We start from the raw sequence: 55,465 nt of genomic DNA on the forward strand, positions 1-55,465 counted from the left end.
TGCCTTCGGCCAGCGCCATGGGCGGCTTGATGGTGGCATGAAAGGCGTAGCGATTGGCTGACTGCGTCAGGTTGAGCAGGCGATTGCGCTCCACGCCAGCGACGGGACCGTCAAATGTCTCGTTGGTGAGGGGATCGCGGCCGAGCCAGGCGGCGGCGCGGTCCCAGAGCGGGCTATTGGCGGAGGGCGCGTAATAGATGGCGAATCGTTCGGTCATGAAAACTCCAGAAGCGTGCCGCTAGCGCCTCTATGTGTCTGCCTTTTGACATGACGGCAAGGCTGGACAAGGCAAGCGCACCTCTCCACAAAGGCGGCGAGGAAAATCAGGGTTTTGAGGATGACCATGGATCGCGCGCTGCTGCAAACCCTGTTCGAGCTTGCCGTGGAGCGCGCCCAGCCAGCGCTGGCCGTTTCGCGGCATTTGCCGCAAAAACCCAAGGGCCGGACAATTGTCATCGGGGCGGGCAAGGCTTCGGCGCAGATGGCGCGAGCCTTTGAAAAAGCCTGGGACGGAGAAATTTCCGGACTCGTGGTCACCCGCTATGGCTATGCGGAAAAATGCGAGCGGATCGAGATCGTGGAAGCCGCGCATCCGGTGCCGGACGGGGCGGGTTTTGAGGCGGCGAAGCGGCTCAAGGAGATTGTCAGCGGATTGAGCGCGGATGATCTCGTGGTGGCGCTGATTTCGGGGGGCGGCTCGGCGCTGCTGCCGGCGCCGGCCGAGGGGCTGGCGCTGGAGGATGAGCAGGCGATCAATCGGGCACTGCTTGCCTCGGGGGCGCCGATCGGGGTGATGAACCTCATCCGCAATCAGTTTTCGACCATCAAGGGTGGGCGATTGGCGGCGCTGGCGGCGCCGGCGCGGGTGGCGACGCTGGTGGTTTCGGATGTGCCGGGGGATGATCCGGCGCTGGTGGCTTCCGGGCCGACGATTTCGCTCTCTGGGACGCGGGCCGATGCCAGGAAATTTGCCGAGCTCTATCGGCTGGACTTGCCGGAGGCGGCGAAGACGCTGCTGGCGAGTGATGAAAATCCGGCGCCGCGGGCGGACGATGCGCGCTTTGTCGGCAATAGCGTCGTCACCATCGCCTCGGCGGCACTGTCGCTGACGGCGGCAGCGGAAGAGGCGCGCAAGCGGGGAATTGCGGCGGCGGTTCTCTCCGACTCCATCGAGGGTGAAGCGCGGGATGTGGCGCTGGTGCATGCGGCCATTGCCAAGGAGATTTCGCAGCGCAACCAGCCGTTCGAGAAACCGGTGGTTTTGCTCTCCGGGGGTGAAACCACGGTGACGCTACGCGGAAAAGGGCGCGGCGGGCGGAATGGGGAATTTTTGCTGGCGCTGGCCATCGCGCTCGATGGCGTCGAAGGGGTGACGGCGCTGGCGGGGGATACGGATGGGATCGATGGGTCCGAGGACAATGCCGGGGCGTTTGTGGACGGCACTTCGGCGCGGCGGATGCGTGAGGCGGGGGTGGACCCGCTGGCAGCCTTGGCGAACAATGATGCCTATGGGGCGTTCGAGGCGATCGGGGATTTGTTTGTGACGGGGCCGACCGGGACGAATGTGAATGATTTCCGGGCCATTTTGATCCGGTAGAGTGTGCGCAGTGTTGGCTGCGACCTCAGTGTCATCTCCGCGAAAGCGGGGACCTCCGTCTAAACAGGGTTCCCGCTTTCGCGGGAATGACGCTGTGGGTGGGATGGGCGCCCGATATATACCGGAAGAGGGGCGAAGTGATCACGGGAGGACCACATGGCGAAGGCACTTGGCGTTGGCGGGTTTTTCTTTCGGGCGCGGGACAAGGACCGGCTTGCGGCCTGGTATGAATTGCATCTTGGGGTGACGGGGCTCTGGAACCAGGAGGCAGGGCTGACGGTGTTTGCGCCGTTCAAGGAGAGCACCGACTATTTTCCGGCCGACAAGCAATGGATGATCAATTTTCGGGTGGATGATCTCAACGGGATGATGGCGCAGTTGCGCGCCGCCGATATTGCCGTCGAGACGCGACCGGATGAATGGGATACGCCGGAGACCGGTCGCTTTGCTAGAATTCATGATCCGGAAGGCAACCAGATCGAGCTTTGGGAGCCTCCGGCGCCACAGTCGGAATAAAAATCATACTTTTCTGAGGTGAGGCCTTGGCGGCCTTGCCGCTCTCTGCTCTAACGTGCCGCAAAACCGGCTCGGGAGACTGTTTATGGCCAAGCGCAAAATCGCGGTTATCGGTGTGGGCAAGATTGCTGTGGACCAGCACCTGCCGGTGATCGATGCCTCGGACGACTTCGAGCTGGCGGCGACGGTTTCGACGCGCGGCGTGGGCCATGGCTCGGTGCCGGTGTTCAAGACGCCGGGAGAGCTTTATGCGGCCATGCCCGAAGTTGGCTTGGTTTCCATCTGCACGCCGCCGGGCATTCGCCACACCTACGTTCGCGAGGCGCTCGACGCCGGCAAGGACGTGATGATGGAAAAGCCGCCGACCACGACCATTTCCGAACTCGACGATCTCATTGCCCATGGGAAGCGCCTTGATCGCGTGCTGTATCAGACCTGGCACAGCCAGTTTAACGCCGCCGTCGACCGGGCGAAGACGATCCTCGCCGATGAGGGCGTGGTTTCGGCACGCATCGACTGGCGCGAAAGCGTGCGCAAGTGGCATCCGGGGCAGGATTGGGTCTGGGAGCCCGGTGGTTTTGGTGTCTGCGATCCCGGCATCAATGCCTTTTCGATTTTCACGAAAGTCATGCCCTTCCCGGTTTTCGTGGAAAGCTCAAAACTGACTTTTCCGGCCAATCGGCAGACGCCGGTCGATGCCGATATCGTCTTCAAATCGAGCCAGGCGCATCAGCCAAAGCTCTCCTGCGGGTTCAATTGGCTGGAAGAATCAGGGGAAATCTGGACCATCCGGTTCGAGACCGGGCGAGGCAACGAGATCAAGCTTGAGAATGGCGGGCGGAAGCTCGTGGTCAATAGCCAGACCGTACTGGAGCATGGCGATCTCGAATATTCGGCCATGTATGACCGCTTTGCCGACCTGCTCGATCGGCACGAAAGCGATGTCGATGCGGCGCCGCTGCGCCTGATGTCGGACGTGTTTTTGCTCGGTGCCCGGGTGAATGGGCCGGAGTTTGAGTGGTAGTAGATTTGAGCGTTATGGCTCTCACGCCCCACCCTTGAGGGTAAGCGATCGGAACGAAAAACGGCGGCCCAAGGGCCGCCGTTTCAGTAAGAACTTTCCGGCATGGGACGGAAAACTCTTGGATTTTTTGAGGCTTACCAGCCGAACTGCTTGGCAACCGAGATCTTGAAGGTACGGCCGGTGGAACGGTCGGCCGAGAGATTCTGGCGGTAGTCGGCGTTGAAGAGGTTGTCGACACCCACCTGGAATTGAGTGCCAGCCAGCGGCCCCGTATCCGGTTTCCAATTGGCGAATAGATCAACCGTTGCATAGGCTTCAGCAGTGCCGTCGCCCACATTCTGACCCTGCACGACCTGCAGAACATAGCGCCCCTTATCGGCGAACGTAAGGCGAGCCCCTACGTCGAAATCGTACTCGACGTTGCGGATACCAACGGTCAAGGCCGCCTTGCTCTGTGGCACAGTGGTCAGCGGCGTATTTGCGACGAGATCATCGCCAATGGTCAGACCATAAGCAAGGCTAGCATAGAGCAGTTCGCTATCGTAGGAGGCTTCGACTTCGACGCCATAGATGCGGGCCTTGCCGACATTGCGATAGTACGGAACGTTATTTCCGGTAGCCGAGGTAATGAGGTTCGTCAGGTCGCTATAGTAGGCAGTGGTCTTGAGCGCCGCGCTGTCACCCGATTGAAGCAGATCGTTGCCGGAAAGAGCGAAACCGGCTTCGTAGGTCTCGGCGCTTTCCTTTTGCAGGTTAAGGCTGGCGGTCTTGGTGGCACTGATGGAATAGAGTTCGTCGATGGTCGGTAGGCGCTCAGTGTGGGCGTAGGACGCAAAGACGCCAATATTGTCGGTGACCTCGTAGTGAGCCGACAACTTGGGCGAGAATGCACTGCCCTCAATGTTGCGGGCCCCAGTGGTCGAGTTGACCCAATGGAAGTCCCCACGCGCGCCGGCAGTCAGGGTCAGCTTTTCGGCCCAGATGAATTCGTTCTGGGCAAAGATGCCGATCTTGTTTTCCGTGCCCTGTGGGTGGGCTGGAAGCGGAGCAGCATTTCCCGGACGAGTTGCCGTGCGCTCCTGGGTAGAGGCGGAGAAGCCAGCGGTCAGGTAGTTCTCAAAGCCATCGCCGATCCACTCGATGGTGTTGTCGGCCTTAAGCTGCCAAGTCTTGTAGCCATAGCGGGTGTCGAGATAGATGCTCTCGGTGCCCACGGGGGCGAATACACCGCCCGGTCCCGGTGCCAGGGTCGCCGGCGTCGTGATCGGCCCGTTGGCGACCTGACGGTGATTGGTCTGGTTGTTTGTGGTGTCCGAATAGGTCAGATTGACCTTGAGATCGACCCACGGATTATCGGTCGCCGGATTCTCCCAAACCAGAACCGCCGTCTGGTCGATCACTTCACGGTCGATGACACCAAACTGGGTGGATGTGCCGGTCTGCGCGTAAGGCTGCTGCTTCGCATCGCTATACCAGCGCTGGTAGGACAGGCTCAGTTCCTGCTCGTCGTTGTCGCCGAAATGGGCCGTTCCTTTGATCAGGCCCGAAAGCGTATTGAACGCCGAACCGTTGAGCACTGTACCCTTGGCAAGTTCAATATCGTTGCGACGGCGCCAATTGCCGGCCGCGAGGATTTCGAAGGTTTCGTTGACCTGTTGAGCCAAAACGGCCGAGGTCAGTGTGCCAGCGCCGTTGCTGTCATACGAGGTCTTCACACGCAGGGCACCGGTATCGCCGTCCTGAATGAAATCCGACGCGTCCTTTGTGGTGAAGTTGACCACGCCACCCAGCGCGCCGGCACCATACAGTGTCGAGGACGCAGGCCCACGAAGCACTTCAACCTGCTTGTAGAGTTCGGGATCGGAGAAGAACGAGCCCATGCGGTACTGTTCGTTGAACTTTGGCGCGCCATCGACATTGATGACGACGCGCGAGCCGTCCGACGAGTTTTCGGTCGTGCCGATGCCGCGGATATTGAAGGCTTCACCGAACTGGCGCTGGCTGCCGACAACGGTCACGCCCGGCACGGTGGCGAAAAGCTCACCGGTGGTCGCGGCCTGTTCCTTGTCGAGGTCGGCCTGATTGAGCACCGTCACGGCCTGCGGCGTGTTGATCGCCACCTTGGGCGCGCCGGCGCCGATGACGAGGCGTTCGAGCAGAGTAATATTCGTTGCGTTGACATTTTGCGCTTGAGCACCCTGCTGCGCAACAATTGCCAGCGCGACGCCGCCCAAAAGCGCGGCCGCGCGTGACCTGACCAGCCCCATGTCTGTCTCCAGTTTCTTATAAGTCTTTTTGTGAACGGCTGGCTGGCAGAAGGCTGGCGGACCGGCTGGAAGAATGCTGACTCTTCCAATCACCTATTGCGCTGATTATTTATTCTGTCTAAAGAAGTCAAGTTTAATTCTCCTGCCGCGACGTTGGTTGATGACGTCGTAACAGATTGACTTCACTGGATAAATTATGCCTGCGAATGACCTTCCACCGCCAACAAACCAGACGAAAATCGTCACCAGTGACGAGATTCTGGGTGGTGGAAACGAGATTCAGATCGAGCACAAGGGCATGATTTATCGGTTGCGGGTCACGCGGCAGGACAAGTTGATCCTCACAAAATAGGCCCCTTCCCGTGACCGAGACCGTTGCCAAAACCGCCGAAGACATCCGCAACCTTCGCGCGCTGCACCCGCAAATGCGCGAGCGCGATTTTGCCCGTATTCACGGCATTACCGAAGGCCAGCTCGTGGCCGCCGAAGTCGGCCGCACTGCCACCCGCATCCGCGCCGATGTCGAGGCGGTGCTGAAGGGCCTGCCGGGCGTCGGCGAAGTCATGGCGCTGACGCGCAATGAAAGCGCCGTGCATGAAAAGATCGGGCCCTATGAAAAGGCCTCGTTCAATCCGCATGCATCCATCGTCTTGGGCGACCAGATTGACCTGCGCATTTTCCCCAGCCGCTGGGTGCATGGCTTTGCCATCGAAAAGACGGCGGAAGACGGTTCCACCAAGCGCTCGCTGCAGTTTTTCGATCGCGCCGGCAATGCCGTGCACAAGGTGCATGGGCGCCCGGCGACCGATGTCGCGGCATGGAATGCGCTGGTCGAGACATTGCGCCATGACGAGCAGGCCGATGTCATCGAAGTGACGCCCTACCCGCCCGCAAAAATCGAAGGCGAGGCTGCCAGCGTCGACGCGCTGCGCGAAGCCTGGTCGGCCATGACCGATACGCATCAGTTCTTCGGGCTGTTGAAAAAACTCAATTTCCCGCGTCTCGATGCCGTGGAAACGGTGGGCGAGGATTTTGCCTGGCAGCTCGACCACACGGCTGTCGACGCCATGTTCCGCAAGGTGGCGGGCACCGATCTGCCGATCATGGTTTTTGTCGGCAATGACGGCTGCATCCAGATTCATTCGGACCCGATCACCAATGTCAGCGCCATGGGCCCCTGGCTCAACGTGCTCGACGAGACCTTCCACCTGCATCTGCGCCTCGACCACGTCGTGGCGGCCTGGGCCGTGCGCAAGCCGACCAAGGATGGGCATGTCACCTCGGTGGAGCTCTATGACGAGAACCGCGAATTGATCATCCAGTTCTTCGGCCAGCGCCATGAAGGCGTGGACGAGCGCCCGGAATGGCGCGCCGTGGTCGAGCAACTGCCGCTTTTCTCCACTTCCAACGCCGCTTGAGATCTTTTGAAAATGCGTATTCGCACCCTGACCTCTATCGCTGCCGCCCTGATGGCCGCCACTTTTGCGGTTGCCCCGGCTTCGGCCGAAGACCTGCACAAGTTCGCCGATACCACCCGCCTCGTTTCCATCGGCGGCTCGCTGACCGAGATCTTTTATGAGCTCGGCGCCGAGGGCACGCTGGTCGCCCGCGACCAGACCGCGCTCTATCCCGAAGCCGCGCTGAGCCTGCCCGATGTGGGCTATATGCGTGCGCTGGCGCCGGAAGGCGTGCTCTCGGTCAATCCGAGTGGGCTCCTCGTCATCGAGGGCAGCGGCCCCCCGGAAGCACTGGAAGTGCTTTCGCATGCCGGCGTCGAATACCAGACCGTGCCGGAAGGCTATTCGGCTGAGGGTGTCGTAACCAAGGTGCGTGCCGTGGGCCAGGCCCTGGGTCTTGAAGACAAGGCCGAGGAGCTTGCCACCAAGCTCGAGGCGGAATTCGCGGCGCTCAAGACGCGCACCGATGCCATCACCGCGCCCAAGAAGGTGCTGTTCATCCTTTCCAACCAAGGTGGCCAGATCCAGGCTTCGGGCACCGGCACGGCGGCCAATGGCATTATTGCGCTGGCCGGCGCGACGAATGCCATTACTGAATATGAGGGCTATCGCCCACTGTCCGAGGAAGCCATTACTGCTGCGGCGCCTGATGCCATCCTGCTGATGGATCGTGGCGGCGACCATGGCGCCAATGAAGCCGAACTGCTGGCGAACCAGGCCATTGCCCTGACCCCGGCGGGCCAGAACAAGGCCATCTATCGCATGGATGGGGCCTATCTCCTCGGCTTTGGTCCGCGCACGGCCGCTGCTGCGACTGAACTTGCCGACCTCCTCGAAGGCAAGGCGCACTAACAAATATGGCCAGCACCATGTCTCTGCCCGCCAGCAACACACTGGCTCGGCCCGCCGGCGATCGCAGCCATATCGGACGCATCACCGTCATCGGCCTGGTCTTTGCGCTGCTGGCAGCCATGGTGCTGTCCATGACTACTGGCGCCTCGGGTGCCTCGGCGATCAACCTCGTCGGGCACTGGCTGGGCTTTGGCGGCGATGACGCTGCGGTGTTGAAAGACTATGCCGTCATCGTCAATATCCGCATGCCGCGCATGATCCTTGGCGTTCTTATCGGCGCGGGGCTGGCGGTTTCGGGGCTGCTCATGCAGGGACTGTTCCGTAATCCGCTGGCCGATCCGGGTCTCGTCGGCGTGTCGAGCGGCGCGGCGCTGGGTGCGGTCATTATCATCGTGCTTGGGGGCACGGCGCTGGCGCCCTTTACCACCGCGCTCGGCATCTGGTCCCTGCCCGCGGCGGCCTTTGGCGGGGGACTGCTTACCACCTTTGTGCTCTATCGCGTGGCGACGCGCGGCGGGCAGACGGCGATTGCCACCATGCTGCTTGCCGGTATCGCTATCGGCGCGCTGGCCGGGGCGTTCAGCGGCGTGCTCACCTATATCGCCAGCGAAAACCAGCTCCGCGACCTCACATTCTGGGGCATGGGGTCGCTGGCGGGGGCGACCTGGATCAAGGTTGCTGCGGCCGGGCCGATCATTTTCGTGGCGCTGGCTGCGGCGGGCTTTTTGGCCAAGGGGCTCAATGCCATGACGCTGGGCGAAGCGACCGCCTCGCATCTCGGCGTGCCGGTGCAGCGGTTCAAGCGCATCACCATCGTTGCCGTGGCGGCGGCGACCGGCGCTTCGGTGGCGGTCAGTGGCGGTATCGGCTTTGTCGGCATTGTCGTGCCGCACCTGTTGCGGCTCGTCATCGGGCCGGACCACCGCTATCTGCTGCCGGCGAGTGCGCTGCTGGGCGCGACCTTTTTACTGTTCTGTGATGCGCTGAGCCGCACCATTGTGGCGCCGGCCGAGCTGCCGATCGGCATCGTCACGGCGGCCTTCGGCGGGCCGTTCTTCCTCTGGATCCTGCTGCATCGCCGCAGCGCCTTTGCCTGGTGAGCGCAATGATTGCCATCGACAGCATCGACGTTTCAGTAGGCGGCCGCAGAATCCTGCATGGCGTTTTCATGGAAGCGCCGGCGGGAAAACTGACGGCGATCATCGGGCCCAATGGCTCGGGCAAGTCGACGCTGCTCAAGGCGCTGTGCCGGGACTATGCCTATTCGGGCACGATCTTCCTCGATGGCCGCGACATCGCCAGCATGAGCCCGGTGGAGATTGCCGGGCTTCGCGCCGTGCTGCCGCAATCGAGCAACCTGCCTTTTCCTTTCACGGTACGCGAAGTCGTTGCCATGGGGCTGACGGCGGGACGGCCGGGCGTGCATCCGCGCGCCTTGCAGCATCTGCCGGAAGAAGCCTTGGCGCGGGTCGATCTCGCCGGTTTTGGCGCGCGCTTTTACGGCGAGCTTTCGGGCGGCGAGCAGCAGCGCGTGCAATTGGCGCGCGTGCTGTGCCAGGTCTGGGAGCCGGTCATCGATGGCGTACCGCGCTATCTCTTCCTCGATGAGCCGGTTTCGAGCCTCGACATAAAACACCAGTTGATGATCATGGACGTGGCAAAGGGCTTTGCGCGGAGCGGCGGCGGGGTGATCGCCGTGCTGCATGATCTCAATCTGACGGCGCTCTATGCCGATGCGATCACGGCCCTGCGCGAGGGCAAGGTGGTGGCGAGCGGGCGGCCGGAAACGGTTCTTACGGACGCTGTTCTGGAAGCGGTGTTTGACGTGCCGCTGAAGGTCGGCGCGGCGCCGAAGCCGGGCACGCCATTCGTGCTGCCGCAATCGGTGCAGCTCACGAAATCCATGCAGGTTGCTTGACCGCCCCTATTGCAGGGGCGGCTTGCTCAGGAAATCGTTGCGGTCGGCGGTTTTGACGCGCAGCCAGGACTCGCGGCCGGAGCGCACGATGCGCATGGAAAATTCGGAACCGGCCGGGGATTTGGCCCAGAGTTTTCGGTAGAAGTCGCCGAGGCCTTCCACTTCTTCGCCATCGAGTTCGGAAATGACGTCGCCGCTCTTGAGGCCGGCCTCGGCGGCCGGGCCGCCATCGGAGACGTTCATGACCACGACGCCATTGCTGCGCTCTGCCGAGAAGACGCCGAGCCAGGGACGCGCCTCGCGGCGGGCCTGACCGCGGGTGACGAGATCGTCGAGAATGGGTTTCAGGAGATCGATCGGGACGACCATGTTGATGTCGGTGGTGTCGCCGGCTTGCAGCATTTGCAGGCGCAGCGAGCCGATGCCGATGAGATTGTCGTTTTCGTCGAGGAGAGCCGCGCCGCCCCAGGAGGGATGATAGGGCGCGGTGAACAGCGCCTCTTCGAGCATATATTCCCAATAGCCGGCGAATTCCTGCTTGGCGACGATCTCGTTGATGACCTCGTCGCCTTCTCCATCGATGATACGGCCGGTGGCGCGCACTTTTGCCGCCGTGGAACTGCCGAGGCGGAGCGCGGGCAGATCTAGATCGCCCATGGCCTGGACGAGGCCAAAGCCGGTTTCCTGATCATAGGCGACGACATGGGCCGGCAGGACGCGCTCATCGTGCGTCGTCAGCCAGACTTCCTCGGCCTCGGTGATGAGATAGCCGATGGTGACGATCAGGCCTTCGTCGTTGATCACCGCGCCGCTGCCTTCGCGCAGCGTGCCGAGTGTATTGGCGGTGAAGGCGGTTTCCGGAACGTGGGCCCTGAGGGCAACGATGGAATGGCGCGCATTGGTGGACATGGTGCATCCCCTGTTTGGCTTTTCCATTAGATATGGCGCATCAAGGCAGAAGCAAGATGACGTCGTGCAGCCATTCAATAATGAATGATGATCGCCGGATTTTGGCGAATTCTATTCGCCGGTGATGAGGCCTATCTTCCTGCCGACACGGAAAGGAATTTTGCCATGACCACCGACTCTTCGACCAAGGATCGCCCCTCTGTTCTCGATGCCATCGTGCTGCAGCGGCTGGAAGGGCTGGCGGCGCTGGGATTTGGCGTTTTCGCCTATGCTGGGCTCGGGCAATCTTGGCTGGTGTTTGCCGTGCTGTTTCTGGCGCCTGATCTTTTCATGCTCGGCTATCTGCGCTCGGCGCGGGTCGGGGCCACGACCTATAATCTCGCGCATACCTATGTGGCCCCGGCGCTGTTGGCGCTGCTCGGGTTTCTTGTCGGGCCGGTGGCGTTTGGGCTGGCGGCGATCTGGGTGGCCCATATCGGGCTCGACCGGATGCTGGGCTATGGGCTGAAGCTCAATGGTGGGTTTGAGCAGACCCATCTTGGGCCGATCGGGAAGGCGCGGCGGAAGTAGGGCGCTACCCTACTTCACCACGCGATAATCCATATGCGTCACGTAGCGGGTGGCGCGGGCGCCGATGGGTTCGAGATTGGCGGCCATGCCATCCCAGAGGCGTTCGCCCTGGCCGGCGAGCAGGGGTACGATTTTTAGGTGCAAGGTGTCGACGACACCGGCATTGAGATAGTGGCGGAGGGTGCTGACGCCGCCGGCAATGGAGACGTTGCGGTCGCCAGCGACTTCCCGGGCTCGGCTCAGGGCGGCGTCATAGCCTTCGGTGATGAAGTGAAAAACCGTGCCGCCTTCCATTTGCAGGGGTTCGCGGGGGTAGTGGGTGAGGACGAAGACGGGGGCGTGATAGGGCGGGTTATCGCCCCACCAGCCGCGCCACTCCGCTTCCCACGGGCCATCGCCCGGCGCGGCATACATGTGCCGGCCCATGATATAGGCGCCGTAATCGGTGATGGCTGCCACTTCGGCCGCGTTGTTCTCGCGGTCCTGAAACATCCAGCGGGCGAGCTGGTTCGGATCGATGGTGCCGAAAGGGTTTTCGCGGGTCTGGTTGAGGCCGCTGCCGAAACCATCCAGGGTCAGCATCATATGGGCGGATACGGTCTGGGGCATTTTTGGGGGTCTTGGAATTGTTAAGTTGTGACTTTAGTATTGGCGTGTGGGCTGGGTTTGTCAATGGGGTGGCGGATCACAAGAAACGCCATCTCCACGGTGTCATTCCCGCGAAAGCGGGAACCTCCGTTTCGGCAACAGGGGTTCCCGCTTTCGCGGGAATGACACCGCGCGGGTGGGGGCGTCGAAGGCAAGTGAAGTGTCCTGGGGCCAAGCACGGGGGAGCCCTAGCCCTTCGGCTTTGGCGTCAGGCCATGGAGGAACAATTGTTCCAGATACCTGGCCGCGTCTTCGAACCGCCCTTCCCCGCCGCGGCCTTTGCCGAGAACTGCGCGGACCTGGACGTCGAAGTCGGCATAGTGCTGGGTCGTCGCCCAGATGGAAAATATCAGGTGGTAGGGATCGGTGCGGGCGATCTTGCCCTCGTCCATCCAGGTGAGGAGCACCTGGGCTTTTTCGTCGACCAGTGCCTTCAGGTCCACTTCAATCATGTCGATGATGTGGGGCGCGCCGCGCAGCATTTCATTGGCGAAGAGCCGGCTCTGACGTGGGAAATCGCGGGCCATTTCGAGTTTGCGGCGGATATAGGAGCGGATTTCGACGAAGGGGTCGCCGTCGGCGCGCATTTCTTGAAGCGGAGCCAGCCAGGTGACCAGCAGTTCCGACATCAGACGGCGGTGAATCTCTTCCTTCTTCGGGAAATAGTAGAGCAGGTTCGGCTTGCTCATGCCGGCGACCTCGGCGATCTGGTCGATGGTCGAACCTCGGAAGCCATGGGCCGAAAACACTTCCAGCGCCGCCTCGAGGATGATGTCCTGCTTTTCGCGCTGGATGCGCGTCAACGGGCGGGGCTTGGCAGGCGATGACGCGGCAGCAGCCTTTGCATCCGCCTTGTGCTGGCGCTTTGCTTGGGCCTGGGAAGGCTCTGCTACTTTAAGCTTTCGGGGCGCCATTTTCGCCTTGCGGGAATGAACAGGAGTGCTAACATTTTTCCAACTGGTCAAAAATCTTGGTTCCATCGGTGCGTGTCAAGCGCCAATCAGAGATGAAACGACCAGAGATGAAAAATGGGAGCGCCGCAGCCGTGTCCACCTCTAATGTCGTGCCGAACGATCTCAATGCGTTCTGGATGCCTTTCACGGCGAACCGGCAATTCAAGAAGACGCCGCGCATGTTCGTCGCGGCTAGGGATATGCACTACACGACTTCGGACGGCCGCCAGGTGCTCGACGGCACGGCAGGGCTTTGGTGCTGCAATGCCGGCCATGCGCGTCCGAAAATCGTCGAGGCGATCGCCAGGCAGGCGGCCGAGCTCGACTATGCGCCGGCCTTCCAGATGGGCCATCCCAAGGCTTTCGAACTTGCCAATCGCCTCGTCGATATCACGCCCGATGGGCTCGACCATGTGCTGTTCACCAATTCCGGTTCGGAATCGGTCGAGACGGCGCTGAAGCTGGCGCTGGCTTTTCACAAGATCAAGGGCGAGGGTTCGCGCACCCGTCTCATCGGCCGCGAGCGCGCCTATCACGGCGTCAATTTTGGCGGCATTTCGGTGGGCGGCATCGTCACCAACCGCAAGATGTTCGGCACGCTGCTGGCCGGCGTCGACCACATGCCGCATACGCATAACCTTGCCAAGAACGCCTTCTCCAAGGGCCCACCGGAATATGGTACCGAACTGGCGGACGAGCTGGAACGCATCGTCACGCTGCATGATGCCTCGACCATCGCCGCTGTCATCGTCGAGCCGGTGGCCGGGTCGACCGGCGTGCTCATTCCGCCGCCGGGCTATCTGAAGCGCCTGCGCGAAATCACCAAGAAGCACGGCATTCTGCTTATTTTTGACGAGGTCATCACCGGCTATGGACGTCTCGGTACGCCGTTTGGTGCGGACTATTTCGATGTCGTGCCCGACATCATGGTCACCGCCAAGGGCCTGACCAATGGCGTCGTTCCCATGGGCGCGGTGATGGTTTCGGCTGAAATCCACGACGCCTTCATGAACGGGCCGGAACACGTCATCGAGTTCTTCCACGGCTATACCTATTCGGGCAATCCGATCGCCTCGGCGGCGGGCCTGGCAACGCTCGAAACCTATAAGGAAGAGGGCCTGCTTACGCGCGGCGCGGAACTGGCGCCGAAATTCCAGGAAGCGCTGCATTCGCTGAAGGGCCTGCCGCATGTCATCGATATCCGCAATATCGGGCTTGTCGGCGCCATCGAACTGGAGCCGATTGCCGGGCAGCCGACCAAGCGCGCCTTCTCAGCTTTCCTCAAGGCGTTCGAGCAGGGCCTGCTCATCCGCACCACCGGCGATATCATCGCGCTCTCGCCGCCGCTGATCATTTCGGAAAGCCAGATCGACGAAATCGTGACCAAACTCGCAGGCATCCTCAAAACGCTTGAGTGAAATGGAACGAAAATTCTATAGATGGAAATATAGAATGTTTGTTCCCAAGAAGGAGGGGAGGTTCTGATGCAGATCATCGAGAATGCGGTAGGCGGAAAGCGCTATGTGTCGTCGTCGACGCGGCGCGTACCTGTGTTCAATCCGGCAACGGGCGAGCAATCGGCGGAACTGCCGCTGTCGACGCTCGATGAGCTGAACGCGGCCGTCGCTGGCGCCGTCAAGGCGCAGGTCGCCTGGGGCAATACCCCGCCGATGAAGCGCGCCCGCGTCATGTTCAAGTTCAAGGCGCTGCTCGATCAATATGCCGATGACCTCGCCCGCGAGATTTCGAAAGAGCATGGCAAGGTGCATGACGATGCCTTGGGCGAAGTGGCGCGCGGCATCGACTGCGTCGACTTTGCCTGTGGCATTCCGCAGCTTCTTAAAGGCGAATTCTCGCGCAATGTTGGGCCGTCGATCGACTCTTATTCTGATCGCCAGCCGCTCGGCGTCGTTGCCGGCATCACGCCGTTCAACTTCCCGGCCATGGTGCCGATGTGGATGTATCCGGCGGCCATCGCCTGCGGCAATGCGTTTATCCTAAAACCGTCGGAGCGTGATCCCTCTGCGCCGATGCTGGCCTGGAACCTCTTCATGGAAGCGGGCCTGCCAGAGGGCATTCTTCAGGTCGTCCACGGCGACAAGGAGATGGTCGACGGGATTCTGGACCATCCCGATGTAAAGGCTGTCAGCTTCGTCGGTTCGACGCCGATTGCCGAATATGTCTATCAGCGCGGCACCAAGGCCGGTAAGCGGGTACAGGCTCTTGGCGGCGCCAAGAACCACATGATCATCATGCCCGACGCCGATCTCGACCAGGCGGCCGATGCGCTGATGGGCGCCGGCTATGGTTCGGCCGGCGAGCGCTGCATGGCCATTTCGGTGGCGGTGCCGGTGGGCAAGGCGACGGCCGATGCGCTGGTCGCAAAGCTCAAGCCGCGCGTTGAAAGCCTCAAGATTGGCCCCTCCACTGACAAGGACGCCGAAATGGGTCCGGTGGTCACCAAGATGCACCGCGACAAGATTCTTGGATACATTGATTCAGGGGTCGAACAGGGTGCGGAGCTTGTCGTCGATGGCCGCGGCTTCTCGCTGCAGGGCTATGAGAACGGCTATTATGTCGGCGGCACGCTGTTCGACAATGTCGAGCCGGACATGAAGATCTATAAGGAAGAGATCTTTGGGCCGGTGCTTTCGGTCGTCCGCCGCGACAGCTTTAAGGACGCGGTCGACCTGATCCATGGGCACGAATATGCCAACGGCACGGCGATTTTTACCCGCGACGGCGACGCAGCACGCGAATTTGCCGACAAGATCGAAGTCGGGATGGTGGGCATCAACGTGCCGATCCCGGTGCCGGTGGCCTATCACAGCTTTGGCGGCTGGAAGCGCTCGCTGTTTGGCGATCATTCCATCTACGGGCCCGAGGGCGTGCATTTCTACACGAGGTTGAAAACCGTCACGACCCGCTGGCCCGCCGGCATCAAGGGCGGGGCGGAGTTTACGTTCCCGAGCCTGAAGTAGTGCTATCGGCCCCGCCCTCGCATTGCGACGGCGGGGCTGTTTCTATGACCAACCAGAATTAAGAGCTGAGAACATGACCTCTCCCGGTGAAAACCTTCGTATCAATGGCGATCGGCTCTGGGAGAGCCTGATGGACATGGCCAAGATTGGCCCGGGCATTGCCGGCGGCAATAACCGCCAGACGCTGACTGATAGCGATAAGCAAGGGCGCGAACTGTTTCAGCGCTGGTGCGAGGATGCCGGGCTGACCATGGGCGTCGACAAGATGGGCACCATGTTCATGACGCGCGCGGGGACCGATCCCGATGCGCTGCCGGTTTACATTGGCTCGCATCTCGATACGCAGCCGACGGGCGGTAAGTATGACGGTGTGCTGGGCGTGCTCGCGGGGCTCGAAGTTGTGCGCTCGATGAACGATCTCGGGATCAAGACAAAACATCCGATCGTCGTGACCAACTGGACCAATGAGGAAGGCGCGCGCTTTGCGCCGGCCATGGTGGCTTCGGGCGTGTTCGCGGGCGTGCATAGCCTCGACTACGCCTATGGCCGCAAGGACATGGACGGAAAGCTCTTTGGCGACGAACTCAAGCGCATCGGCTGGGTGGGCGAGGAGGAAGTGGGCGCGCGAAAAATGCATGCCTATTTCGAATATCACATCGAACAAGGGCCGATCCTCGAGGCCGAGGAAAAGCAGATCGGCGTCGTTACGCACTGCCAGGGGCTGTGGTGGCTTGAATTCACGCTGACGGGCAAAGAGGCGCATACCGGCTCGACGCCGATGACCATGCGCGTCAATGCCGGGCTCGCCATGGCGCGGATTTTTGAGGCCGTGCAGGCAATCGCGATGAGCGAACAGCCGGGCGCTGTGGCAGGTACGGGTCAGGTGAAATTCTCGCCGAACTCGCGAAATGTGCTGCCGGGCACGGTGGTGTTCACCGTCGACCTCAGGACGCCGAGCCAGGAAAAGCTCGACCGCATGCGCGCGACGATTGAGGCCAAGGCGGCGGAGATTTGTGCGGAGCTGGGGGTTGGGTGTTCGGTTGAGGCCGTGGGGCATTTTGATCCGGTGACTTTTGATCCAACGCTCGTTGGCCGCGTGCGCTCGGCGGCCGAGAAGCTCGGTTATTCGCATATGAACATCATTTCGGGTGCCGGGCATGATGCCTGCTGGGCGGCGAAAGTGGCGCCGGCGACGATGGTGATGTGTCCATGTGTGGGTGGGCTCTCGCACAATGAGGCCGAGGATATTTCGATGGAATGGGCTGCAGCCGGCTGCGACGTGCTGTTCCATGCCGTGGTGGAAACGGCGGAGATTGTGGAGTGATAGGTAAGGCCCCCTCACCCGCCGGCTTTGCCGTCGACCTCTCCCCCCAGGGAGAGGTGAAGAGGCGGCTCCCTGTCGCGGAGCGACACCTCTCCCTTTGGGGGAGAGGTCGGCCTGCAGGGCCGGGTGAGGGGGCCTTGTGACCACACTCAAAACCCGCTTTGCTCAAAAGGCAGCCAAGACACTCCGCGCTAATATGACCGACGCCGAACGAAAGCTGTGGTCGCATATACGCGACCGGCAATTGCTGGGCTGCAAGTTGGTGCGGCAACTGCCCGTCGGGCCATTCATTGCTGATTTCGCGTGCCGTGAGGCCGATCTCATCATCGAACTCGATGGCGGGCAGCATGCAGAGAATTTGCGTGATGAGCAGCGGACTGCGGTTCTTGCGCGGCACGGTTATGCGGTGATCCGCTTCTGGAACGGGGATATCCTGACAAATATCGATGGGGCGCTTGAGGCTATTGCTGGGTACCTGGCAAAGGCCCCCTCACCCGGACTTCGCTTTGCGAAATCCGACCTCTCCCCCGAAGGGAGAGGTGAAGAAGGAGCCGCAGGCCCATAGACCAAAAATAACAGACCCACCGAGGCGCTGAGGGGTGCGTGGTGGGGCTGAGAGAATGCAAGGGAACGAAGATATGAGCAAAGTTATTAGGGGTGGCACTGTCGTCACGGCTGATCTCAGCTATGTGGCTGACGTGAAGATCGACGGCGATGTCATTGTCGAGATCGGCCAGAACCTTTCGGGCGACGAAATCCTCGATGCCAGCGGCTGCTACATCATGCCCGGCGGGATCGATCCGCATACCCATCTCGAAATGCCCTTCATGGGCACTTATTCGGCCGACGATTTTGAGAGCGGCACGCGTGCGGCACTGTCGGGCGGCACGACCATGGTGGTGGATTTCTGCCTGCCCAATCCCAATCAGTCGCTGCTCGAAGCGCTGCAGATGTGGGACAACAAGACCGGCAAGGCATCTGCCGACTATTCGTTCCACATGGCCGTGACCTGGTGGGGCGAGCAGGTGTTCAATGAAATGGCCGAGGTGGTCGATCGCGGCATTACCTCGTTCAAGCATTTCATGGCCTATAAGGGCTCGCTGATGGTGAACGACGACGAGATGTTCGCCTCGTTCCAGCGCTGCGCAGCGCTCGGCGCCCTGCCCCTCGTCCATGCCGAAAATGGTGACGTTGTTGCCGCGATGACGGCGAAGCTGCTTGCTGAAGGCAATAATGGGCCGGAAGGCCATGCCTATTCGCGACCGCCTGAGGTCGAGGGCGAAGCGACCAATCGCGCCATCATGATTGCCGATATGGCCGGGGTGCCGCTCTATGTGGTGCATACGAGCTGCGAACAGGCGCATGAGGCCATTCGCCGGGCTCGACAGAAGGGCATGCGGGTTTATGGCGAGCCGCTGATTCAGCATCTGGTCTTGGACGAGACCGAATATTTCAATGCCGATTGGGATCATGCGGCGCGGCGGGTGATGTCGCCGCCCTTCCGCAACAAGCAGCATCAGGATTCGCTCTGGGCCGGGTTGCAGGCGGGGTCGCTTTCCTGCGTCGCGACCGACCATTGCTCCTTCACCACGGCGCAGAAGCGCAATGGGCTGGGCAATTTTGCGAAAATTCCGAATGGGACGGGCGGACTTGAAGATCGCCTGCCGGTGCTGTGGACGGCGGGGGTGAATACCGGTCGGCTGACGCCGAACGAGTTCGTGGCGGTGACTTCCACCAACATTGCCAAGATTTTGAACATGTACCCCAAGAAGGGGGCGGTGATGGTTGGCGCGGATGCCGACCTGATCGTCTGGGACCCCAAGCGCAAGAAGACGATCACGGCGAAGAGCCAGCAGTCGGTGATCGACTATAACGTGTTTGAAGGCTTTGAGGTGACCGGAATGCCGCGCTTCGTCCTCAGCCGCGGCAAGGTTTCCATTGTCGAAAACGAGGTGAAGGCCGAGCCGGGTCACGGCAAGTTCGTGGCGCGCGAGGCGAAAAACCCGGTCAACCGGGCGCTGAGCCAATGGAAGGAATTGGTCGCGCCGCGCAAGGTGGAACGGGCCGGCATTCCGGCGACGGGTGTGTGACATCGGCAGCATGATGAAAATCAAGGCACGGTGCTTGGCAAAAGTCCGAAAGGCAGCCGCAAAGGTGGCCGTTTGGCGTGCGGCACGGACCTTGCATCAGGCTCCATCAATAGGCTGAGAAAGGCGACACCCTTGTCCGTCACGTCGATCACTTCATCAACGACAGGCACGGGTGTTGCACTCCCTGTTGTTAAGGCCGAGCATCTCGGCCTCACCTTCTCCACCAATGACGGCGACGTGGTGGCGCTGTCGGATGTCAACCTGACTATCGAGAAAGGCGATTTCGTTTCCTTCATCGGGCCTTCGGGCTGCGGCAAGACGACGTTCTTGCGTACCATTGCCGATTTGGAACAGCCGACCTCGGGCACGCTGGAGATCAACGGCCAGACGCCGGAGAATGCACGAAAAGACCGGGCCTATGGCTATGTGTTTCAGGCACCGGCGCTTTATCCCTGGCGTACGATCGAGAAGAATATCGCGCTGCCGCTTGAGATCATGGGGCATTCGGCCCAGCAACAGGCCGAGCGGATCAAACGGACCATGGATCTCGTCAACCTTTCGGGGTTCGAGAAGAAGTTTCCCTGGCAGCTTTCGGGCGGCATGCAGCAACGTGCGTCCATTGCCCGTGCGCTGGCGTTCGATGCCGATCTCTTGCTGATGGACGAGCCGTTTGGCGCGCTCGACGAGATTGTCCGGGACCATCTCAATTCGGAACTGCTGAAGCTTTGGGACCGGACGAAGAAGACGATCTGCTTTGTGACACATTCGATTCCCGAGGCGGTTTATCTCTCCACCAAGATCGTGGTGATGTCGCCGCGGCCGGGGCGGGTGACCGACATTATCGAGAGCAATCTGCCGCGGGAGCGGCCGCTTGATATTCGCGAGACGCCGGAATTTTTGGCCATTGCGGCAAGGGTGCGCGATGGGTTGCGGGCTGGGCATTCTTATGAGGAGGTGGTGTGATGGGCATCCGTGTGCCGTCGACCTCCTCTTGTCCTCTCCCGTTTACGGGAGAGGGGGACCGCGCGGAGCGTGGTGGAGAGGGGTGCAGCGGGCGAGATAGCGCAGGATTGGTCGAGGGGTTTGTGCGTGTGGCTCCCCCCTCCACCGCCCTTGGGGCGGTCCCCCTCCCCCGCAAGCGGGGGAGGAATGACAGCCGATGCTTTGGTAGCTGGGTGGGAGTTGAAGCTCCATGAACCGCGTCCTTCCCATCCTGACCATCCTCTTCGCCATCCTCGCCTTCTGGTACGCCGCGGCGATCTGGATGAATGCGCCATGGCAGAACATTCTCAATGGGCGCGCCAATCTTGAAAACGTGCCGTTCCTGGAGTTTGCCCAACAGACCTGGGCGCAGGACAAACCGGTATTGCCGGCGCCGCATCAGGTGGCCGCGGAGATCTGGAATGCCACGATGGGGCTCGAATTCACCTCGCGGCGTTCGCTGGCGCTCCATGCCTGGATCACGCTTTCAGCAACGCTGCTGGGTTTTGTTTTCGGCACGGCGCTGGGCGTCGTGCTGGCCGTGGCCATCATCCACAATGATGCGACGGACCGCTCGCTGATGCCCTGGATCATTGCCAGCCAGACCATTCCTATTCTCGCCATTGCGCCCATGGTGGTGGTGGGGCTTGGGGCCGTTGGGTTGACGGGGCTCGTGCCCAAGGCACTGATCTCGATGTATCTGAGCTTTTTTCCGGTGGTCGTCGGCATGGTGAAGGGGCTGCGTTCGCCCGAGGCGATCCAACTCGATCTGATGCGGACCTATGATGCCAATCCCTGGCAGGTCTTCTGGAAGCTGCGCTGGCCGGCGGCCCTGCCCATGCTCTTTGCCTCGATGAAGGTGGGTATTGCCATTTCGCTGATCGGGGCCGTGGTGGCCGAGCTTTCCAATGCTGCCGGTGGCGGGCTTGGGGTGCGGCTGCTCACCGGTTCCTACAATGGCCAGACCATTCAGATCTGGGCGGCTTTGTTTATCGCTGCGGGGTTGGCGGCGGTGCTGGTGGCGATGGTTGGGGCGGCGGAAAAAATCGTCAATGCGCGGATCGGGGTACGGGCATGATGAAATCGGGGCTCAACCTCCTGCAATCGCTCTTGGCGCTGCTGGCTGGCGGCATGGCGCTTTGCGGGCTCGTCGGAGCGGCGATTTCGGCCGATGCGGACATTCTTCTCACGGTGACCATGGGGCTCGGCGCGCTGACGCTGGTCCGCTGCGTGTTCCGGCCGATCAGTCTATGGCTCGATGGCCTGGCTTCGGTGCTGATTGCGCTGGCGCTGGTATTGGCTCTGCCAAGGGGGGCGGCCATGCCGGGGCACTATTGGTTTGCCATGGTGAGCGCCTGGGGCTTTGCCTGGTTGTTTGTGGATCAGCTTTCGGGCGAAATTCGCCGGGGCGCGGTGCCACGAAAGACGATGGGGCTGCTCATTCCCGCCGTCTTCGGGGTGGCGCTGTTGGTCGTCTGGGAAATCGTCACGCGCGGCGCCAATGTGCCGCCCGTGCTCCTGCCGGCGCCTTCGGCCATCGGGGCGCAACTGGCGAACTCGGCGCCGATCCTCTGGGCCGATTTCGTCCAGACTTTCGTCAAATCCGTCATTCCCGGCTACATCATCGGGTGCCTTGCCGGGCTCGTGGTTGCCATTGCGGTCGACCGCTCGCCGTTCCTCAAAGCCGGGCTCTTGCCGATCGGCAACTTCATGTCGGCGCTGCCGATCATCGGCATCGCGCCGATCATGGTCATGTGGTTCGGTTTCGACTGGCAGAGCAAGGCTGCCGTCGTCGTCGCCATGACGTTCTTCCCCATGCTGGTCAATACGGTGGCGGGGCTCAACGCGGCCTCCTCCATCGAGCGCGACCTCATGCGGACTTATGCTGCCAACTATTGGCAGACGCTGTTGAAGTTGCGCCTGCCCGCTGCGGGGCCCTTCATCTTCAATGCCCTCAAGATCAACTCGACTCTGGCCTTGATCGGCGCAATCGTAGCGGAATTCTTCGGAACGCCTGTTGTCGGGATGGGCTTCCGGATTTCGACCGGGGTGGGGCGTCTCGCCATCGACCTGGTCTGGGCGGAGATCGCGGTTGCTGCGGTCGCGGGGTCCGCCTTTTACGGGGTGATCGCCCTCATCGAAAGGGGCGTCACCTTCTGGCATCCGTCTGTCCGTGGTGGACGGGCGTAAAAGAAGACAGGGAAAAGGGAACGACAAAAATGAAAACTTTTATCACGGGTCTCCTGGCTGGCACGATGGCGCTGGCGGCCATTCCAGGCGCTTTTGCGGCCGATGCTTTGACCCTGCAACTCAAGTGGGTGACGCAGGCCCAGTTCGCCGGCTATCTCGTCGCCGAGGCCAAGGGCTTTTATGACGAAGAAAACATCGACCTGACGATCCTGCCTGGCGGCCCGAACATTGCCCCCGAACAGGTGATCGCCGGTGGCGGTGCCGACATCATCGTCACTTGGATGGCCGCGGGTCTTGCCGCGCGCGATACCGGCGTGCCGCTCGTTAATATCGCCCAGCCGTTCAAGCGCTCGGGCCTGATGATGATCTGTCCGGTCGAGAAGGAAATCAAAACCGTCGCCGATTTCCCGGGCCATACTCTCGGCGTCTGGTTCTTCGGCAATGAATATCCGTTCTTTGCCTGGATGAACAAGGAAGGCATCGCCACCGACGGCTCCGCCGGCGGCGTTACCGTGCTGCAGCAGAGCTTTGATATCCAGCCGATGATCCAGGGCCAGGCCGACTGCATCTCGGTCATGACCTATAATGAGTATGGCCAGGCGCTCGATGCCGGCTATGGCCCGGATAATCTGACCATCTTCAACTATACCGAGATGGGCAATGACCTGCTCGAAGACGGTCTCTATGTCATGGAAGACACGCTCTCCGATCCGGCCAAGGTCGATGCCTATACCCGCTTCGTCCGCGCTTCGATGAAGGGCTGGGCCTATGCGCTCGACAACCCGGAAGAAGCCGCGCAGATCGTCGTCGACAGCGACGAAACCGGCGCCGCGGAACTCGCACACCAGCTTTATATGGTTGGCGAGGTTTCAAAGCTCGTCGATGCCGACGATGCTGCGCTCGACATGACCACCTATGATCGTACCGTGAAGGCGCTGCTCGACCAGTCGATCATCAAGGCCCAGCCGGAAGGCGCCTACACCACCGTCGTCACCGACGCGCTGAAGTAGGTTTTGGCATTTTCATGGGCGGGCGGGGAGCGATCCCTGCCCGCTTTGTTTTGAGAACTTGAAATGGCCACGCTCGCTCGGCACAAGGCGCAAAACACCGTGGAGAGCAAAATTCCGACAGACCCGCTCACGCTCATGGGCCTCGGCATAGGTGCCGTCGTCGTCATCTGGCTGATTTTTTCCGTGGTCAAGAAAATGGTCGGCATTGCCATCGTGCTGGCGCTCGCCGCCGGGGCCTGGTTCCTCTGGACCAATCCGCAATATCTCGCACCCATCATGGCCCAGATCCGGCAAGTGACCGGCTAGATCAGCAACCGGAACGAATCCGCTCTCCCGCCAGTTGAGATGTCATACTCAATTGCCGGAGGGCATTTTCATGAATTCGATCATTTATCTCGTTGGCCTCGTGGTCATCGTCATGGCCATCCTTTCCTTCATCGGCCTTGCCTGATCAGGAGGCGAGACCATGACCATTGTTCAACCCACCGAAGTGGCTGTCGTCGACACCGGCTCTACGCGTGACAGCGCCAGCTATGTCGACTGGTCGGCCATCATTGCCGGCGTGATTTTCGCCTCGGCCATTTCGCTGCTCTTCATCGCCTTCGGCACTGCCATCGGGCTCAATTTCATCGATTTTCGTTCGCGTGAAGGTGCGCCCGGCATCCTGATCGGCATTGCAGCGGCGAGCTGGTTCCTCTGGGTGCAGGTGTCGAGCCTGATGGCCGGCGGCTATCTCGCTGGTCGCCTGCGTCGCCGGCATTTTGATGCCACCGAGGACGAAAGCGATGTGCGCGATGGCGCCCATGGCCTCATCGTCTGGGCTGGGGCGACCGTGCTCGGCGCCATCATCGCACTGGGCGGTGTTGGGGCAGCGGCCAATATGGCCGGCTCTGCTTTGGCGACGGCAACCACCGCGAGTGCCAGTGTTGCCGCGGGTGCGGCCGATGCCATCGACCCCAATGCCTATTTCACCGATCAACTGTTCCGTGCGGAGCAGCCGGTGGCGGGCGATACGGAAGCGGCCCGTGCCGAAGCCGGACGCATCTTTGCCCAGGCCGCTTTGGGTGACGGCACCGTGCCGGAAGCCGACCGCACCTATCTCGCCAATGTGGTTGCGGCCAATACCGGCCTGACGCCGGAAGAATCCGCCGCCCGGGTCGACGCCGTGGTCGTTGCCATCGATGGCGCCAAGCAGGATGCGCTGGAGGCGGCACGCATTGCCCGCAATACCGGCATCATCGCCGCCTTCCTCCTTGCCGCCACGACGCTGGTCTCGGCGATTGGCGCTTATTGGGCGGCGCAGAAGGGCGGCAACCATCGCGACGAGAACACCGTCCTCACCGACGTGTTCCGCCGGTTCTAGGAGAGAAAGGAAAACACCATGTTCAAGGGTCTTGCTCTCTGGCTTCTCGGCGTGCCGATCTGGCTGATCATCATCATCTATCTCGTCACCTGACGAGAAAACAAAACGGGGCCGAAAGGCCCCGTTTTTCCGTGCGGTGATAAGCGCGCCTTACGCGTCGGGGTGCTTGAACACCAAAGCGGCATTGGTGCCGCCGAAACCGAAGGAGTTGGAGAGCACATAGCCGAGATCGACATTGTCGCGGCGCTGGCGCAGGATCGGCATGTCCTCGAAGGCTGGATCGAGCACGTCGATATTGGCGCTTTCGGCGATGAAGCGGTTCTTCATCATCAGGATCGAATAGATCGATTCATGAACGCCCGTCGCGCCCTGGCTATGGCCGGTCAGCGACTTGGTCGCCGAGATCGGCGGGCACTTGCCCTCATTGCCGAAGACGGCGCGCAGGGCTTCGATTTCCTTGAGGTCGCCCACGGGCGTGGAAGTGGCGTGCGGATTGATATAGTCGATCGGCGCCTTGACGTTCTTGAGCGCCATGCGCATGCAGCGCTCGGCACCCTCGCCCGAGGGTGCGACCATGTCGACGCCGTCCGATGTCGCGCCATAGCCGACGAGTTCGGCCCAGATCTTGGCGCCGCGCGCCTTGGCATGTTCAAGCTCTTCGAGCACCAGCACGCCGGCGCCGCCGGAAATGACAAAACCATCGCGGGCGGCATCGTAGCAGCGCGAGGCTTTTTCGGGGGTCTCGTTATAGTTCGAGCTCATGGCGCCCATGGCGTCAAAAAGGTCGCTGAGGGTCCAGTCGAGGTCTTCGTGGCCGCCGGCAAAGACGATGTCCTGCTTGCCCAGCATGATCTGCTCCATCGCATTGCCGATGCAATGTTTTGAGGTCGCGCAGGCGGCGGTGATGGAATAATTGACGCCCTTGATGGCAAAGGCGGTTGCCAGCGTTGCCGAGGCCGTCGAGCCCATGGCCTTGGGCACGGCGAGCGGCCCGATGCGCTTTGGCGACTTCTTTTCGCGGGTGACGTCGGCGGCTTCGACGATGGTGCGGGTCGAGGCGCCGCCCGAACCCATGACGATGCCGGTCATGGGGTTGGAAATATCCGATTCTTCGAGGCCCGCATCGGCGATGGCCTGCTGCATGGCGAGATAGTTCCAGGCCGCGCCCTTGCCCATGAAGCGGGTAACGCGGCGGTCGAGGACTTCAAACGGGTCGAGACGCGGGTCGCCTTTGACCTGCGAGCGGAATCCCAGTTCGGCATAGTCTTCGGCAAAGACGATGCCGGGCTTGGCCAGGCGCAGGCTTTCAGTGACTTCGTCGAGCGAATTGCCGATCGAAGAAATGATACCCATGCCGGTTACCACTACTCGTCTCATAAAATCCTCGCTCTGGTCGTCTCGGGAAGTCGCCTTGGGCCCGGCGCTTCACCTATATAGTTGCAGTTCAGTACGGCATTAAGGCCGATCAGGCGGTCTTCTGCTCGTGGAGCTGTGCATCGGTGAAGAGACCAACGCGCAGATCCTTGGCTTCGTAGATCAATTTCCCGTCAGCCTTGACCCAGCCATCGGCAATGCCGAGGGTCAGGCGCGAACGCATGACGCGCTTGATGTCGATGCCGTATTCCACACGCTTGACGTCATTGGTCACCTGGCCGGTGAACTTGATTTCGCCGCCAAGCGCGCGGCCCTTGCCGGGCTGGCCGATCCAGCCGAGGAAGAAGCCGGTCATCTGCCAGACGGCATCGAGGCCGAGGCAGCCGGGCATGACGGGATCGTCGATGAAGTGACACTTGAAGAACCACAGGTCCGGGTTCACATCGAGCTCGGCACGGACGAGGCCCTTGCCGTAATCGCCGCCGGTTTCGTCGATATGGGTGATACGGTCGAACATCAGCATTGGGGGCGCGGGCAGGCGCGCATCCATCTGCCCGGGTAATTCACCCCGGCCGTGCGCCAAAAGCTCTTCATAACCAAATGCGTGTTGCCGGTCCGCCATTACCCATCCCCGCTAAGCTCAAGCCTTGTCTCGTATAGAGGTGCGGAAAACGGGTCAAGACAGCCCAAGGAACAAGGCGCTGAACGGGACTTCGGCTGTGACAGTTCAGCGACTTGTTTCAAACCCCTGCCGCCACTATAACTGGAGCCATATTTTCTGGACCAATGAGACGAGTAGCACTGGCCCAATGACCGATTTTGACCTTGCCGACCGTCCTGCGTCCCACACGCCCTGCCTGACGGCAGTGTTGCGTATGGCCGGATTGCGGCCGACGCGGCAGCGCGTTGCGCTGGCCGAACTGCTGTTTGGCGGCCCGCACCGCCATGTCAGCGCCGAGCAGTTGCATTCGGAGGCAAATGCCGCCGATGTGAACGTTTCGCTGGCGACGATCTACAATACGCTGCACCAGTTCCATGAAGCCGGGCTCTTGCGCGAAGTCGCCATCGACGCCTCGCGCTCCTATTTCGATACCGATACCTCGGACCACCACCATTTCTTTGTGGAAGACGAGCAGCGGATGATCGATATCCCGGCCTCCTCGGTCGAGTTCAAGGCCCTGCCCCAGCCGCCCAAGGGCATGGAAGTGGCCCATGTCGACGTGGTGATCCGCGTTCGCAAGGCGCCGGTCTGATCTTCGATATCACGGTTCGTCATCCTCGGGCTTGACCCGAAGGCGCTCCACTTTGTGGCGACGCGTTCAAGTGAAACGTCCTCGGGTCAAGCCCGAGGATGACGGCCAATGGGTGCCGAAGCTGTCGCGCACCCCGTGACAAAGCCCTACCCTTTCCCCATATAATGGGGCCCAGGAAACAGCGACGAAGGTGGTCGATGCCCGAAAAGGTCAATCTCAATGCCTATTTCGAGCGAATCGGCTTTGCCGGTTCGATTGCCCCAACCATTCAGACTCTCGAACAGTTGCACGCGCTGCATCCGGCCGTCATTCCCTTCGAAAATATCGCGCCACTGACCGGCGAACAGGTTCTGCTCGACCAGCAAAGCCTAGAAAAGAAGCTTCTTACCGACAAGCGCGGCGGCTTCTGCTTCGAGCATAATTTCCTCTTCATGCGCATTCTTGCCGATCTCGACTATGAAGTGCGGCCGCTGCTGGCGCGGGTGATCTGGACCAATCCCGAAGCCATTGCCGCGCCGCCCAGCCACATGCTGCTGCTGATCGACATCAAGGGCGCCAATTACATCGCCGATGTCGGCTTTGGCGGGCTGAGCCTGACCGCCCCCCTGCGGCTTCGGGCCGGGGCCGAGCAGGCAACGCCGCACGAAACTTTCCGCCTCACCGGCGGCGATCCCGACTGGACGCTGGAAGTCAAAATCGGGGAAGAATGGCGCGGGGTCTATGTGTTCACGACCGCCGCGGTCGCCGAAGTTGATCTCTGGGATATCAATCGCGATCTCTCGAGCAATCAAGCTTCGCCCTTCACGCTGCAATTGCGCGCGGCGCTGGCGCCGAGCGGGCGGCGGCTGAAGGTGCACAATGACCAATTCACCATCCAGCGCACCGGCGAGGCGCCGGAAAAGCGCAGCCTGACTTCGGTTGCCGAGATTCGCGCCGTTCTCACCGAGCAACTGGGCCTGACCCTGCCCGAAAGCGAGAAACTCGACGCCAAGCTTGCAGGTCTCTTGCCGACGCCGCCCGAAACGGTGGAATAAAGTCATGGCGCCGGTGAACGTGCCGCCCGAGGCGCTGCAGGAATTTCCCGATTTTCAGTCGTTTTACGACTGGCTCGAGAAAAACCACGACTCTGCGCCGGAGGTGTGGATCCGCATCTTCAAGAAGGGTTCGGGAAAGCCGACGATCACGCCCGTGGAAGCGATCGATGCCATTTTGTGCTGGGGCTGGATCGACGGTATCCGCAAGAGCTGGGACGACGAGAGCTTTGTGCAGCGCTATTGCCCGCGCCGGCCCAAATCGGTGTGGAGCCAGATCAACCGCGACAATGTCGCGCGGCTGACCGAAGCGGGGCTGATGACGCGGCACGGCCAGGCGCAGGTCGATCTCGCCAAGAGCGATGGCCGCTGGGACGCGGCCTACAAGACCACGATGGGGCCGCCCGAGGATTTGCTGGCGGCGATTTCGGCCAATGCCGAGGCGCAGAAAACCTATGATGGGCTCACCGCGCAGAACCGCTTTGCCCTGACGTTTCGCGTCCACAACCTCAAGACCGAGGCCGGGCGGAAGAAGAAGATCGCCAACCTGGTGGAAATGCTGGCACGGGGCGAGACGATCTATCCGCAGGGGTAGCGGAGGACAGCCAGGTGACGTGTCCTCGGGTCAGGCCCGAGGATGACGATCTGCGGTCTTCGCCGCCAATTCTTCCTCAAGCCCTTCATTGCGCACCTTCAGGGCCGCAACGATGTCGGATAGGAAGCGCTCGATGACTTCCACATCGGCGCGCGAATAATCAGCAAGCACGGTTTCGCGCAGGCGCTGGGCGCTGCGGGAGAGCGGCAGCGCCATTTCTTCGGCGCCGGGCCCGACGCGCAGAAGAGTCGCGCGGCGATCGTTGGGATGCTGCTCGCGCAGCACGTAGCCGTCTTTTTCCAGCCGGTTGATGAGAATGGCCGTGGCGCCCGAAGTCATGCCCAGGTGCCGGCCGAGCGTCGTGGGCGTCGCCTGGCCATCCTGATCCCTGATGAAGCGAATGGCCATCATGTCGGACATGTTGATGCCGGCCGCCGCGGAAAAAGCGCGGTAGCCTCGGCTCATTTCGTCGGTCAGTTCACGTACCAAGGGTTCGATCCGGTCTTGCATGCCCCCTCCTTTAGCTGGTTTTTACTATTTTACAAAGATACTTTCTTGCAAAGGTACTTTTTCGGGACTAGATAGCTTCCAACACCAAGCAATCGAAGAAACCGAAATGGCCAAGCTTTCTCCTATGACCGAAGGCGACATTCAAGCCGCCAACGCCACCCGCGCCGAAACCCGGCCCAGCATTGTTCCCCCCGTCCCGGCCGAAGCAGAGCCGGTTGCACCAGCCGAGATCGTCGAAGCACCGGCAAAACCTTCGCGCAGCCGCAAGAAGGCCCGCATGGTTGGTTTGGGGCTTTTCGTGATCCTGGGCGGTGCCGTGGCCTGGTACCCGCTTTCGGACCATAACGCCCCGTTTGCGTCGGGCGGTTCCGTCATGGGCAATGTGACCCAGATTGGTCCGCGCGTGGCCGGGCCCGTCGCCGAAGTGCTGGTTTCGGACAATTCGAGCGTCAAGGCGGGCGATCCGCTGTTCCGCATCGACGAAACGACGTTCAAGATGGACGTCGCCCAGGCCGAGGCACAGCTCGACCTGACCTCCACCAATATTTCCTCGGCCAGCGCCGCCATTCCGGCAACCCAGGCCAAGCTCAGCCAGGCGGAAGTGGCACTGGTCACGGCCAAGGACGCCGTCGAACGCACGCGGCAGATGTATGATCGTGGCCTCGTCACGGATGCGCAGAAGACGCAGGCCGAGGGCAATTTCCAGACGGCCGAACTCAATGTCGCTGCGGCACGGGCGGAGCTTGAGCGGGTCACGACCTCGGCCGGCGCGCTCGACGACACAAATCCCAATTTCCGCGCCGCGCAGGCGGGTCTGGAAAAGGCGCGCTTTGCGCTTGAAAGCACCACCGTGGTCGCGCCGACCGATGGGCATGTTTCCAACCTGCTGCTGACCCAGGGCCAGTTTGTCGCTGCCGGTTCGCCGGTGATGACCTTCATTTCGGGCGATCGCAGCAGCGTCATCGTCGATTTCCGCGAGAACCAATTGGTCAATGTGCAGCCGGGCGACAAGGCCGTGGTGGTTTTTGAAGCGGCGCCCGGACGGCAGTTCGAGGCGACGGTCGATTCCATCGCCTGGGGCATTTCGAGCGGCCGTACCTCCAATGGCGGCCTCGCCCAGTCTTCCACGGATACGCGCTGGTTCCCGCCGGCCCGCAAGATTCCCGTGCGCGTGAGCATCGACGATCCCGCCGCGCTGCCGGCCAATGTGCGTATCGGCTCGGAAGCCGCGGCACTGATCTTGCCTGACGAAGGCGGCGTGGTGCCGGCCATTGCGCGAACCATGCTGGGCTTTTCCAGCGTGATGTCGGGCTTCAACTAAAATGGAAACGCTGCCGCGCGTCGACGCGAACGAGGATCCCTACCTCGCCCTCCGCACCATGCTGGGTGTTGCCCTCCTGTTCGCGCTGGCCGAGCCCCTGGGCATGACCCAGCCCATGCTGCCCATTGCCATCGGCATGAGCCTTCTTTCCGGCCAGCGCGGCGCCCTGACGCCGCGCACCTTTGCTGGGCCGATCATGCTGCCGATCATTGCAGTGATCTTCTCGTGGCTTGCGGCAGTGACGGTCAACGAGCCCATGCTCTTCATCATCATGAATGTGGTGTTGGCAGCCGGCGGCATTGCGCTCATGCTGTTTCGCGGCTCGCGCGCCGGCATGATGCTGACCGTGTTTCCAGCGATGATGTCGATTTCGGCGCTCTACAACGAATATGCGCTGGTCGCCATTCGCGACAGCATGGTTTCGGGCGGGCTGATGGTGGGCGTTGCCGCCGTCGTCACCAACCTGCTGTTTCCGCCGAAAACCAAGCGGGTGCATGTGGAGCAGCCCAAGCCGCATGTGTCGCGCAATCCGGCCGTGGAACTGGGCATTCGAGTGGCCGTCTATCTCGCCGTGCTGATCGCCACCTATGCGACCAACAATATCAGCCTGCTTATCGCGCCGATCATGATGGTCTTCATCTGCGCGGAGCCCGACCATGGCGGGCGCATCGAGCAGGTGGTGGATCGCGGCGGCGGCACCATCATCGGCGCGATCGTCGGGATTTTGGCGCTCTTCGTCTACAATCTCGTGCCGCAGTTCATCGTTTTGCTGCTGCTTCTGGCCGTGATCACCTATGTGCTGATCGACCGGATGACGACGGGACCGGCGCGGCCGCAATACTACCAGTATGTGTGCTCGGTGGCGCTCGTGGTGGTGCTGTCCTCTATCTACGGCACCAATTCGGCTTTTGAAGTCGTGGTGCAGCGCGTGTCGATCACCGTGGGCATCATGCTGGCCGGCATTGTTCTCCTGTCACTGCTCGAAACCATGTTCGTGCAACGCGACGATAGTCCCGAGGAACTGGCGCCCGCCGCTTCCTGAGCCTTCCAATCGCCCGCCGCCCGGTGCTACATCGGGCGGCGGGTGTTTGCGCTTATGGAGGGGCGGGACATGGCTTTGGACGTCGCTTTCCTGCGCGGCATCAATCTGGGCAAACGCCAGATGAAAATGGCGGAGCTGAAGACGTGCCTCGAAGAGGCGGGCTTTGCCGATGTGAAGACCGTGCTCGCCAGCGGCAATGTGCGGTTTCTGAGCAAAGCCGGGCCGGCCGAGAGCAAGGCGCTCCTCGAAAAAACCATCGAGCAAAAGTTTGGCTTCAAGGTCGGCGTCGTGCTGCGTCAAGAGGACGAGATCAAGGAAATGCTCGCCGAGCACCCTTTTGATCGAATCGACCCGGCAGCCGATGTGACGCGGCATGTGCTGATGTTCGATGAGCCCCTGCCCAAGGGCGTGGTGATCGAGGACAGGCCGGGCCATACCGAGATCGTCCGCATCGACCCCAAGGAAATCTACATTGCCGGCTATCGCCAGCCCAATGGGCGCTATACGGAAGGCGTGGAGGAGGTGCTGAAACCGCTTTACGCCAAGCTGGGCAAAGGCGTGCTCGACACCATGCGCAACTGGAACACCATAGAAAAGGTCCTCAAGTGATCGTTGTTTTCGGCTCTACCAATCTCGATCAGGTCGGCACTGTTTCGCGTCTGCCCGAACCGGGTGAAACCGTTGCGGGCGGCACCTTTTCCATGGCGCCGGGCGGCAAGGGCGCCAACCAGGCACTGGCCGCGCGCCGCGCCGGAGCCGATGTGCGGCACCTGTCGGCCGTGGGCGACGATGCTTTTGCGGATATGGCGCTAAAACTGCTGCAGGACGGCGGTGTGGACCTCAGCCAAATGCGCAAGGCGCATGCCGCCACCGGCATTGCCATGATCTTTGTCGATGCGGAGGGCGAAAACGTCATCGCCATTCTGCCGGGCGCCAATGGCACGATGAGCCCGGAAGATGCCGACCGGACGCTTGGCAATCTGACGGCCAAGGACACGATCCTGCTGCAGCAGGAAATTCCGCAGGCCGCGACGCGGCGGGCGCTGGACATTGCCCGAGCCAAGGGCGCGCGCAGCGTGCTCAATACTGCGCCTTTTTTGGCCGACACGCCGGACCTGGCGCCGCTGGCTGATATCGTTGTGGCCAATGAGACCGAATTTGCGCTGCTCTCGGGCCGCGGGATCGAGGAACTCGATGCGGCCATGGATGAGTGGGTTGCAAAGACCGGGCGCACGATTGTGGTCACCCTTGGCCCCGATGGTGCGCGGGCGGCTTCGCCGGACGGCAAGTTTGCGGTCCCGGCTTACAAGGTGACGCCGGTGGATACGGTGGGTGCGGGCGATACGTTCTGCGGCTATCTCGCGGCGAGCTTGGATGCCGGGATGACGCTGGAGCAGGCCATGCGCCGCGCGGCTGTGGCGGGGAGCCTTGCGTGTCTCAATCCGGGGGCGCAGCCGGCTATTCCGGTGGCTCGGGATGTGGACGCGCTGGTCTGAGAGCCAGCCCATCCCTCGCCCCTTGCGGGAGAGGGACAGATTTTCTGCGTTCAGCAGAAAATCAGGGTGAGGGGTATCTCTCCTCCGCAGAGGAGCGTGTGAGGGCTTCGCAAAAATACCCCTCATCCGCCCCTTCGGGGCACCTTCTCCCGCAAGGGGAGAAGGGAAGGGGGCGCCGGTGTTTGTCGGCGCTTAGTGAAAAACCCGCCGCGGCTTGAACTGGCCGTATTCGACCGAGCCGGTGGCGAGCACCTTGCCCTTGAAGCTGACCCAGCATTCGTCGAGGTTTGCGGGCGCCGCAGCGCCAGTCAGCAGCACCGGGTTGCCATTGCCCACGGCGCTTGCCTGACCGGCGTCGAGGCGGATTTCGGGCAGGTCGACGAGACCGGCCGAGGTCGGAGCCAGAAGAGCGTCGCGCGCTTCGCCGGCTTCGGCGGCTTCCAGCTGTTCGAGGGTCACCGCATCTTCATCGGAGAAGGGGCCAACCGCAGCGCGGTGCAGGCTGCCGACGTGGCCCCGGGTGCCGAGCACTTCAGCAATGTCACGGGCGAGCGAGCGCACATAGGTGCCCTTGCCGCAGGTGACTTCCAGCACACTGTGCTCAGCGCCGTGTTCGAGCACGGTGAGCGCGTCGACCTCGATGGGGCGCGGCTCCAGTTCCACGGTTTCGCCGGCGCGGGCGAGATCATAGGCGCGTTCGCCATCGATCTTGAGCGCCGAAAAAATCGGCGGGCGCTGCATGATGAGGCCGGTAAATTGCGGCAAGACGGCATCGAGCGCGGCGCGGTCGGGGCGCACATCCGAAGTTGCGACCACTTCGCCTTCGCGGTCATCGGTCGTCGTGGCACTGCCCCAGACGATCGAGAAGCGATAGACCTTTGTGCCGTCCTGCACCTGCGGCACGGCCTTGGTGGCTTCGCCCAAAGCAATCGGCAGGATGCCGGTCGCGAGCGGGTCGAGCGTGCCGGCATGGCCGGCCTTGGCGGCGGAAAAGAGCCAGCGCACCTTGCCCACCGCTTGCGTGGAGGTGAAGTCATAAGGCTTGTTGAGCACAACCCAGCCGGAGATGGGGCGCTTTTTCGATTTCTTCTGCTCGGTCACGGCTATTCTTCGTCGCCGCCGTCGTCTTCGAGGTCGCGCTTGACGCGATCGGAGCGCAGCAATTCGTCGATCCTTCCGGCTTCCTCAAACGTGTCGTCGACGAAGAAGCGGATGTCCGGGGCGTATTTCATGTTGATCTTGGGCGCGACGCGGCCACGGATGAATTTTGAGTGCCGGTTGAGCGCGGCGACGATCTCTTCGGCATGCACGCCACCGAGCGGCATCACATAGGCATTGGCCAGTTTCAGGTCGGGCGTCATGCGCACTTCGGGCACGGTGACGACCGAACCGACCAGCGCTTCGTCCTCGATGTCACCGCGCGCAAAAATATCCGCCAGCGCGTGGCGCACCAATTCGCCAACGCGCAGCATGCGCTGGCTCGGACCCAGGGGCTTGTTGTCTTTTTTCATGGGCAAGCGGCTTAGGCCCTTGGGGCCTTTTCGTCAATCCGCCTTGCTGAGCGCGACTTCCGCCTTGAGCTCTTTGGCGCGGGCCTCGACGACACCGGTCGCGACCGGCCAGGACTGGGGATCGCCGGGGCTAAAGCTCTTGCCGCGCCATTCCTGGTAGATGATGGCGACGCCCGTATCGGAGCGCTGGAAGCTTGCAACCATGACTTCGCCGAGCCCGGCAAAAGCCGGATAGCGATCGGCATAGGCACCGCAGACGAAGCCGAGCGGGGCTAGGTCATTGTCGCCATTGTCCTGGCCGAGTTGGAAGAAGCCGGTCACTTCCGGCTTGCAACTATTGGCGTGCAGCACCATGAGGGCGGCGCGATAATCGGCAAGGGTGCGTTCGTTTTCGTCGCGGCTGATGCGGGCGCCATAAAGCGTGGTCCAGAGCGCTTCGCTCTCGCCCTTGGGGTAGATTTCAAGGAGGGCCTGTCCATCTTCGGCGCGATAGGTGGTTTCCACCCGGCCGAGCGCAGCATCGTCGCCCGTCAGCCAATCGGGGCGCGGCAGCAGCAATTGGTGGTCCAGCGCATCGAGAACCAGCTTGCCGCTTTCCTCGACGAGGGGCGGGGTGCTGCGGATCTGTGCCGCAGCCGGCATTGTGGCGGCGCCCAAGGCGACAAGAACGAGGAACGCGGTTCTCAATGGCGTCACGGGGCACTCCTTAGCCCAAAGACAGGTGTAGTCCGGCCCAAGCCCCCAAAGACCGACTGCTGAGGGCACGATTAAGAAGGAAGCCTCTTTCGCGCAAGATGAACGAGTGATGCGCGTGATGATGGCGGGGTGGTTGAAGGAAAGCTGCAACACATGGGGCAGCGCATGCTTGTTCTATCCGCGTGCGCTTTTCGGCAAAGGCTTTTCAGGAAGGATCCGATGCGGCGGCTGGTGGCCGTCCATGAAGGTGCGGATATTGACGATGACCGTCTCGCCCATCTCGATGCGGGCTTCGAGCGTGGCCGAGGCCATATGGCCGGTAAGGACCACCTGATTGGTTTCGGCGAGGGCCAGGAGGCGCGGATTGATACCCCGGCGATTGTCGAAGACGTCGAGGGCGGCGCCGGCAAGGCGGCCGGATTCGATGCGCTCGATCAGCGCCACTTCGTCGACGAGTTCGGGCCGGCTGACATTCAGCACATAGGCGCCCGGCTTCATCCGGTCGAGCCGCTCGGCCGAGAGGATGTTGGTGGTGTCGCGGGTCAGCGGGGTGTGGAGCGAGACGATATCCACCGCTTCGAGCATGGGTTCGAGTTCGGGCCAATAGGTGGCGCCAAGCGGCTCCTCGACGCCGGGCGGGCGGCGGTTGCGCGAGAAATAATGAATATTGAGGCCGAAGGCGCGGGCGCGTTGCGCCACCGCGGTACCGATGCGGCCCATGCCGACGATACCAAGCGCTTTGCCGCGGAGGCGACTGCCCAGCATGGAGGTGGGCGACCAGCCGGCCCAGCTCCGGTCGCGCAGCAGGACCTGCGTGCCTTCGACGAGGCGGCGCGGCAGGGCCAGCATCAGCGCCATGGCCATGTCGGCCGTGTCCTCGGTGAGGACGCTCGGCGTATTGGTGACGGTCAGGCCCGCGGCCCAGGCGGCCTCAAGGTCGATATTGTCGACGCCATTGCCGAACTGGGCAATCAACCGCACACTTTGCGGCAGGCGAGCGATGAGATCGGCGTCGATCCGGTCGGTGATGGTGGAAACCAGGACATCCTTGCCCTCGACGCCGGCCAGGATGTCGTCGGCGGTCAGGGTCTGGTCGGTTTCGTTGACATCGGTCTCAAAAAGCGTCGCCATGCGCGCTTCGATGGTCTCGGGCAGGCGACGAGTCACCAGAATTTTCGGTTTGCTCGATGTCATGCTTGCCTTGCGACCTGATCACAAAGGGACGGCGTGCAACCATCCTTTAAGGACCGTTAAGGATCATGCCGTAGTGATAGGGCAATTCCAATCCGTCTGCAAAGTCATGTTCATTTCGCACGCCGGTTCGGGCCGTGCCCGTATGCTTTTTCCGCGTATTTTCGCCGTTTTGCCGCTGGTGTTCGCGAGCCTCTTCGTCTGCACGCCGGTGGCATTGGCCCAGGCCGAATCGGTTTCCGGGCTGAAATTGCCTCGCTTCGTCACGACGCGCTCCAACCCCATCAATGTGCGCGTCGGCCCCGGCACCAAGTATGACATCGCCTGGAACTATACGGTTTCGGGCGTGCCGGTCGAAATCGTCCAGGAATTCGACACCTGGCGCAAGATTCGCGACATAGACGGCGAAGAGGGCTGGGTGCACCAGAGCCTGCTCGTCGGCACGCGCGCCGGCTATGTGACCCCGGTCGCCGCCAATGGTGAAGTCGACATGCATGCCTCGCGCTCGATCGAATCGGGCGTTCGCGCGCGGCTGGCGCCAGGCGTACGCGTCAATATTTCGGAATGCGATGGCGATTGGTGCACGGTGACCGCCGGGCAGCCGGGCGAACGCGCCAATTTTTCGGGCTATGTGCGCCAGGAAGAAATCTGGGGCGTTTATCCCGACGAAGTCTTCGACTGACTTTGTTTGTCGCGTTTTCGAACCGGAAAAGTGGCAGCCACTTTTCCTGAAAACGCTCTAGGCGTCCAGTTCGGCCAGCGCCTCGTCGCGCTGGCGGGTGAGACGGATTTCGTCGTCCTGCTTGGGGCAGGAACTGCAATAGACATCGGGAAAAGCCAGATAGTCGAGGCAGCAGCCTTTTCGCGCTGTGATCAGCACCTGGCGGCCATCGGCGAGGTCAAGCGTCTCGAGATCGCCCTGCCCCACGAGATCCATGGCGGAAAGCCACAGCATGCAGAGGTGGCGCTGTTCTTCGATAGTCATGCCCGGAACATAATCGCGAAGACGCACCATCAGCCCCAGCATGCGATCCGTAACGAGCCGCAGCGCAGGCACGCGCCTGAGTTTTGTGACAGCGTTGATTTCGACCAGGAGACCATCGGCAAAAGCACGTAGATCGGTTCCGGCGCGGAAGATGAGCGCGTCGAGATCGGCCTTGTGTTGCGGTCCGGCAGGCAGGCGAAAGCCGCTGACGTCGATACCCTTCGCCTGCTGGCTCACGCTCGAAAGCCTTGGCAACGCGCCGTGCACGTGGGTGCCGATAACGGCGATATAGGCCGGCTGCCAGAAGAGATTGGTGAGGAGCCGCACCGCATAAAAGGGCTGACCGGCGGCGGGATAGGTCGCTTCGAGCCGCCGATAAAGCTCGCGCAGGAAGTGCTCATTGTCCCCGCCCGGCACATACCAACCGGGCAGCGCTTCTCCGGGAGCCCCCTTGAGAAAGCCGGTGACGCGCGCCGCGGTTTCGAGAAACCGGGTCAGCGCGACATCGTCATTGTCGAGGCCAAAGAGAAAATTGCGGGTGGCCACAGGGCTCTCCGGAGGTTTGTCCCTCCTATAGCCTCCCCGGTTCCATAAGCAAATGCCCCATCAGGATGCGGATTTTTTCGGGGCGCCGCCTTCACCGCTCCCACAGGGGGACAGGCAGAGCATGGAGCGACCATGATCGGTCCGGGAGGCAGGAATGATGCGCCACCGTTCACGCCTGCTTTGCAATACGTCCGGCGGCGCTGCCGTCGAATTCGCCATTCTGGCGCCCGTCTATCTCATGATGCTTTGCGGCATGCTGGCCTATGGGCTCTATTTCGGCGCCGCCCATTCGCTGCAGCAATTGGCCGCCGATGCGGCGCGCATCTCGATTGCCGGGCTCGACAGCGCCGAGCGCGACACCCTCGTCGGCAGCTATCTCGATCGCCATGCCGGCGACTATATGCTGCTCGACCGCCAATACCTGACCTATGCCATTGGCGATGATCCCGGCGACCCCACGCAATATCGCGTTGCCCTGCGCTATGACGCAGTGGAATTGCCGATCTGGAACCTCTATCCGCCCCTGCCCATGCCCAGCCGCTACATGGTCTATGGCGCTACGATCAGGCAGGGCGGGCTGTGATCTCGTCGTTCCTTCGCGATCGCAGCGGCAATATGGCGGTGTTGTTTGCCACCGCCTTTTCGCTATCGGGCGTGATCGGCGCCATCGCCGTCGATGCTGCCGCGCTTTACCACGAAAGGCGCGTCATCCAGTCCACCGTCGATCTTGCCGCCATCAGCGCCGCGCGCAACCCGGAACGCGCCGAGGAAATCGCAGCGGAAGTGCTGACCGAGGCGGGGTTTGCCGATCAGGCAGGGCTTGTGGTTACCGTCGGACGGTTCGACGCCGATGCGACCCGCGCGCCGGAAGATCGCTTCGTGCCCAATGGCATTCCGGCCAATGCAGTCAAAGTGCAGTTCGAGCGGCCCGGCACGCTGCATTTCGCCGCGAGTTTCACCCAGTCGCCCATGGTCGGGGCAACGGGTCTTGCGACGGTCACGCCGGAAGTCTCCTTTTCGCTGGGGTCGCGGCTCGCGAGCCTCAATGGCGGCATTGCCAATGCGCTGCTCGGTACGCTGCTGGGCACGACTGTCAGCCTCTCCGTCGCGGACTATAATGGCCTTGCGGCGGTGCGGGTGGACGCCTTGAGTTTTCTCAATGCGTTGGCGCTCGAAATGGGCCTTGAAGCGGGCAGCTATGACGACCTCCTTGCCACCGAGGCCCATGCCGGAGACATCGCCGCGGCGCTGGCAAGCCTCGTTACCGGGGCGCAAAAGACCGCCCTCACCACGCTGGCCAATGCCGGCAATGGCAATAGCGTGCCGCTCGGAAAGCTTTTCGATCTCGGTCGCTATGGCTCGCTGGCCCTCGACAGCGCCGGTGCAGTTCTCAATGCCCGCCTGTCGGCGCTCGAAATCCTTTCGGCGGCCGCCGCGCTCGCCGATGGCGACAAGCAGATCTGGCTCAGCCTTGGCGGAAACCTGCCGGGGATTGCCGCGCTCTCGGTCGAACTCTCGATCGGCGAACCGCCGCAGGGTGGAGGCTGGTTCGCCATTGGCCCGGTCGACACGGTGGTCCGCACGGCGCAGGTGCGTCTGCGGATCGATGCGCAATTCCTCGGCGGCCTCGTGCTGCAGGGTGCGGTTATCCGCCTGCCGCTCTGGCTTGACCTTGCCCATGCGGAGGCCCGTGTCGCGGGCGCAACCTGCCCCGATCGCGACCATCCCAATGGCACCGCCGATATCGCCGTGCTGCCCGGAGCGCTCGAACTTGCCGTTGGCAAGGTCACCAATGCGCAGATGCGCGATTTTGGCGCCGCCCTGCCGGTCACCCCGGTACGCATTCTCGATGCGCTGCTGCTGCAGATTTCCGCCTCGGCGCATGTGGAAGTGGCCCAGACCACGCCCGTCCTGCTCGAATTCTCCTCGAGCGATATCGGGACCGCCCGCCTCAAGACCGCCAAGACCACGACGCTCGTGAGCTCGCTCGGCCAATCGCTGCTGGGCGACTTAAAGCTCGAGATTTCCGTGCTGGGCCTGGGTCTCTCCCCGCTCAACGTCATCGCCAATGCGCTCAAGACTGCCATCACCCCGATCGTCGCGCCGCTCGATTCCATCGTCAACACGCTGCTGACGACGCTGGGTCTCGGTATCGGCGAGGCCGATGTGCGCGTATATGGCGTGCGTTGTCTCAATCCGGTGCTGGTGGGATAGGTTTTCGCAAGTCTTTGAGGCGGCTGGCTTTGCTGGCTCCATGCCTTTCAAGGGACCTTGCCGATTGGCAGGGGCAGGAAAACACCTCTAGACTGGGCAAAAGACCGATTCCCCTTGCCCATGTTCTCATTCCTCCGCCAAGCGCCAAAACCGCCCAAGAGCGTGACCATCGACCTCGATGGGCGCCCGGTGGATGTTGCCGTCAAAATCAGCAAGCGCGCCGCAAGTTTCCGGCTGTCGCTGCCGGCTTCGGGGCCGGTGCTGACGCTGCCGGAACGCTCGCGCTGGGCCGATGCCGAAGCCTTTCTCCTGCGTCACCGCAATTGGCTGGCCGCCCGGCTGCCGCGTACGGCACGCTCGATGCGCCTCGAGGCGGGCACGGAAGTGCCGTTGCGCGGCGTGCCGCATCTCGTCGTCGGCACGGGCAGCCTGCGCGGGCGGGTGGAAATCCTGCCCCTCGTGGACCTGCCGGAATTGCGCGTGCCCGGGGCGGTCGAACACCAGCCGCGGCGGCTTTTTGATTGGCTCAAGACCGAGGCCCTGGCCGATCTCTCCGAGCGCAGCGCCTTTCACGCCGCAAGGCTGGGAGTGACGGTGAAGGACATAAAGCTGCGCAGCCAGTCGAGCCGCTGGGGCTCTTGTTCCTCGACGGGCTCGATCAACTACAATTGGCGGCTCATCCTCGCCCCGCCCTTCGTGCTCGACTATGTCGCGGCTCATGAAGTCGCCCATCTCGTCGAGATGAACCATTCGGACGCCTTCTGGGCCACGGTGAAGCGCACGCTGCCGGACATGGAGCGCGGGCGAGCGTGGCTAAAAGCACACGGTCGGCAGCTTATGGCATGGGAACCGCCCGGCAATGGCGGCTGAGCGCCCGGCCTGCCCCCTTGTCGCCGCAATTGGCCCCCAGCAGCCTTAGGCATATGCAGCGTCTCGTTTTGTCCATCGCGATTCTTTTTGCCTTTGCCACCCTTGCCGGGGTGACGACCGCGCATGCGCATCGCTATGTGGCGACTCCCATCGTCGTGCTCAATCACGTCGATGCCGAAAACGTGCCCATCCGCATCACGGTCAAAGTGCAGCGTGGCGAGATCGATCTCGGCGAGGGCATCATCATGCCCTGCGGCTCGCACCATGCCATCCCCGCCTTGCCGCCCCAATTGCCGGAAGCGCCCGAGGGCGAGGATGTGACCGAACGCAGATGCGACGCTGTTGCCGTCTGGTCCGGCATGCAGGTGTTGCGCCCCCCGATAGCGGCCTGAACCGAAGCCGCCCTTCCTCCCTTTCGTTCAAAGGCCCCTTCCGGGGCCAAGGATCATTTCATGTCTATCGCTCTGAGCGCGACCCCGTCGCGCCGCGCCGTGCTGGCTGGCCTTGCCAGCGTCGGCGCACTCGCCCTTGCCGGCTGTTCCACCACCGGCTCCACCCGCTCGGCCGTCGCTACGGCAGAACCCGCCGGTCGCGTGGTGCCGCCCGAGGTTCTCTCCATGTATGGTCCCCTGCCGGACGAGGATTTTCCCATACCCGCAGCGCCCATTCACCTGCTCGACCCGATCTATTGGCGGCAGGAAGTGGACAATGTCACCGGCGAAAAGCCCGGCACGGTGGTGGTCGATACGGCCAATCGCTTCCTTTACTGGACCATGCCCGAAGGCCGCGCCATGCGCTATGGCGTCGGCATCGGCCGAGCCGGCTTTGAATGGAATGGGCGCGCCCATATCGCCTATAAGCGCAAATGGCCGACCTGGACGCCGCCGTCCGAAATGATCGATCGCCAGCCGGAAATCGAAAAGTACCGCCACGGCCAGCCGCCCGGGCTCGACAATGCCTTGGGCCCGCGTGCGCTCTACATTCACCAGGGCAACAAGGACACGCTTTATCGCGTGCACGGCAATATGGACGTGCATTCGATCGGCAAGGCCGTGTCCTCGGGCTGCGTGCGCCTCTTGTTCCAGGACATTGTCGACCTTTATGAGCGCGTGCCCAATGGTTCGCCCATCGTCGTTCTGGCCGATCAATCGATCGTCTGACATTTTCTTAAAGGGGCCGGCGAAATCCGGCCCCTTTGCTTTTCGGGGAAGCAAGCCCTGCCCGATCGGCAAGGGGGCTTTCCGAGGCGGCATGCAAAACTTGACAAGGCCCCGCCTCAGGGCGCATCCGAACAGTGTTTATGTCTTGACCTATACGTCATGCCGGCCCCGCGCTAAGCTGATCCGGCAGGCGGAATAGGCCTTCTCGGCCAAGCGTCACTCTCGGCCGTCCTTTTGAAACAGGTGATTCATGAAACTGCTGGCGCGGTTATACGCCATTGTCCTCGCGCTGATCGGCGTGGGGCTGGCGGGTGGTGGCCTTTGGCTGATTACACTCGGAGGCTCGGCCTATTACGCCATCGTCGGCGTGGTCTATCTCATTGCGGCGCTGCTGATGCTGCGCGACAAGGCGCTCGGCGGGCAGCTCGTGCTCCTCGTCGCCGTGCTGACCGTGCCCTGGGCCATCTGGGAAGCCGGGTTTGAATTCTGGCCGCTCTTTGCCCGCCTCATGGCGCCGCTGGCGCTGGCCGGTTTTGCCCTTCTCTTTACCCCCGCCGTCGCCAAGCCCGCGAAAAGTGGCGCCTATTATGGCGGTGCGGCCCTGGCCGCCGTGCTCTTTGCCGTCGGTTTCGCCTTTGCCTTCCAGCCGCAGGGCGTCGTGCGCCCCTCGGCCGATATCCCGGCTTACCAGCCGGCTACAGGTGACAATACCCCGGCCAACTGGACCTCCTATGGTCGCACCACGGCGGGCCTGCGCTATTCGCCTTTCGACCAGATCAACCGCGACAATGTGAAAGACTTGGACGTCGCCTGGACCTACCGTACGGGTCGCGGCGATATCGGCCTTGACCAGAATACGCCGCTGCAGATCGACAACCTCGTCTATTCCTGCACCACCTCCAACGTCATCATCGCCCTCGATGGCGATAGCGGCGAAGAGGTCTGGAAATTCGATCCCAAGGCCAGCGGCCCCTTCTGGCAGCGCTGCCGGGGCCTCGGCTATTTTGAACTGCCCGTCGACCAGCAGGCCGATGGCCAGCTCTGCAATACGCGTCTGATCATGACCACCATGGACGCGCGCCTCTTTGCCATCGACGCCAAGACCGGCGTCGTCTGCCCCGATTTCGGCACCAATGGCGCCGTGTCGCTGGGCGAAAACATGGGCGAGATCATCCCCGGCTTCTACTTCCAGACCTCCGCTCCGCTTGTCGCCCGCGACAAGATCGTGGTCGGCGGCTGGGTGGTCGACAACCAGATGGTCGGCGAACCCTCCGGCGTCATCCGCGCCTTCAACGCCGTCACCGGCGAACTCGACTGGGCCTGGGACCTTGGCAACAAGGCGATCACCAAACTGCCCCCGCCGGGTGAAACCTATACCCGCGGCACGCCCAATATGTGGTCCACTGCCGCCTATGACGACGAACTGGGCCTGATCTACGCCCCGCTCGGCAATACCACGCCCGACTATTTTGGCGGCGAGCGTCCGGCCTTTGCCGACGAATACAATGCCAGCCTCGTCGCGCTCGACATCAACACCGGCCGCGAACGCTGGAAGTTTCGCACCGTCAACCACGACATCTGGGACTATGACCTGCCGAGCCAGCCGGCTCTGCTCGATCTGCCCGATGGCAATGGCGGCACTGTCGCGGCGGTGCTCCAGACCACCAAGCGCGGCCAGCTCTTCCTTCTCGATCGTGCGACCGGCGAGCCGCTGGCCGATGTCGAGGAAAAGCCCGTGCCCCAGACCGGGCATGTGCCGGAAGAATATCTCGCGCCCACCCAGCCCTATTCGGTCGGCATGCCCACGATCGGTGCAGACCACCTGACCGAAGCCAAGATGTGGGGGCTGACCATGTTCGACCAGCTCATGTGCCGCATCGCCTTCAAGCAGCTGCGCTACGAGGGTGATTTTACCCCCATCGGGCTCGACTACGTCATCTCGCAGCCGGGCAATATCGGCGGTCTCAACTGGGGTTCGGTCTCGGTCGACATCCCCAATAACCGCGTCTTCGTCAACGACGTGCGCGCCCCGAGCAAGTTCGCCCTCGTGCCGCGCGACGACTACGAAGCCTTCGCCGAAAGCGTCCATGCCGACGATACGGGCCACGGCCCCTCGCCCCAGCATGGCACGCCCTATGGCATGGCCACCGAAATGTGGGTCTCCCCGCTCGGCGTGCCCTGCGTCAACCCGCCCTTCGGCACCGTTACGGCTATCGACATGAACACCCGCCAGATCGCCTGGCAGGTGCCCGCCGGTACCGCCGAACAGCTCGGGCCGCTGGGGATCAAGACCAAGCTCCCCATGCCCATGGGCCTGCCGACCTATGCCGGCACCTCGGCCACGGCCGGTGGCCTCGTCTTCTTTGCCGGCTACCAGGACTATTACATCCGCGCCTACGACGCCGAAAACGGCAACGAAGTGTGGAAGTACCCGCTCCCGGTCGGCTCGAGCGCCACGCCCATGACCTATGTTTCCCCGGCAACGGGCAAGCAATATGTGGTCATCTCAGTCGGCGGCGCGCCCTATTCGGAAGACAAGGGCGACTACGTCATGGCCTTCGCCCTGCCCAACTGATTTTTGGTTTTTTGGGCTTTTGGGTTTTTGCCCCTTCCCGCCTTGTGTGGGGAGGGGCTTTTTGTTTGGCTCAGCGTCGCCTCACCCACTGCATGTCATCCTGGCGCAGGCCGGGACCCATCCCCGAAAAGTGCCACACCCCGCAATCTCAAGATGGGCGCCGGGGTGACATCGAGTTAGTGGGGATATGGGAGCCCAGCCCAAAGCCCCGGCCGGCGTCACCGCCTCCGGTTAAGGTACAAAAGAGCAGACCCCGAGGTGGCATTTGCTCCTTGGGACTAGATAGATGGGGCAAAAGCCACCCCGGGGGCCGGGTTTTTGGACAGCATCCACAGCGCCTCTTGATCGCTCGTCGCGAGGGACCGATGCCCGAACCCGCTTTCCCATGCGAACGGGACCGCGACCGGCACACCCCGCTCAGTTCGCATGCAGACCTGCCCGTGCGAGGTGATGCGCCCAATTTATCCCCGCGCCCCGGGGGCGGGGATAAGTTTTTTCAGAAAGGGTCCTGATCGACGTCCGGCGGCCCCAAGCGCGCGGCGCGCCCGGCGGCAAAACCGGCTTCATAAACCCGGCTCTCCTTGGCATTCATCAGCTTTGCCAGCGCCTCGCGCATATCGCGGCCCTTAAAAGTCTTGAGCTCGAAAGGCGGCACCGCCTGGCGCAACCGGGCCACGGGCAGGGCCGCACCGGCCACGCGCCAGCACCGGCAATTCGCCTTGCCATCCCAAAAGGCATGGCGATTTTCAAAATCCTCCAGCGCGGCCAGCACCTGGCCCAATTGCACCGCGAGCCCGGCAAAGTTTTGTGCGGCAACCGGCAGACGATCGGCCGGCTTTTTGAGAAACGGCCGGCAATCGCTGATCAACCCTTCCACCGTGGCCCGCTCGGTATTTCCAACCGGCGCCTCCGGCTTCTTGGCGGCGATGGCGCAAATGTCCTTGTGGAGGGCGGAAAGCCGCAGCCAGAGGGATTCGTGGCGTTCGGCGAGGAAGTGGGAGATTTGAGGAAGGGCGGGCATGGAGGTCTCCTGTTCGGGTTGTCGCCGGACAGGAGATTAAAGTGTTCCGAGAGACCGGGGATTAGTTGGGCTAGCGAACGCGAAGTTGGTAATCGACGCCCGTCATACGGAAACGCCATTTTAGCATTTCTTCGCTGGCCTGGAATTTTGCCATGGCCTGTCCATCGCCGAGGCCCTCTCGCCTAATTCTCAGAAGAGCCGGTCGAGGCAGAAGAAGAGTGCCGCCTAGCCAATCGGCCTCATCCTCCTGATCCTGATTGTAGTTCGACGGGACAAGGTGACCGTCGTCCGACAAACTCGCGGAATGCAACTCGTGGCCCAAAGCAATGTGAGACAACTCGTGCATGATAACGCTGTTTATACGCGGAGCGGTTTGCGACGAGTTGTAGAGGACTAGGTGGCGCGTCCCAATTCTTAGCGTAAATGCAGACCAGCTTTGTCCATCCACAACTGTAAGTTGGGCTAGATCAAGGGCCGGCAACCCGCGAACATCTGCTTCATTCCAAACAGTCACGCGCATTTGTGCAGCAAGTTCCGCACCATGCAGTGCGTCGTCTGCTCTAAGGCCGAGAGATTTCCTGATCTCCGCGGACCTGCGTTCGCATTGGGACTTAAATCCTCGCCGAAGCAATTAGTGGCCTTCAACCTCTATTTCTTGCGCAAATTGCTTACTGGCGAGTTCAATGAGAACTGCAAGTGACTTTGCCGTGTCGAGAGACACTGCCTTGTTTTTCTTAAAGGCAATCTGAAGACCACCTATGCCGGTGAATTTGTCCATATCTTCTTCCAGCCAGGCGCAGATTTTCTCAAGCGTGCCCATGTCTGGGATGTGCCCTTTTTCAATCCTAGAGAGCGTTGTTGGGCTGATGCCAATCTCAGCGGCTGCGGCCCTCACTCCCATGCTGCCTTTCTTTTTTTGGACCAACCCGGCGAGGTCCTCAATTTTCATAAGTTAGCTCCGAGTGTTTCGGTGAATAGAATTAGTGTGCCACAGACTGGACAGTGACGCGCCGAATCGGTAGCGTCTGTACCAGTCGGTGGCACACTCATTGAATCAGCTACGAATCGCTGGGTCAACGCCAATCGACAATCACTGTCAAGGCACCTGATCACGTTGGAGATACAGCAATGGCCAAGAATACCGGAAACGACTTCCGCCGCGGTTCAGTCACCGGACGCACCCAGTTTCAGCGACCGGATGGGAACTATCAAAAGCGCGATGAGCGCACAGGTCACTTCATGGAAGTGAAGCAGTCGGACGGCCCTTTCAAAGGGGTCGCGAAGGAACCAGATGGTCGAGACACCAAAAACTCCTAAGTATCTGCGGTTCAAGAGGCTACGCGCCAAAGCGGATGAGGGAGACGACTACCAAGAGTACATGCAGGCCATCTTGCGGCAGGCGAAAGAGTATCCCGAAACACCTATTGGCGTGAGGACGCACTAATGAAGCGCATCGCTATATTCTGCGACGGAACTTGGAACCGAATGTCTGCGGAGCACCCGACCAATGTTTTGGTTGGCGCGCAGCTTGTATTGCCCGTCGATGCAGCCGGCATCCAGCAGATCACGTACTACGACGAAGGCGTCGGCACGGATGGCCCGGAATTTATCAAGCTGCTTCAAGGCGCGTTTGGCTGGGGTTTGCTGGAAAAGATCGAAGCCGCCTACCGGTTCTTGATCTTCAACTATGAGCCTGGCGATGAGGTATATATCTTCGGGTTCTCGCGTGGAGCCTACACCGCCCGGTCCCTTGCGGGCCTAATTCGGAAGTGCGGTATCGCACCTCGGTCGCAGGCCGGACAAATCCGCGAGATAGTCGAGTTCTACAAAGACGCGGCCACGAAGCCAGACAGCGACGAGGCGCAAAGGCGCCGCATGATTTGGTCGCCTGGAGTTATCCTCAAGGAGCTTGATCGGCAGTGGCGCCTCGATCATGGAGCTCTGCCGGATGTCGTCTCGTCTGCGAAAATGTTGACCATCCGCTATGTCGGCGTTTGGGATACGGTGGGAGCGCTCGGTGTGCCCAAACACCTGCTCCTCAATACGTTCTTCCCGACGAAGAAGTACGAGTTTCACGATCATCAACTCAGCAGCACGGTGAAAGCCGCACGACATGCCGTGGCGACCGACGAACGCCGTCTCAGTTTTGAGCCATCGCTTTGGGACAATCTGGACATCTTGAACGCTGCGGCAGGCGACAGCGGGAAGTACCAGCAACTCTGGTTTCCAGGCGACCATGGCTCGGTGGGCGGTGGCGGAGACATAAGGGAACTGTCCAACGAGGCTTTGGCTTGGATCATGGATGGCGCGTCAATTGAGGGATTGGCGCTCAACCTTGATAGGCTGGAGGCACTTCGAAAAGCCACAGACCCGTTAGCGCCGCTGCATAACCAAACTAAGAAGCCGGGCTTGATGGATCGCATGTACCAACTTGCGGATCGCGACGGGCCGCAGCGGACGGACCTCCTCTCCGAGAGCACCAAGATCCGTTTGAGCTACGAGGCCAAGGCCCAAGACTGGCGGCCTTATCGGCCACTTACGCTCCGAGCCGTCTGGCCGAAAGCGAATGGCTAAAGGCGGTATGTGCCATGGCAGGGAACTTTCACACTAGAAGGGCGCATCCGCGGGTTGTCGGCGGGCGCGCTATCCGAGTCAGCGAAACGACGGTATTTCGAGAAGACCGATCGCAGCGGAAGCTGCGGTCATATAGCCTGTCGTGCCCGATATGCGGCAAGCCGATCATTCGCATTAGGATGCCGAATTCAGGTGCTGCATTCTTTGAGGGCGGCGACGGGCTGAGGCAGGTAAAGCACCCGTGCTTCACTGTTGGCCGCGGGCTCTCTCGAAAGCGAGACGAAGACACACCCGATCTGTTCGACGGCTTCGAAAGGTCAGAATCGGAATAGCGAGGCTGGCATCTCAGGATGGACCCCGGCCTTCGCCGGGGTGACAGTCAGACGATGGAATGAGCCCGAGGCTCACTCGTCACCCATCTTCAGCGCCTTGATGAACGCTTCCTGCGGAATGTTGACATTCCCGTACTGGCGCATCTTGGCCTTGCCCTTTTTCTGCTTGTCCAAGAGCTTGCGTTTACGCGTGGCGTCGCCGCCATAGCACTTTGCCGTCACGTCTTTTCGCATGGCGCGCACTGTTTCACGCGCAATGATCTTGCCGCCGATGGCGGCCTGGATCGGGATCACGAATAGATGCGGCGGGATCAGCTCCTTGAGCTTTTCGCACATCAGGCGGCCGCGCGACTCGGCAACGCTGCGGTGCACCAGCATGGAGAGCGCGTCGACCGGCTCGGCATTGACCAGAATGGACAGCTTCACCAGATCGCCCTCACGATGGGTATCGAGGTGATAATCGAAACTCGCATAGCCCTTCGAGATCGACTTCAGGCGATCGTAGAAGTCAAAGACCACTTCGTTGAGCGGCAGGTCATATTCGACCATGGCGCGATTGCCGACGTAGGAAAGGTTGTTCTGGATGCCGCGGCGGTCCTGGCAGAGTTTTAGGATCGCGCCGAGATATTCGTCGGGCGTCAGGATCGTCGCCTTGATCCAGGGCTCGCGGATTTCCTCGATCTTCATCACATCCGGCAGGTCGGCCGGATTGTGCAGCATCATCGTCTCGCCATTGGTCATCTGGACCTCGTAGACCACCGAAGGGGCGGTGGCGATGAGATCGAGATCGAACTCGCGGCTGAGGCGCTCCTGGATGATTTCGAGGTGTAGGAGGCCCAAAAAGCCGCAGCGGAAACCGAAACCGAGCGCAGCCGAGGTTTCCATTTCGAAGGAGAAGGACGCGTCGTTGAGGCGCAGCTTGCCCATGGCGGCGCGCAGCTCGTCGAAGTCGGAAGCATCGACCGGGAAGAGGCCGCAGAACACCACCGGCTGGGCCGGACGGAAGTCGGGCAGCGGGGTGTCGGTGGGTTTGCGATCGTCGGTGATGGTATCGCCGACATTGGTATCGGCCACTTCCTTGATCGAGGCGGTGAAGACACCGAGTTCGCCGGGGGTGAGTTCCTTGACTTCCACCAGCTTGGGGGTCTGCACGGCGACGCGATCGAGTTCGTAGACGGCGCCCGAGGCCATCATGCGGATGCGCTGGCCCTTCTTCATCACGCCATCCATGATGCGGACGAGAACGACGACGCCCAGATACGTATCGTACCAGGAATCGACGAGGAGGGCTTTCAGCGGCGCATTGATATCGCCCTTGGGGGCGGGGAGGCGCGTGACGATGCCTTCGAGCACGGTGTCGATGCCAAGGCCGGTCTTGGCCGAGATTTCGAGCGCGTCGGAAGCGTCGATGCCGATGACGTCCTCGATCTGCTGCTTTACGCGCGGGATATCCGCTGCGGGCAGGTCGACCTTGTTGAGGACGGGCACGATCTCGTGGTTGGCATCGAGCGCGTGATAGACATTGGCAAGGGTCTGCGCCTCGACGCCCTGCGAGGCGTCGACGACCAGCAGCGAACCTTCGACGGCGGCCATGGAGCGGCTGACTTCATAGGCGAAGTCGACGTGTCCGGGCGTGTCGATGAGGTTGAGGACATAGTCCTCGCCATCCTTGGCCTTATAGTTCAGGCGCACGGTCTGCGCCTTGATGGTGATGCCGCGCTCGCGCTCGATATCCATCGAGTCGAGGACCTGTTCCTTCATCTCGCGCAGGTCGAGGCCACCGGTCATCTGGATGAGGCGGTCGGCGAGCGTGGATTTGCCATGGTCGATGTGAGCGACGATGGAGAAATTGCGGATATTTTTAAGCGGCGTGGTCATTCGCGCCTGATAGCAGAAGGCGGGGGCGCGAGAAAGATGGTTTCCGCGCGGTAAACGGCAACGTTCGCATGGGAAATGCGTTTGGAGGTGCATGGCTTTTCCCCTCCGCGCATTCGCCGCCCTTTTGGTGCTCGCTCCCGTGTCTGTCTCGGCGCAGGATTTTTTGAAACCCCTCGAGGATTTTGTCGAAGACCTGGTGCCGCAAAGGGCGCCGGCGACGCGGCCCGTGCCCAAACCTGCGGCGGAGGTGAAGGAAGAGGCGGAAACACCGCCGCCTTTGCCAAAGCCGCGGCCGGAGGGTCTGGGTGAGGAGCCTGAACCGGAAGAACCGGTCGAGGCGCCTGGGCCTGAGGCTGCGCCCGAACCGGAGCCGGAGCCTGTGAAAGAAGAGACTGTGGTGGATGACCGAATCTACCAGACGGCCTGTCCGGCGGTGATTTCAGGAGCCGTGGTCGCGAAAATGCTGCCGCCGATTGCCGAGGGTGTCTGCATGGCGCAATCGCCGCTTGAGGTGACGGCGCTGAACCTGAATGGCAAGGCGGTGAAGCTGACGAGCCCGATCCAGACCAATTGCGAGATGGCGACGGCGCTGGTGGATTGGGCCGGCGATGTCGACGCCTATGCCAAGGCGGCAATGGATAGCGAGCTCGTCGCGCTGCAGACGGGCACGAGCTATATGTGCCGGGCGCGGGTGGGTGGGGCGGAGCAGTTCACCTCGGAGCATGGCTTTGCCAATGCGGTTGACGTCGTCGGCTTTGCGCTTGCCGATGGGCGCAGCATTGCGGTGAAGGAGGATTGGCTGCCGGCGACGACGCCTGAGGCGAAGCTGCTACGGCAGTCACATGGCGCGGCTTGCGGGAAATTTACGACGGTGCTCGGCCCCGAGGCCAATGCGGATCATGAAGATCATCTGCATCTCGACCTCGGGTGTCACGGGCAGACCTGCACGGCGCAGATCTGCGAGTAGGATCAGGTGCCGGAATAGACGGCGATGACGGCGTCGGTCTGCTGGCGATCGGCGCTGCCTTCGGCGCAATCGATGCCGGCCTTTTCGACGTCGGCCTTTACGGTCTCATAGGCTTTTATGGCCGACTCGCCTTCGAGATGGAAATCGCTTTCGAGCTGGCGGCGATGGGCGGCCATGGCGGTCACGCCCGGCTCGACCACGGTGATATTGCACAATTCAATCGTCGCCTGGGTGGCGTAGAGGCCGGTAAGAAGCTGGCCCTGCTTGGGCATGGCGTCGACAACGGCGCCGGGGTCGACGGTGATCGTCGGCGCCGCGGCCGGTGCGGGAGTGGCTTCCTGCGCCAGCGGCGCGGCAATGGTCAGGGCAAGGACGGAAAGGGCAAGGGCGAAGCGTGGCACGTGGGCACTCCATGCTCGGGAAAAGATTTCCCGCCATTCTCAGCCCGATTATGGCTTCAGCACGGCGTGCAATCGGCCTTGGGATGATGCGGGGGCAGGTCAGCCCAATCCCTGGCTGCCAGGGTCGGTTCCATTGGCGACGGCGAGGCGGGCGCATTGAGCCAGGCGATGACAAGGCGCAAAAACTCGTTCAGGCGGGACATGGCAGTCTCCTCTGCGCTAAAATTGCGGGGCGGTGTTGAAGTGTCTTCACCTTGCGCCCGATGCCCCCTCGCCGCAATGGACAAGGTTTTTGGCTCGGTATAGAAAATCTATATGAGCAGTCCCTTCCCCATTCCGCTCAATGCCCTGCGGGCGATCGAGATCGTGGCGCGGGCCGGTGCGCTGGCTCCGGCCGCCGAGGAACTGGGCGTAACCGTGGGCGCGGTCAGCCAGCATCTGCGGCGGGCCGAAGAGCGGCTGGGCATGGAGCTCTTTGCGCGCACGCCGCAGGGGCTCAAACCCGTGCCGGAGCTGGTCGACATCCTGCCCCAGCTTTCGGCGGGTTTTGCATCATTGCGCGATGGGCTCGCGACGCTGACCGGCGCGCATGAAGGCGTGCTGAATGTTACCGTGGGCAGCGTCTTTGCTTCGCGCTGGCTGATCTGGCGGGTCAACAAATTCTCTTCGCGCCATCCCGGATTGGAAGTGCGGCTGACCGTGACCGGCGCCATGCTCGACCTGACGCGGCCGGACCTTGATTGTGGCCTTCGCTTTGGCGATGGCAATTGGCAGGGCGTCTCCGTCAGCCTGATCGGCGGGCAGGATTTTCAGCCGGTCTGCGCGCCCGAATTCCTGCGGCGCCACCCCGACATGTCGGACCTCGGAAAAATTCCCGTGATCGCCGACCAGACGAGCATGCTCGATTGGCCGCTCTGGCTTGGGGCTGCCGGGTATGATCCGAAACTGAAACTTTCGGGACCCGTCTATTCCGATGCTTCGCTGGCTTTCGATGCCGCCATTTCCGGCCAGGGCATTCTGCTGGCAGCCGATATGATGAGCGCCGATGCGGTTTGCGACGGGCGGCTGGTGCGGCCTTTCGAAAAGCCGGTCAAGGGCGGGCATGGCTACTATCTCGCGACCGCCAGGGGGCGCCGAGAGTCCAAAAAACTAAAACTGTTTCGCGACTGGCTGGCCGAGGAAGTGCCGGCCAGCGCCAGAGGCTATCTGTTCCAGTCCTCGCCTGATGCCAGCTAGGCAGACTGCAGGGACCGGAAATTCGTCAAGGAGGCGAATATGCAAGACGTCCTGATCCTTGGAGCCGGCATTGTCGGCATTTCTACCGGGATCCATCTCCTCAAGCGCGGGCGCAGCGTCACCCTGGTCGACAAGAACCAGCCCGGCCGCGAAACCTCCTATGGCAATGCCGGTATCATCCAGCGCGAAGGGGTGCGGCCGCATGCCTTTCCGCGCGATCTCCATACGCTGATGCAGGTGGGGCTGCATCTGTCGACGGCTGCCCGCTACGAGCCGCTGGCTTTGCCGCGCATCGCGCCACCACTGCTGAAATACTGGTGGGCTTCTTCGCCCGACCACTATCGGCAGGTGGTCGAAAATTATGCGCCGCTGATTGCGCGCTCGATCGACACCCATGCGGAACTGATCGCCGAGGCGGGGCCGGATGCAGAAAAGTTGATTTCCAAGAAGGGCTGGTATCTGGTTTTCCGCACGCTCGAAAAACTGCAGCGGGAAGCGGCCAAGGCCGAGGAAGATCGGGCAAGGTTCAATATCCATCACGAGGTGCTGGACTGGGCTGTGCTGAAGGCGCTGGAGCCGAGCCTGATCGGCGGGCTTGCTGGCGGCATTCACTGGACCGATCCCTGGACCGTCACCGATCCGGGCGGGCTCGTGACGCAATATTTCAAGCTCTTCGAAAAGCTAGGCGGCACCTTTGTTTCGGGCGAAGCTTCGGGCCTGACGCAGGATGGGGTGTACTGGCAGACGCGGGTGGGCGGGACGCTGCATACGGCGAGACAGGCTGTCATTGCGCTCGGGCCCTGGGCCCCGGAAGTTCTCGACAAATTGGGCTATCGCCTGCCGCTTTTCGTCAAGCGCGGCTATCACATGCACTACAAGCCCGCCCCGGGCGCGGCGCTCAATCACCTGCTGCTCGATGCCGAGGTTGGCTATGTGTTGGCGCCGATGGCGAGGGGAATTCGCCTGACGACGGGCGCCGAGTTCAACCTGCGCGATGCGGCGCCGACACCGATCCAGCTCGGCAAGGCCGAGGCGGCGGCGAAAGAGGTGTTTCCGCTGGGCGAGCGCGTCGATCCGCAGCCATGGAAGGGCGCGCGGCCCTGTACGCCGGATATGATGCCGATCATTTCCAAGGCGCCGAAGCATGAGGGGCTCTATGCCGGGATTGGGCATGCGCATCACGGATTTACGCTGGGGCCGGCGACGGGTGAGCTGCTGGCGCAGATGATGACCGGGGAAGCGACGGCGATCGATATGAAGCCGTTCAGGATGGAGCGGTTTTTAGGGCATTGAGCGAAGCCGACTGTGCGCTTGGGAGGACGGCTCGGCTATTGAGTTTGTCGGCACCCCCTCCCACCCTCCCCCGTCAAGGGGGAGGTGCTGGATCGAGTTTTGGGGGAGAACATTTCAAACCCACCGGCTCGACACCCTCCCCCTTGCGGGGAGGGATGGGGAGGGGGTTCGGGCTACGCAGTTGCTCGTCGCTACCCCAGCGCGACTACCGCAATAACACCACAGACAAAACCAATCGCAACGAGTAGGACGACATTGAGCGCCCTTCCGTTGCCGCGCTTGGCGAAAAGTAGTGGCGTCTTGCCGCTCGCCCTGAGCCGCTCCGGCGCACCCCATTTCAGCCGGCGAAACGCATAGACATTCGAGCGGCGTCTTTGGGCTTCGAGTGTTGCGTGATCTGGCTTGTCGCTGGACATGGTTTTTCCCGTTTGAGCCAAGGCAAATGGGGATGAACTGATCCCATCACAATGGCAGAACCCGCAAAGCGGGAAAGAGCGTTAACGTCGCAGGGCGAAATCGCTCTTGCTCAAACATTAGAACGGTTCTAAATATTGTTTGGAACAATTCTAATCTGTGGGGCAGGCATGTTTACCCTTTGGCCGGACAATCGACGCGCCTTTGAAACGCTTTCGGAGCGTGAAATCCTGTCTTTGGCGATTGCCGCCGAGGAAGAGGATGGGCGCATCTATTCCGAACTGGCGACGCGGCTGGGCGAGACCTATCCCGGCACGGCGGCGCTGCTC

At 61.8% G+C, this 55,465-nt stretch carries 60 protein-coding genes (2 of these 60 running past the window's edge); 40 read left to right on the plus strand and 20 right to left on the minus strand.

Translation table 11 applies throughout. The features are described from left to right. Positions 1-217 carry the start of a DUF1045 domain-containing protein gene (locus JP75_RS04515; RefSeq protein WP_035079790.1) on the minus strand. The gene continues 473 nt to the left of window position 1, outside the view, so only the first 217 of its 690 coding nucleotides appear in the window; the start codon lies at positions 215-217; its stop codon lies off the left edge, out of view. A gap of 120 nt (positions 218-337) precedes the next feature. Between JP75_RS04515 and JP75_RS04520 the strand changes: the two genes are divergently transcribed. The 3 genes from JP75_RS04520 to JP75_RS04530 all read left to right on the plus strand — a co-directional run bounded on the left by JP75_RS04520 (position 338) and on the right by JP75_RS04530 (position 3,137). Continuing rightward, on the plus strand, positions 338-1,597 hold the full coding sequence (locus tag JP75_RS04520) for a glycerate kinase type-2 family protein (protein WP_035079794.1): 1,260 nt from the start codon (positions 338-340) through the stop codon (positions 1,595-1,597). Between the two features lie 156 nt (positions 1,598-1,753). Next, entirely contained in the window at positions 1,754-2,113 is a 360-nt protein-coding gene (locus tag JP75_RS04525) for a VOC family protein (protein ID WP_035079797.1), read from the plus strand. A gap of 85 nt (positions 2,114-2,198) precedes the next feature. Continuing rightward, complete coding sequence (locus tag JP75_RS04530; RefSeq protein ID WP_035079800.1) at positions 2,199-3,137, plus strand: Gfo/Idh/MocA family protein; 939 nt, start codon at positions 2,199-2,201, stop codon at positions 3,135-3,137. 134 nt (positions 3,138-3,271) lie between these two features. Here the strand turns inward: JP75_RS04530 and JP75_RS04535 are convergent, their stop codons facing one another. Then, complete coding sequence (locus JP75_RS04535; protein ID WP_035079803.1) at positions 3,272-5,404, minus strand: TonB-dependent receptor domain-containing protein; 2,133 nt, start codon at positions 5,402-5,404, stop codon at positions 3,272-3,274. A 196-nt stretch (positions 5,405-5,600) separates the two neighbouring features. Here JP75_RS04535 and hemP point away from each other — a divergent pair, with 196 nt between their 5' ends. The 5 genes from hemP to JP75_RS04555 are packed head-to-tail and all read left to right on the plus strand — an operon-like array spanning position 5,601 to position 9,631. Then, entirely contained in the window at positions 5,601-5,756 is a 156-nt protein-coding gene (gene hemP / locus JP75_RS25735) for a hemin uptake protein HemP (protein WP_084587472.1), read from the plus strand. 10 nt (positions 5,757-5,766) lie between these two features. Next, positions 5,767-6,822 carry a hemin-degrading factor gene (locus JP75_RS04540; RefSeq protein ID WP_035079806.1) on the plus strand — a complete coding sequence of 352 codons (1,056 nt, stop codon included), beginning with the start codon at positions 5,767-5,769 and terminating at the stop codon, positions 6,820-6,822. A gap of 12 nt (positions 6,823-6,834) precedes the next feature. Next, positions 6,835-7,713 carry a heme/hemin ABC transporter substrate-binding protein gene (locus tag JP75_RS04545; protein WP_035079811.1) on the plus strand — a complete coding sequence of 293 codons (879 nt, stop codon included), beginning with the start codon at positions 6,835-6,837 and terminating at the stop codon, positions 7,711-7,713. A 17-nt stretch (positions 7,714-7,730) separates the two neighbouring features. After that, positions 7,731-8,813 carry a FecCD family ABC transporter permease gene (locus tag JP75_RS04550; RefSeq protein WP_244446254.1) on the plus strand — a complete coding sequence of 361 codons (1,083 nt, stop codon included), beginning with the start codon at positions 7,731-7,733 and terminating at the stop codon, positions 8,811-8,813. A gap of 5 nt (positions 8,814-8,818) precedes the next feature. Then, positions 8,819-9,631 carry a heme ABC transporter ATP-binding protein gene (locus JP75_RS04555; protein ID WP_035079816.1) on the plus strand — a complete coding sequence of 271 codons (813 nt, stop codon included), beginning with the start codon at positions 8,819-8,821 and terminating at the stop codon, positions 9,629-9,631. 6 nt (positions 9,632-9,637) lie between these two features. Here JP75_RS04555 and JP75_RS04560 read toward each other — a convergent pair whose 3' ends face one another. Next, positions 9,638-10,540, minus strand: coding sequence for a S1C family serine protease (locus JP75_RS04560; RefSeq protein WP_035079818.1), 903 nt, complete (start codon positions 10,538-10,540; stop codon positions 9,638-9,640). Positions 10,541-10,705: 165 nt separating this feature from the next. Between JP75_RS04560 and JP75_RS04565 the strand changes: the two genes are divergently transcribed. Beyond that, complete coding sequence (locus JP75_RS04565; protein WP_051960381.1) at positions 10,706-11,110, plus strand: DUF4260 domain-containing protein; 405 nt, start codon at positions 10,706-10,708, stop codon at positions 11,108-11,110. A 9-nt stretch (positions 11,111-11,119) separates the two neighbouring features. Here the strand turns inward: JP75_RS04565 and JP75_RS04570 are convergent, their stop codons facing one another. Further along, positions 11,120-11,719: a dihydrofolate reductase family protein gene (locus JP75_RS04570; RefSeq protein WP_035079820.1), complete on the minus strand. Its 600-nt coding sequence runs from the start codon at positions 11,717-11,719 to the stop codon at positions 11,120-11,122. Positions 11,720-11,946: 227 nt separating this feature from the next. After that, a complete protein-coding gene (locus tag JP75_RS04575; RefSeq protein ID WP_035080245.1) occupies positions 11,947-12,561 on the minus strand; it encodes a TetR family transcriptional regulator C-terminal domain-containing protein in 615 nt (204 codons plus the stop codon). 242 nt (positions 12,562-12,803) lie between these two features. Here JP75_RS04575 and aptA point away from each other — a divergent pair, with 242 nt between their 5' ends. The 11 genes from aptA to JP75_RS04630 all read left to right on the plus strand — a co-directional run bounded on the left by aptA (position 12,804) and on the right by JP75_RS04630 (position 24,650). Beyond that, the gene (gene aptA / locus JP75_RS04580; protein WP_482764178.1) at positions 12,804-14,129 is read left to right on the plus strand and encodes an omega-aminotransferase AptA; all 1,326 of its coding nucleotides are present in this window, start codon (positions 12,804-12,806) and stop codon (positions 14,127-14,129) included. A 66-nt stretch (positions 14,130-14,195) separates the two neighbouring features. Continuing rightward, the gene (locus JP75_RS04585) at positions 14,196-15,692 is read left to right on the plus strand and encodes a CoA-acylating methylmalonate-semialdehyde dehydrogenase (RefSeq protein ID WP_035079826.1); all 1,497 of its coding nucleotides are present in this window, start codon (positions 14,196-14,198) and stop codon (positions 15,690-15,692) included. A 73-nt stretch (positions 15,693-15,765) separates the two neighbouring features. Then, a complete protein-coding gene (locus JP75_RS04590; RefSeq protein WP_035079829.1) occupies positions 15,766-17,016 on the plus strand; it encodes a Zn-dependent hydrolase in 1,251 nt (416 codons plus the stop codon). 139 nt (positions 17,017-17,155) lie between these two features. Continuing rightward, a complete protein-coding gene (locus JP75_RS04595; protein WP_244446255.1) occupies positions 17,156-17,581 on the plus strand; it encodes an endonuclease domain-containing protein in 426 nt (141 codons plus the stop codon). 73 nt (positions 17,582-17,654) lie between these two features. Further along, positions 17,655-19,106, plus strand: coding sequence for a dihydropyrimidinase (gene hydA, locus JP75_RS04600; protein WP_035079832.1), 1,452 nt, complete (start codon positions 17,655-17,657; stop codon positions 19,104-19,106). Between the two features lie 132 nt (positions 19,107-19,238). Then, the gene (locus JP75_RS04605) at positions 19,239-20,069 is read left to right on the plus strand and encodes an ABC transporter ATP-binding protein (protein ID WP_425277255.1); all 831 of its coding nucleotides are present in this window, start codon (positions 19,239-19,241) and stop codon (positions 20,067-20,069) included. Positions 20,070-20,298: 229 nt separating this feature from the next. Continuing rightward, positions 20,299-21,165: an ABC transporter permease gene (locus JP75_RS04610; RefSeq protein ID WP_035079835.1), complete on the plus strand. Its 867-nt coding sequence runs from the start codon at positions 20,299-20,301 to the stop codon at positions 21,163-21,165. Next, positions 21,165-22,277, plus strand: coding sequence for an ABC transporter permease (locus JP75_RS04615; RefSeq protein WP_084587474.1), 1,113 nt, complete (start codon positions 21,165-21,167; stop codon positions 22,275-22,277). The genes JP75_RS04610 and JP75_RS04615 overlap by 1 nt, the downstream gene beginning before the upstream one ends. A 29-nt stretch (positions 22,278-22,306) precedes the next feature. Further along, a complete protein-coding gene (locus tag JP75_RS04620) occupies positions 22,307-23,287 on the plus strand; it encodes an ABC transporter substrate-binding protein (protein ID WP_035079839.1) in 981 nt (326 codons plus the stop codon). Between the two features lie 63 nt (positions 23,288-23,350). Continuing rightward, entirely contained in the window at positions 23,351-23,593 is a 243-nt protein-coding gene (locus JP75_RS04625) for a hypothetical protein (protein ID WP_035079842.1), read from the plus strand. 160 nt (positions 23,594-23,753) lie between these two features. Beyond that, complete coding sequence (locus JP75_RS04630) at positions 23,754-24,650, plus strand: hypothetical protein (RefSeq protein ID WP_051960352.1); 897 nt, start codon at positions 23,754-23,756, stop codon at positions 24,648-24,650. Between the two features lie 150 nt (positions 24,651-24,800). Here the strand turns inward: JP75_RS04630 and fabB are convergent, their stop codons facing one another. Together fabB and fabA are read right to left on the minus strand one after the other, a co-directional pair. Then, a complete protein-coding gene (gene fabB / locus JP75_RS04635; RefSeq protein ID WP_035079844.1) occupies positions 24,801-26,027 on the minus strand; it encodes a beta-ketoacyl-ACP synthase I in 1,227 nt (408 codons plus the stop codon). An 88-nt stretch (positions 26,028-26,115) separates the two neighbouring features. Then, positions 26,116-26,646, minus strand: coding sequence for a 3-hydroxyacyl-[acyl-carrier-protein] dehydratase FabA (gene fabA, locus JP75_RS04640; RefSeq protein ID WP_035079846.1), 531 nt, complete (start codon positions 26,644-26,646; stop codon positions 26,116-26,118). 187 nt (positions 26,647-26,833) lie between these two features. On the opposite strand from fabA, the gene irrA reads away from it, so the two are divergent. The 3 genes from irrA to JP75_RS04655 all read left to right on the plus strand — a co-directional run bounded on the left by irrA (position 26,834) and on the right by JP75_RS04655 (position 28,903). Beyond that, the gene (gene irrA / locus JP75_RS04645; RefSeq protein WP_035079848.1) at positions 26,834-27,277 is read left to right on the plus strand and encodes an iron response transcriptional regulator IrrA; all 444 of its coding nucleotides are present in this window, start codon (positions 26,834-26,836) and stop codon (positions 27,275-27,277) included. A gap of 197 nt (positions 27,278-27,474) precedes the next feature. Continuing rightward, complete coding sequence (locus tag JP75_RS04650; protein ID WP_035079850.1) at positions 27,475-28,311, plus strand: arylamine N-acetyltransferase family protein; 837 nt, start codon at positions 27,475-27,477, stop codon at positions 28,309-28,311. 4 nt (positions 28,312-28,315) lie between these two features. After that, the gene (locus JP75_RS04655) at positions 28,316-28,903 is read left to right on the plus strand and encodes a YdeI/OmpD-associated family protein (protein WP_035079852.1); all 588 of its coding nucleotides are present in this window, start codon (positions 28,316-28,318) and stop codon (positions 28,901-28,903) included. Between the two features lie 30 nt (positions 28,904-28,933). Here JP75_RS04655 and JP75_RS04660 read toward each other — a convergent pair whose 3' ends face one another. Beyond that, complete coding sequence (locus JP75_RS04660) at positions 28,934-29,413, minus strand: MarR family winged helix-turn-helix transcriptional regulator (RefSeq protein ID WP_035079854.1); 480 nt, start codon at positions 29,411-29,413, stop codon at positions 28,934-28,936. Positions 29,414-29,519: 106 nt separating this feature from the next. Between JP75_RS04660 and JP75_RS04665 the strand changes: the two genes are divergently transcribed. From JP75_RS04665 to JP75_RS04680, 4 genes are all read left to right on the plus strand, one after another. Beyond that, the gene (locus JP75_RS04665) at positions 29,520-30,734 is read left to right on the plus strand and encodes an HlyD family secretion protein (RefSeq protein WP_051960353.1); all 1,215 of its coding nucleotides are present in this window, start codon (positions 29,520-29,522) and stop codon (positions 30,732-30,734) included. Position 30,735: 1 nt separating this feature from the next. Then, a complete protein-coding gene (locus JP75_RS04670; protein ID WP_035079856.1) occupies positions 30,736-31,776 on the plus strand; it encodes an FUSC family protein in 1,041 nt (346 codons plus the stop codon). A gap of 69 nt (positions 31,777-31,845) precedes the next feature. Continuing rightward, positions 31,846-32,385 (plus strand): DUF1697 domain-containing protein, encoded by a 540-nt coding sequence (locus tag JP75_RS04675; protein WP_051960354.1) that lies wholly within the window; start codon positions 31,846-31,848, stop codon positions 32,383-32,385. Further along, positions 32,382-33,272, plus strand: a complete 891-nt coding sequence (locus tag JP75_RS04680; RefSeq protein WP_035079858.1) for a ribokinase — start codon at positions 32,382-32,384, stop codon at positions 33,270-33,272. Before JP75_RS04675 ends, JP75_RS04680 begins: the two co-directional genes overlap by 4 nt. Positions 33,273-33,464: 192 nt before the next feature. On the opposite strand, the gene truB is transcribed toward JP75_RS04680, so the two are convergent. The 4 genes from truB to JP75_RS04700 form a co-directional block, all read right to left on the minus strand. Then, positions 33,465-34,373: a tRNA pseudouridine(55) synthase TruB gene (gene truB / locus JP75_RS04685; protein WP_035079860.1), complete on the minus strand. Its 909-nt coding sequence runs from the start codon at positions 34,371-34,373 to the stop codon at positions 33,465-33,467. 2 nt (positions 34,374-34,375) lie between these two features. Continuing rightward, the gene (rbfA, locus tag JP75_RS04690) at positions 34,376-34,783 is read right to left on the minus strand and encodes a 30S ribosome-binding factor RbfA (RefSeq protein ID WP_035079861.1); all 408 of its coding nucleotides are present in this window, start codon (positions 34,781-34,783) and stop codon (positions 34,376-34,378) included. A 33-nt stretch (positions 34,784-34,816) separates the two neighbouring features. Next, entirely contained in the window at positions 34,817-35,479 is a 663-nt protein-coding gene (locus tag JP75_RS04695; RefSeq protein ID WP_152565727.1) for a hypothetical protein, read from the minus strand. A 174-nt stretch (positions 35,480-35,653) separates the two neighbouring features. After that, positions 35,654-36,673 (minus strand): 2-hydroxyacid dehydrogenase, encoded by a 1,020-nt coding sequence (locus tag JP75_RS04700; RefSeq protein ID WP_035079865.1) that lies wholly within the window; start codon positions 36,671-36,673, stop codon positions 35,654-35,656. Positions 36,674-36,779: 106 nt separating this feature from the next. On the opposite strand from JP75_RS04700, the gene JP75_RS04705 reads away from it, so the two are divergent. Then, positions 36,780-37,352, plus strand: a complete 573-nt coding sequence (locus JP75_RS04705) for an SH3 domain-containing protein (protein ID WP_051960355.1) — start codon at positions 36,780-36,782, stop codon at positions 37,350-37,352. Positions 37,353-37,409: 57 nt separating this feature from the next. Here the strand turns inward: JP75_RS04705 and JP75_RS04710 are convergent, their stop codons facing one another. Then, a complete protein-coding gene (locus JP75_RS04710; protein ID WP_035079868.1) occupies positions 37,410-38,201 on the minus strand; it encodes a hypothetical protein in 792 nt (263 codons plus the stop codon). Positions 38,202-38,355: 154 nt separating this feature from the next. Between JP75_RS04710 and JP75_RS04715 the strand changes: the two genes are divergently transcribed. From JP75_RS04715 to JP75_RS04740, 6 genes are all read left to right on the plus strand, one after another. After that, positions 38,356-38,784: a TadE family protein gene (locus tag JP75_RS04715; RefSeq protein WP_051960356.1), complete on the plus strand. Its 429-nt coding sequence runs from the start codon at positions 38,356-38,358 to the stop codon at positions 38,782-38,784. After that, positions 38,781-40,415, plus strand: a complete 1,635-nt coding sequence (locus tag JP75_RS04720; protein ID WP_035079871.1) for a TadG family pilus assembly protein — start codon at positions 38,781-38,783, stop codon at positions 40,413-40,415. Before JP75_RS04715 ends, JP75_RS04720 begins: the two co-directional genes overlap by 4 nt. Positions 40,416-40,535: 120 nt before the next feature. Beyond that, complete coding sequence (locus JP75_RS04725) at positions 40,536-41,285, plus strand: M48 family metallopeptidase (RefSeq protein ID WP_035080261.1); 750 nt, start codon at positions 40,536-40,538, stop codon at positions 41,283-41,285. A gap of 53 nt (positions 41,286-41,338) precedes the next feature. Beyond that, positions 41,339-41,677 (plus strand): hypothetical protein, encoded by a 339-nt coding sequence (locus JP75_RS04730; protein ID WP_035079874.1) that lies wholly within the window; start codon positions 41,339-41,341, stop codon positions 41,675-41,677. Between the two features lie 60 nt (positions 41,678-41,737). Beyond that, positions 41,738-42,445 carry a L,D-transpeptidase gene (locus JP75_RS04735; protein ID WP_051960358.1) on the plus strand — a complete coding sequence of 236 codons (708 nt, stop codon included), beginning with the start codon at positions 41,738-41,740 and terminating at the stop codon, positions 42,443-42,445. 250 nt (positions 42,446-42,695) lie between these two features. After that, a complete protein-coding gene (locus JP75_RS04740) occupies positions 42,696-45,020 on the plus strand; it encodes a membrane-bound PQQ-dependent dehydrogenase, glucose/quinate/shikimate family (protein WP_035079876.1) in 2,325 nt (774 codons plus the stop codon). Between the two features lie 496 nt (positions 45,021-45,516). Here JP75_RS04740 and JP75_RS04745 read toward each other — a convergent pair whose 3' ends face one another. From JP75_RS04745 to JP75_RS04755, 3 genes are all read right to left on the minus strand, one after another. Then, a complete protein-coding gene (locus JP75_RS04745) occupies positions 45,517-46,041 on the minus strand; it encodes a hypothetical protein (RefSeq protein WP_035079878.1) in 525 nt (174 codons plus the stop codon). 70 nt (positions 46,042-46,111) lie between these two features. Continuing rightward, entirely contained in the window at positions 46,112-46,561 is a 450-nt protein-coding gene (locus tag JP75_RS27335) for an ImmA/IrrE family metallo-endopeptidase (protein ID WP_152565729.1), read from the minus strand. A 111-nt stretch (positions 46,562-46,672) separates the two neighbouring features. Further along, positions 46,673-46,990, minus strand: a complete 318-nt coding sequence (locus tag JP75_RS04755) for a helix-turn-helix domain-containing protein (protein WP_035079881.1) — start codon at positions 46,988-46,990, stop codon at positions 46,673-46,675. 179 nt (positions 46,991-47,169) lie between these two features. Here JP75_RS04755 and JP75_RS25740 point away from each other — a divergent pair, with 179 nt between their 5' ends. Together JP75_RS25740 and JP75_RS04760 are read left to right on the plus strand one after the other, a co-directional pair. Further along, on the plus strand, positions 47,170-47,358 hold the full coding sequence (locus JP75_RS25740; protein WP_084587478.1) for a hypothetical protein: 189 nt from the start codon (positions 47,170-47,172) through the stop codon (positions 47,356-47,358). Between the two features lie 126 nt (positions 47,359-47,484). Beyond that, complete coding sequence (locus JP75_RS04760) at positions 47,485-48,615, plus strand: DUF2235 domain-containing protein (RefSeq protein ID WP_051960360.1); 1,131 nt, start codon at positions 47,485-47,487, stop codon at positions 48,613-48,615. A 404-nt stretch (positions 48,616-49,019) separates the two neighbouring features. On the opposite strand, the gene lepA is transcribed toward JP75_RS04760, so the two are convergent. Then, positions 49,020-50,825 carry a translation elongation factor 4 gene (lepA, locus tag JP75_RS04765; protein WP_035079885.1) on the minus strand — a complete coding sequence of 602 codons (1,806 nt, stop codon included), beginning with the start codon at positions 50,823-50,825 and terminating at the stop codon, positions 49,020-49,022. A 91-nt stretch (positions 50,826-50,916) separates the two neighbouring features. Between lepA and JP75_RS04770 the strand changes: the two genes are divergently transcribed. Next, positions 50,917-51,792, plus strand: a complete 876-nt coding sequence (locus JP75_RS04770) for an extensin-like domain-containing protein (RefSeq protein ID WP_051960361.1) — start codon at positions 50,917-50,919, stop codon at positions 51,790-51,792. Between the two features lie 2 nt (positions 51,793-51,794). On the opposite strand, the gene JP75_RS04775 is transcribed toward JP75_RS04770, so the two are convergent. Then, positions 51,795-52,193, minus strand: a complete 399-nt coding sequence (locus tag JP75_RS04775; RefSeq protein WP_035079888.1) for a hypothetical protein — start codon at positions 52,191-52,193, stop codon at positions 51,795-51,797. 56 nt (positions 52,194-52,249) lie between these two features. Continuing rightward, positions 52,250-52,396, minus strand: coding sequence for a hypothetical protein (locus tag JP75_RS26425; protein ID WP_160194637.1), 147 nt, complete (start codon positions 52,394-52,396; stop codon positions 52,250-52,252). 112 nt (positions 52,397-52,508) lie between these two features. Here JP75_RS26425 and JP75_RS04780 point away from each other — a divergent pair, with 112 nt between their 5' ends. Continuing rightward, the gene (locus JP75_RS04780; protein ID WP_035079891.1) at positions 52,509-53,429 is read left to right on the plus strand and encodes a LysR substrate-binding domain-containing protein; all 921 of its coding nucleotides are present in this window, start codon (positions 52,509-52,511) and stop codon (positions 53,427-53,429) included. Between the two features lie 39 nt (positions 53,430-53,468). Continuing rightward, on the plus strand, positions 53,469-54,722 hold the full coding sequence (locus JP75_RS04785; protein ID WP_035079894.1) for an NAD(P)/FAD-dependent oxidoreductase: 1,254 nt from the start codon (positions 53,469-53,471) through the stop codon (positions 54,720-54,722). 191 nt (positions 54,723-54,913) lie between these two features. Here JP75_RS04785 and JP75_RS26140 read toward each other — a convergent pair whose 3' ends face one another. Then, positions 54,914-55,138: a hypothetical protein gene (locus JP75_RS26140; protein WP_152565730.1), complete on the minus strand. Its 225-nt coding sequence runs from the start codon at positions 55,136-55,138 to the stop codon at positions 54,914-54,916. 168 nt (positions 55,139-55,306) lie between these two features. On the opposite strand from JP75_RS26140, the gene mbfA reads away from it, so the two are divergent. Then, positions 55,307-55,465, plus strand: the beginning of a protein-coding gene (gene mbfA, locus JP75_RS04790; protein WP_035079897.1) for an iron exporter MbfA. The gene runs 822 nt beyond the window's last position; the window shows 159 of its 981 coding nt (coding positions 1-159); it begins with the start codon at positions 55,307-55,309; the stop codon falls past the right edge of the window.

The sequence above is a fragment of the Devosia riboflavina genome (genome assembly GCF_000743575.1).
GTDB classification, from domain to species: Bacteria; Pseudomonadota; Alphaproteobacteria; order Rhizobiales; family Devosiaceae; genus Devosia; species Devosia riboflavina.

What these genes read in the sequence shown, in the direction of transcription:
- JP75_RS04520 (WP_035079794.1), top strand. Translation starts at nt 338, where the DNA reads ATGACCATGGATCGCGCGCTGCTGCAAACCCTGTTCGAGCTTGCCGTG.
- JP75_RS04525 (WP_035079797.1), top strand. Translation starts at nt 1,754, where the DNA reads ATGGCGAAGGCACTTGGCGTTGGCGGGTTTTTCTTTCGGGCGCGGGAC.
- JP75_RS04530 (WP_035079800.1), top strand. Translation starts at nt 2,199, where the DNA reads ATGGCCAAGCGCAAAATCGCGGTTATCGGTGTGGGCAAGATTGCTGTG.
- JP75_RS04535 (WP_035079803.1), bottom strand. Translation starts at nt 5,404, where the DNA reads ATGGGGCTGGTCAGGTCACGCGCGGCCGCGCTTTTGGGCGGCGTCGCG.
- hemP (WP_084587472.1), top strand. Translation starts at nt 5,601, where the DNA reads ATGCCTGCGAATGACCTTCCACCGCCAACAAACCAGACGAAAATCGTC.
- JP75_RS04545 (WP_035079811.1), top strand. Translation starts at nt 6,835, where the DNA reads ATGCGTATTCGCACCCTGACCTCTATCGCTGCCGCCCTGATGGCCGCC.
- JP75_RS04550 (WP_244446254.1), top strand. Translation starts at nt 7,731, where the DNA reads ATGTCTCTGCCCGCCAGCAACACACTGGCTCGGCCCGCCGGCGATCGC.
- JP75_RS04555 (WP_035079816.1), top strand. Translation starts at nt 8,819, where the DNA reads ATGATTGCCATCGACAGCATCGACGTTTCAGTAGGCGGCCGCAGAATC.
- JP75_RS04560 (WP_035079818.1), bottom strand. Translation starts at nt 10,540, where the DNA reads ATGTCCACCAATGCGCGCCATTCCATCGTTGCCCTCAGGGCCCACGTT.
- JP75_RS04565 (WP_051960381.1), top strand. Translation starts at nt 10,706, where the DNA reads ATGACCACCGACTCTTCGACCAAGGATCGCCCCTCTGTTCTCGATGCC.
- JP75_RS04570 (WP_035079820.1), bottom strand. Translation starts at nt 11,719, where the DNA reads ATGCCCCAGACCGTATCCGCCCATATGATGCTGACCCTGGATGGTTTC.
- JP75_RS04585 (WP_035079826.1), top strand. Translation starts at nt 14,196, where the DNA reads ATGCAGATCATCGAGAATGCGGTAGGCGGAAAGCGCTATGTGTCGTCG.
- JP75_RS04590 (WP_035079829.1), top strand. Translation starts at nt 15,766, where the DNA reads ATGACCTCTCCCGGTGAAAACCTTCGTATCAATGGCGATCGGCTCTGG.
- hydA (WP_035079832.1), top strand. Translation starts at nt 17,655, where the DNA reads ATGAGCAAAGTTATTAGGGGTGGCACTGTCGTCACGGCTGATCTCAGC.
- JP75_RS04610 (WP_035079835.1), top strand. Translation starts at nt 20,299, where the DNA reads ATGAACCGCGTCCTTCCCATCCTGACCATCCTCTTCGCCATCCTCGCC.
- JP75_RS04615 (WP_084587474.1), top strand. Translation starts at nt 21,165, where the DNA reads ATGAAATCGGGGCTCAACCTCCTGCAATCGCTCTTGGCGCTGCTGGCT.
- JP75_RS04620 (WP_035079839.1), top strand. Translation starts at nt 22,307, where the DNA reads ATGAAAACTTTTATCACGGGTCTCCTGGCTGGCACGATGGCGCTGGCG.
- JP75_RS04625 (WP_035079842.1), top strand. Translation starts at nt 23,351, where the DNA reads ATGGCCACGCTCGCTCGGCACAAGGCGCAAAACACCGTGGAGAGCAAA.
- JP75_RS04630 (WP_051960352.1), top strand. Translation starts at nt 23,754, where the DNA reads ATGACCATTGTTCAACCCACCGAAGTGGCTGTCGTCGACACCGGCTCT.
- fabB (WP_035079844.1), bottom strand. Translation starts at nt 26,027, where the DNA reads ATGAGACGAGTAGTGGTAACCGGCATGGGTATCATTTCTTCGATCGGC.
- fabA (WP_035079846.1), bottom strand. Translation starts at nt 26,646, where the DNA reads ATGGCGGACCGGCAACACGCATTTGGTTATGAAGAGCTTTTGGCGCAC.
- irrA (WP_035079848.1), top strand. Translation starts at nt 26,834, where the DNA reads ATGACCGATTTTGACCTTGCCGACCGTCCTGCGTCCCACACGCCCTGC.
- JP75_RS04650 (WP_035079850.1), top strand. Translation starts at nt 27,475, where the DNA reads ATGCCCGAAAAGGTCAATCTCAATGCCTATTTCGAGCGAATCGGCTTT.
- JP75_RS04655 (WP_035079852.1), top strand. Translation starts at nt 28,316, where the DNA reads ATGGCGCCGGTGAACGTGCCGCCCGAGGCGCTGCAGGAATTTCCCGAT.
- JP75_RS04660 (WP_035079854.1), bottom strand. Translation starts at nt 29,413, where the DNA reads ATGCAAGACCGGATCGAACCCTTGGTACGTGAACTGACCGACGAAATG.
- JP75_RS04665 (WP_051960353.1), top strand. Translation starts at nt 29,520, where the DNA reads ATGGCCAAGCTTTCTCCTATGACCGAAGGCGACATTCAAGCCGCCAAC.
- JP75_RS04670 (WP_035079856.1), top strand. Translation starts at nt 30,736, where the DNA reads ATGGAAACGCTGCCGCGCGTCGACGCGAACGAGGATCCCTACCTCGCC.
- JP75_RS04675 (WP_051960354.1), top strand. Translation starts at nt 31,846, where the DNA reads ATGGCTTTGGACGTCGCTTTCCTGCGCGGCATCAATCTGGGCAAACGC.
- rbfA (WP_035079861.1), bottom strand. Translation starts at nt 34,783, where the DNA reads ATGAAAAAAGACAACAAGCCCCTGGGTCCGAGCCAGCGCATGCTGCGC.
- JP75_RS04700 (WP_035079865.1), bottom strand. Translation starts at nt 36,673, where the DNA reads ATGACATCGAGCAAACCGAAAATTCTGGTGACTCGTCGCCTGCCCGAG.
- JP75_RS04705 (WP_051960355.1), top strand. Translation starts at nt 36,780, where the DNA reads ATGTTCATTTCGCACGCCGGTTCGGGCCGTGCCCGTATGCTTTTTCCG.
- JP75_RS04715 (WP_051960356.1), top strand. Translation starts at nt 38,356, where the DNA reads ATGATGCGCCACCGTTCACGCCTGCTTTGCAATACGTCCGGCGGCGCT.
- JP75_RS04725 (WP_035080261.1), top strand. Translation starts at nt 40,536, where the DNA reads ATGTTCTCATTCCTCCGCCAAGCGCCAAAACCGCCCAAGAGCGTGACC.
- JP75_RS04730 (WP_035079874.1), top strand. Translation starts at nt 41,339, where the DNA reads ATGCAGCGTCTCGTTTTGTCCATCGCGATTCTTTTTGCCTTTGCCACC.
- JP75_RS04735 (WP_051960358.1), top strand. Translation starts at nt 41,738, where the DNA reads ATGTCTATCGCTCTGAGCGCGACCCCGTCGCGCCGCGCCGTGCTGGCT.
- JP75_RS04740 (WP_035079876.1), top strand. Translation starts at nt 42,696, where the DNA reads ATGAAACTGCTGGCGCGGTTATACGCCATTGTCCTCGCGCTGATCGGC.
- JP75_RS04745 (WP_035079878.1), bottom strand. Translation starts at nt 46,041, where the DNA reads ATGCCCGCCCTTCCTCAAATCTCCCACTTCCTCGCCGAACGCCACGAA.
- JP75_RS27335 (WP_152565729.1), bottom strand. Translation starts at nt 46,561, where the DNA reads ATGCGCGTGACTGTTTGGAATGAAGCAGATGTTCGCGGGTTGCCGGCC.
- JP75_RS04755 (WP_035079881.1), bottom strand. Translation starts at nt 46,990, where the DNA reads ATGAAAATTGAGGACCTCGCCGGGTTGGTCCAAAAAAAGAAAGGCAGC.
- JP75_RS25740 (WP_084587478.1), top strand. Translation starts at nt 47,170, where the DNA reads ATGGCCAAGAATACCGGAAACGACTTCCGCCGCGGTTCAGTCACCGGA.
- JP75_RS04760 (WP_051960360.1), top strand. Translation starts at nt 47,485, where the DNA reads ATGAAGCGCATCGCTATATTCTGCGACGGAACTTGGAACCGAATGTCT.
- lepA (WP_035079885.1), bottom strand. Translation starts at nt 50,825, where the DNA reads ATGACCACGCCGCTTAAAAATATCCGCAATTTCTCCATCGTCGCTCAC.
- JP75_RS04770 (WP_051960361.1), top strand. Translation starts at nt 50,917, where the DNA reads ATGGCTTTTCCCCTCCGCGCATTCGCCGCCCTTTTGGTGCTCGCTCCC.
- JP75_RS26425 (WP_160194637.1), bottom strand. Translation starts at nt 52,396, where the DNA reads ATGTCCCGCCTGAACGAGTTTTTGCGCCTTGTCATCGCCTGGCTCAAT.
- JP75_RS04780 (WP_035079891.1), top strand. Translation starts at nt 52,509, where the DNA reads ATGAGCAGTCCCTTCCCCATTCCGCTCAATGCCCTGCGGGCGATCGAG.
- JP75_RS04785 (WP_035079894.1), top strand. Translation starts at nt 53,469, where the DNA reads ATGCAAGACGTCCTGATCCTTGGAGCCGGCATTGTCGGCATTTCTACC.
- JP75_RS26140 (WP_152565730.1), bottom strand. Translation starts at nt 55,138, where the DNA reads ATGTCCAGCGACAAGCCAGATCACGCAACACTCGAAGCCCAAAGACGC.